Raw genomic sequence first — 57671 nt, 5'->3', positions numbered from 1 at the left:
CCGCCCCCGAAGTCTTCGACCCCGACCGCTGGGTGGGCGCGGAGTCCCCGCTCTCCGCACCCTTCCGCGGCACCCGTCTCCTGCCGTTCGGGGAGGGCGCGCGCAAGTGCATCGCCTACGAGTTCGCCCTGACGAACATCACCCTGGCGCTCACCGGCATCCTGCGCCGCTGGCGGCTCGCCCCCGCAGGGCGGGGCCCCGCCGGCATCGCCGCCCGCAGCATCATCGAGCCGAAGGGCCTGCGGCTGCGGCTGGTGCGCCGGGACGCGGGGGCCGGGGAGGGGCGGCAGGTCCGTGAGCAGTGAGTAGAGCCTGCTCAAGCTCTGCCCCGCCGACGCTGCCTAACCTGCACGAACAAGTCGCATACGGACTTGGAAGCACATTTCACAGAGTTGCAGAGTGAGGTTCAGCGGTGGCGACGACAACGACGAAGGCGGTCGAGGCGGCAGCGGCACCGGCGCGGTTCCTCCGGGAGCCGCTGGCGTTCCTGGACGATCTCGCCGCACGTGGCGACGTGGTGCCGTTCAGGATGCTCCGCACGAAGGCCCTGTTCGTCAATCGCCCGGACGCCATCCGGCGGGTGCTGATGAACACGGAGGGCTACGTCAAGGAAGGACCCTTCTGGCGCGCCATGCGGGCGCTGCTCGGGGAGAGCGTGACCACCACCGACGGCGAGGTGTGGGCCGCCCAACGGCGTCCCGTGCAGCGCATCTTCGACGCGCACAGCTACGACTGGTCGGTTCCCCTCATCGGCGACCTCACCCACCGGATGCTCGACCGCTGGGAGGAGGAGGTCCGGCCCTCGGACGCGGTCGACATCGGACAGCAGCTCCGCGCCCTCAATCTCCGGATTGGGGCGCGCATCATCTCAGGAACGGACGACGCGACCTCGGGTGACTTCGGCCGCGCCTTCGAGGTGTGGCACGACGCGGCGGCCGCCTTCGCGAAGCTGCCCTTCCCCCCACTGAACTGGCCCACCCCCCGGCGACGCAAGGTACGGGCGGCGGAGCGGGCGATGGACGCCTCGCTCTTCAGCATGCTGGTCGAACGACTGCGGCAGCCGGCGGGAGGTGAGCCCGGGGTCGACGTGCTCTCCCAGCTCATCGCCTCGGGCGACGAGGCGGTCACCGCCAACCCGGCCGTGCTCCGAGACAATCTGATGAACCTGCGCCTCGGCACGTACGAGAACCAGTCCACAGCGCTTGCCTGGCTCTGGTACTGGGTCACCCGCGAGCCTCGGGTCTTCGAGCGCATGGCCGAGGAAGCCCGCTCGGTGCTCGACGGCAGGCAGATCGTCGCGGAGGACTTCCACCGGCTCACCTACACCACGGCGGCGGTACGCGAGACCCTGCGCATCTGCCCGACGATCTGGGTGCTGATGCGTGAGGCCGCCGAGCACGACGAGATCGCGGGACACCGGGTCACCCCTGGGACGCTGATGCTGATGAGCCCGTACACCATCCACCGGGACGCCCGCCACTGGCCGGACCCCCTGCGCTTCGACCCCGAGCGGTGGCTCGGGAAGCGACCGGAACACGGCGGCGGCATCAACTACATCCCGTTCGGCGCCGGCCCGCATGTCTGCCTGGCGGGCAACTTCGCCATCCAGCAGATGGTCGTCATCGCCGCGACCATCGCCTCCCGGTTCGACGTGACGGCGGCAACTCTCCGCCCGGCAGGGCTCGACCCCCGCATCTCGATGCGCCCGGACCGCCCGGTCACGCTGCACGTGAGCCCCCACCGCAACGACTGAGGCGGATTCCTGCGGCCGACGCGCCGCCCTTCCTCAACCGCCCCCGGCGGCACCTCGATCTCCCCACGACCGGAGCCATCATGACAACCACGACCGAATCGGTTCTGCCTTCGGCGGTCCGCGAGTACTACCAGGAGAAGACCGCCCGGCTCCTCGACAAGTACGGGCCGGGCCCCCGCGTCCACTACCACATCGGATACTTCCCCGACGCCGGCATGGTGCGCGCGGAGAGCCCGGAGGCCGTCCGCTCGGTGATCAGGGACGCCCAGGTCGAACTCGTACGCAGGGCGGCGGCCGTGTGGGACGCGGCTGCGACCCTCTCGGGCCGCATCCTGGACATCGGCTGCGGTCTCGGGGGCGGGGCCCTGCACTGGGCGGAGCACCACGGGGCCACGGTCACCGCGGTGACCATCGCCGGTGAGCACGCCCCGGTCATCGAACGGCACGCGGCGGAGGCCGGGGTGTCCGACCGGATACGCGTCCTCGTGGGCGATGCCGCCGAACTCTCCTTCGGTCCCGGCCACGACGGGGCGGTGGCCATGGAGAGCATGTGCTACATGGACCGTGCCGCGGTCTTCCGCCGTGTGGCCGCGGCGCTCCGCCCCGGCGCCTCGTTCTGCGTCCAGGACGTATTCCTGCGGGACCCCGCGTGGAAGAAGACGTTCGACCGGTACTGGGCCACCGACATCGGCACGGCCGAGGAATACCGGCGCAACGCCGGTGCTGCGGGCCTGACCATGGACCGGAACGAGCGGGTCACCGAGCGGACGTCCGACTTCTGGGTGCACAGCATCGCCTGGATCGAGGCGAAGTTGGCCGCGACGGCCCCGAACACCACCGAGCAGGCACGACTCCTCGAATCCCTGCGCCGCCACGCCCTGTTCTACAGGGCCTGGCGGGAGGGCGCGTTCGACATCCGCTTCCTGCGCTTCACCAAGTACTGAGACCGCGGGCGACCCGAAGGCCCCGCCCTGGCACCCGGGTGCCGTCTACCCCTTCCCTCCCGTCCGACAGGAGAGCATTCCCGGACATGACCGACACCACCACGCCGTCACGGGCTCCCCGGCTGCTCCTGGGCCCAGACGACATCCGATGGCCCTTCACCACAGGGTTCAGCCCCCTCGCCGAAGAGGTGGCGGCCCACGGCACCCGGTGGGTGGAACGGTTCGGGCTAGCGGCGAGCCCCGCCGCGCAGAACCGTTTCCGCCAGGCCCGTACAGGCTGGCTGACCGCGGCCACCTACCCGGAGGCCGGACAAACCCTGCTGTGCTGCGCGCACGACTGGATGGTCTGGCTCATCGCCTTCGATGACGAGTTCGACGAAAGCGGTGTCGGGCGAGACGCCGACCGCGGCCGTGCCGTGACCGACCGGATGCACGGGGTCCTCGCGGGAACAGCGGTACCGGACGGGTCTCCGGCGGCGGTGGCGCTCCGGGATCTGTCCGGGCGGCTGCGTGACGTCGGCGGACCGAGGTGGACCGCCCGGTTCCTGCGGCATGTGGACGAGTACTTCCGCTCCTACGACTGGGAGGCCCGCAACCGGGCGGCGGGCACGGTGCCGACCGAGGAGGAGTACCTGGAGCAGCGCCTGCACACCGGAGCCGTCCAGACCTGTTTCGACCTCGTGCAGCCGGCGCTCGGACTGGACACCGAACTGGACCTGTGGGACACCGCCGCGCTGCGCGGCATGGAAGTGTCCGCGTCCCAGGTCATCTCCCTCACCAACGACCTCGTGTCGTACCCGAAGGAGCGCGCCCGCGGCGATTTCCACAACCTGGTGGCGATCCACCGCGAACGCGGATCGCTCGACGTGCCCGACGCCGTCGCTCTCGTCCTCGACCGCATCCACGGGTTCCTGGCGTCTTTCGAGTCGGCGGCCGCGGCGCTCCGTACCACGGGTACGGCCGTCGACCGGGCCGGTGCCGCCCGCTACGCGGACGGGCTGCGGGCCTGGATGCGGGGCAACCACGACTGGTCGCTCCGTTCCGCCCGGTTCACCGACGTGGACTCCTCGCCGGCGGGACTCGCACCGGCCCACCTCGGCGACATCCTCGACCACCGTGCCGGTCCGGCGGCGGGGCGACACCACGCGTGAGCTCCGTCCGGCACTCGCTTCGGCCGCGCGCCCTCGCCGGCCGTTCCACGGTGCGCCCGGATTCCGGGCCATCTTCCATGCAAGAAAGGCACCTCATGCGCAAACGAACCAAGGCCGGCGCCCTGCTGGGCGCCGCCGCCATGCTGTCCGGTCTGGGTATGGCCGCCCCCGCGCAGGCGGCGGACCCGCAGGCGTACCTGGTGCTGGTCGAGTGGCAGGACTACCGGCCGGGCTACATCAGCGACTGCGACTGGGGCAGCGCCTGCGACCGCGCCGAGGCGTACGGCACGCTGGCCGCCCACACCACCGCGACCGGGGCGCGCGCGAGCGGCACCCGGTTCAACTTCGGCAAGTGGGAGCCGAGCGGGGACTGCCACGGCGTCCTCAGCGACAACATGGGCGGAACCAAGTGGACGTGGCCGTCCACCTCCGACGACATGAAGCAGTACAAGGCGGTCAAGGACTGTCTGAAGCGGGTCGAGAACGGCGCCACATATCTCTTCAAGGACGTGATGATGTGTCAGTCGTCCTCATACCGGGTCTGTGACCGGACCTCCCGGCAGAAGAACAGCAACGCGGCGCTGCTCAAGGTCTATCCCGGCGACCGCATCCGGATGGGGGCTCACATCCGCGACTACGACGCCCTCAGCTCGAACGACGACCTGTGCAACGTCCAGCAGTTCACCGAGACGCTGACGGACGGCACGCTGCGGAACCTCGACCGCCAGGGCCGCATCCTGGAGCGGCACCCCGAGGCGATGTGCGACCTGCGGTACACCCTCAAGACGGTCATGCCGGTCAAGGGCTGACGGAGCGGCTCGCCCGCGAGGAACAGGGGCCGGCGGGCCCGCGAGGGTCCGCCGGCCCGTCGGCACGCCGCCGGACGCCCGTCCGCGGCCGAGACGGAGGTAGTTCATGGTCCACGTACAGGTCGAGAAGTACCCCAACGGGTTGCTCACCTTCGACGGCACGTACATCGACGGGCTCGGGCAGCGCCTGCACATCGGTTCTGTCACCGAGGTCTCGTACCGCCCCGCCCGCCGGTGGGTGCCCGGGGCGAGCGGCCTGCTGGTGCTGAGGGTCTCCGCGCGGGTCGGAATGGACCGCGCCAACAGCAAGCTGCTCGTACGGGCGGCACGGGAGGCGGAGCTGCGCGCCTTCGTGGCGGCGCTCGAAGCGGCACGGGAGGCGGCGCGGGACTGAGGGGAGCTGCGGCGGAGGGGAGTTGAGTAGTGGTTTACCAAGACCGGTGCCGCGCCCCCGTGGTCTGCTCGGGCGATCCGAACGGCCGCTGACCGCACGCGGTCGCCGTTCGCCCCCATGGGGCGGTCGCACACGAAATGAGCTGATCCATGTCCCGGATTCGTCCCCTCTCCTCCACTGTCGCGGTGGTCTCGTCGCTGGTCCTCGCCGCCTCCGCCTTCACGGCGGGCACCGCCGCCGCCGCTCCGCCGGCCGACGAGCCCCGGCCGGCCGACTCGGCGGCGACGGCGTACGCGCGGATGGCCGGTATCCCGGCGGCCGAGGCGGGTCGGCGGCTCGCGGTGCAGGACGGGCTCCTGAAGACCGCGGACCGGCTGGCGGACCGGCTCGGAGACCGCGCCGGCGGCGCGTGGCTCGATCAGGAGTCCGGCCGACTGCACGTCAGGGTCCACGACGCGGCGGCCGCCGACGCGGTGCGCGGCGCCGGTGCCGTAGCCCACCTGGCGAGCGCCGACGACCGGCGGCTCCAGGATCTCAAACGGCGACTCGACACCGCGTCCCGCGCCACGAGCCCCGCCGGGGTGAGCCGCTGGTACGTGGACACCGCCGCGTCCCGGCTGGTCGTCGTCGCCGCCAAGGGCGCCGACGGCCTGGTCCGGGGCGCCTTCGCGGACGCCGTGCGCGGCGCCGGGGACCTCGTCCGGGTGGAGCGGGACGCCAGCGCTTTGACGGACGCCGCGGAGAACCTCTACGCGGGCACCGAGATGTACAACGTCAACGCCACCTTCTGCTCCACCGGCTTCAACGTCCGGGGCCCGCGGAACGCCGCCGGCGTCTACCCGCAGTACACCCTGACGGCCGGGCACTGCATGCAGGGGGCGTCCAATTCGCAGTGGTTCCGCAACGGGGTCTACCTCGGCCAGGTCACCGCCTATACCGTGGTCGGCTCGGACCACGCGATCCTCGCCAACGCCTCGCCCGCGTACTGGATTCCGAGGCCCGCGGTGTGGCGGTACGACGGCTACATCAACAACGTCACCGGCTGGTCGAACGCGGTGGTCGGCAGCGTCGTCTGCAAGTCGGGCCGGACCACGGGGTACAGCTGCGGTTCCGTGACCGCCGTCGGCGTCAGCGCCAACACGCCCAGCGGCGCCAAGTGGGGTCAGGTGCAGACGAACCTGTGCGCCGAGCCGGGTGACAGCGGCGGCCCGGTGACGGCCGGCAACCGCGCTGTGGGCCTCACTGGCTCGTCCGTGACGCACGGAGCGTCCCGGAAGTGCGGCCAGAAGGTCAACCAGCCGAATGTCGCCCTGTTCCAGCCGGTCGGGGCGGCCCTCTCGGCGTACGGCGTGTCCCTGGTGACCGGCTGACGGCCGGCCGCCCACACCAACAGAGAGAAGGGGCCCGCATCCACCGGGATGCGGGCCCTACAGCCGTTTCCGGGAACGGTCAGTCGATGACGACGACGCCCTGGAGGTAGATCTGCTCCTTGTTGTAGCCGTCGTAGCCCTTGATGAGGGTCCCGCGGTTGACGACGAACTGCCCGAGGTCGTAGGTCAGGCTCATCTCGGGCGACTGCTTGCCGGTGCCGACGAAGCCCAGCGTGGCCGGGTCGTTGAAGGTGATCCGCGAGGTGCCGCCGAGGGTGCCCTGGGCGCCCACGATGGTGACGGCGTGCCGGCCGAGCACCTTCCCCGCCTTCATCCTGAGGACGGCGCCGATCATGACATGGCTCTTCACGCCCGGTCGCCCCAGCAGGGTGGCGACGCGGTGCCCCGCGAACGGGTGCAGGGCGAGGCTCTCGTAGCGGGCGGTCATGCCGAGATGTCCGGTGCCGCGGATCATGCGGTTCAGGCCGTCGGTGATGCCCTGGACGCCGATCCCCTCCTCCGCGTCGAGGCCGATCTCGTTCGAGATCCTCTTGATCTGGTTGGTGACCTTGGCGTAGTTCCCCGGATCGTTCTTCATCGGGTCCACCGCGCCCGGCAGCATGAACGGGTGGCCGCGCAGGTCCATGTAGTAGAGGGCGTTGGCGACGACCGTGGGCCCGCAGTAGAACTCGCCGCCCTGCACGAGCCCGGAGCGGTACTGGTCGATGTCGGGCATCCCGCACACCCGTACGTTCCAGGCACTGCTGTTGACCAGTCCGGTGGGGGTGCAGCCCGACGCGGCGGCGCCGGGAGCGACGGCTCCGATCGTTCCCGCGGCCATGGCCAGAGCGGTCAGCACACGGAGGGGACCGCGGTGGGGATTTCTCATGGTTCGATGCTTCCTGTCGTGCCAATGCGGAGAGCCACGACAACGCCGCGGCTCTTCCGGCACGCTACGGTCCCCGGATCAGCGATCACTCGTGCACGGGATACTCAAATGCGGGTGGGCAAGGCATTCCGACCAGGACCTGAGCGACGAAAGAATCACGCCACTCCCCTGGCTTGATATATACCTGTTTGCTGTTCTATAGGGGAGCATGCGGAACATTTCGCACGGAGACAACCGGGGGCGAGACCAGATGAACGCCATGGACCAGCAGCGGCGATGGCCTCTTACCGGCCGCGACGACGAACTGCGTGCCTTCCGCGACGCGCTGGGGGACCGGCAGCGGCGCAGCTTCCTCCTCTCCGGGCCCGCCGGGGTGGGCAAGTCCCGGCTCGCCGAGGAGTGCTGGTCGCTGGCGCGCGCGGAAGGGTGGCCCGCCAAGCGGGCCCTGGCCACCGACGCGGCCGCACTGGTCCCGCTGGGAGCCATCGCGCATCTGCTGCCCGTAGGCATCGACTCGGCGACGCCGTCGGCCGGACTGGACGCCGTGGCGCGGGCCCTGGCCCCCGGGGGACGCCCCTCCGTCGTCCTGATCGACGACCTCCATCTCCTCGACGCCACCTCGGCGCGGATGCTCCACGGTCTGCGCTCCGATGGGGCCATCCGGCTCGTCGCGACCATCCGGGACGGCGCACCGGTGGCACCCGCCGTCCAGGACCTGGTGGACGACCGGGACGCGCTGCGGCTGGAGTTGGAGGACCTCACCGAGGACCAGGTGCAGGCGCTCCTGCCCCGTGTCCTGCGCGGACTGGTCGGCACCAGGACCGTCCGGGAGCTGCACTCGGCGAGCCGGGGCAACGCGCTGTACCTGCGCGAACTGGTCCTGGGGGCGATCTTCACGGACGCGCTGCGCTACGACGGCGAGGTCTGGGAGCTGCACACGGACGAACTCGCCGGCACCCCCCGGCTGCACGAGATGATCGAGTGCCGTCTGTCCGCCGTCCCGCCGGACGCCCAGGAGATGCTGGACACTCTCGCGCTCTGCGAACCCCTGCCCGAGGGCGTCCTGGAACGCACCGGCGCGCCCGGCGCCCTGGACGCGCTACGCCGGGCGGACCTGGTCCACGTCGACCGGCAGGACGAGGACGGCCTGGTGTCGCTGGCGCACCCGCTCTACGGCGAGGTGCTGAGGGCCCGTCTGACGCCGCTGCGCCGCCGCGTCGTCCTGCGGCGGCAGATCGAGCACGCCCGCACCCACGACACCCGCCGCAACGCCCCGCTGCGCATCGCCTCCTGGCAACTCACTGCCGACGGGACAGCCGATCCGGACCTGCTCGTCCGCGCGGCCGGCCTGGCCCGCCACTCGCACGACCACCGCCAGGTGGTCGCCCTGCTGGAGTCCCTGCCGGAGGACCGCCACACCTCGGCCACGCGGCTTCTGCTGGGCGACGCCCTCTGGGAACTGGGCCGGGCGCGGGCCGCCGAGGAAGCGCTGGACGCGGCGTACACGCTGGCACGCACGGAGGAGGAGCTGACCCGGGCGACACTGGCACGCGCCTGGAACCGCTTCTCGGCGGACCGGGGGCAGGAGGCACTGGACCTGCTCGACCGGTTCCGGGCGGAGGACCGCTCCGCGCGCACCACGCATGTACTCCGCATCAGCGAGGGCGTGATCCGGGCCTTCACCGGGGAGCCCGAACGCGCGCTGGAGCTGCTCGGCTCGCTGGAGGAGGACCCGGACACGGCCGCCGACGTCATGGTGTGGGCGCAGGGCGCCCTGCTGAAGGGCGAGGCCCTGGCGATGACCGGGCGGACGCGGCAGGCCATCACCTGGGCCGAGCACGCGCACAGCGCGCAGTTGCGCACCCGGTCCGAGGCACCGCTGCCGCATCCGGGCTCGCAGCTCATCGTCCTGGTGATGGCGCTGACCGAGGCCGGCGAACTGCGCGGGGCGGTCGAGGAAGGCGAACGCGCGTTCCGGATGGTCGACGACGCCCGCATGCCACTGCCCCGGATCTGGGCGGCGCACCATCTGGCCCGGGCCCTGTGGCTTGCCGGGCGCCCTGCATCGGCCCGCCACTGGTACGCGCAGGCGGTCGCCCTGTGCCGGATGCACCACCAGCCGCAGGCGGCCCGGCTCGCGAACGGCGGACTCGCTGCGTGCGCGGCCGTGCTGGGGGACGCGGAGGGGGCGCAGGCGGCCCTCGCGGCCGTGGAACCCGGGACGGCGCTCCTCGCGGGCGAGGAGCGCCTTGGACAGGCATGGGCGGAGGCGTCCCGCGGACATCTGCGGGAGGCTCGCCGCATCCTGTTCGAGGCGGCCGATCAGGCGCGTGCCACGGGCCATGCCACCTCCGAGTCGTTCCTGCTGATGGACGCGGCCCGCCTCGGCGGCGCAGGGGAGGCCGTGAAGCGGTTGGAGGAGCTGGCGGAGAGCTGCGACGGTTCGCTGATCCCGGCGCGAGCCGCCTTCACACAGGCGCTGGTGCGCAAGTGTCCCGAGGCGCTGCTCGCCGCGTCGGACGGGCTGGCGGAGATCGGGGCGGAGCTGCTGGCGGCGGAGGCGGCGGCAGCAGCGGCTGAGGCCTGGCGGAGGCGGGGGGGCGCTCGGCGGGCCGCGTCGGCACAGGCCCGCAGCGAGGAACTGGCCGGCCACTGCGAGGGGGCGCGGACCCCCATGCTCGCCACCCCCGAAACGCATCAGCCGCTCACTCCGCGTGAGCGGGAGATCGCCCTGCTGGCGGCAGGCGGGGCAACGAGCAAAGAAGTCGCGAAGCTCCTGGGGCTCTCGATCCGGACGGTCAACAACCACCTCCAGCACCTCTACGGGAAACTCGGCGTCACCGGGCGCGAGGAGATGGTGCGCGCCTTCACTTCGGGCACGGACGGCCCCGCAGTACCGGAGGGCTGAGTACGCGGCCTGTGATCGGGTGCGGCGGCGATCCTGGGGCAGGCGGCTTCGCGCCACCGCCCGGGTGTCGTGGCGCGAAGCCGTCCCGCCCGTCATGAAGACCGCGTCCCGGTGGGCGGCCGACCTGCCTGGTCAGCCGCGCACCGGCGGGGACGACGCCGCCCAAACCTCGCGGACAGTGAATGAGTACCCATTGCTCAGGAGTCCGCGACTGAGCGTCCCTATCCTCGGTCGAGGGGCGGTCCTCGGCATACGCAGGGGCAGAAGTGCCCGGCTGCGCTGGTGCGTCCGGCGCGCCGCAGCCCCCTCCCGACTGCCGACGCAACGGAGTGCTCCATGTCCCAAGCCCAACAGCCGAACCGATGGGAACTGCCCGAATTCCGTACCGTGCAGGTTCTCGGTTCGGGAGCCAGCGGTGAGGTCGTCGAGGCCGTTGACGTGCGGACCGGCACTGAGGTCGCAGTCAAGTACCTGAGCGAGACACTCCGCGCGGACACCACACAACTGGAGGGCTTCCGCAAGGAAGCCCGGCTGCTGCAGCAGATCGACTCCGCGCATGTGACCCGTCTCTACGAATACCAGGAACACGGCTCCGGCGCGGCGATCGTCATGGAACTCGTCAAGGGAACCTCCCTCGGGCGGCTGCTGCGCGAGCAGGGCCCGCTGCCCCCGGAGGCAGCCCTTGGCATCCTCAAGGGCTCCCTGCTCGGGCTGTCGGCGGCCCACTCGGCAGGCATCGTGCACCGCGACTACAAGCCCGGCAACGTCCTGGTGGCCCCGGACGGCACGTCCAAGCTCGTGGACTTCGGCATAGCCGTGCGACGGGGCGCCGAGGCGCCCTGCGCCGGCACCCCCGCCTACATGGCGCCCGAGCAGTGGCAGGGCCGCCCCCCGTCCCCGGCGACCGACATCTACGCCGTGTCCGCCACCTTCTACGAGTGCCTGACCGGCTACCGGCCGTACCAGGGCGACACCCTGCACGAATTGGCCGTGCAGCACATGACCGCCCCCGTCCCCGTCGGCCGGGTGCCCGACCCACTGCGGCCCCTGCTCGTCCAGGGGCTCGCCAAGGACCCTGCGGAGCGCCCCGCCGACGCGGACACCTTCCTCACCGGCCTGGACGAGGCGGCCGCCGCGGCATACGGGCCCGACTGGGAGGAGCGCGGCAAGCGCGCGCTCGCGGCCCTGATCGCGCTGACCCCGCTGCTGTGGCCGCTCTCCGGCGGGAGCGGCGGCGAGGCCGACGCGCACCTGACGGCCATGCGCCCCGAACCCGCCCCGGACCCGGCCGGCACCACACTCACCACGCTCCCGGCGCAGGGAACGCCGGGTGCCCGGCCCCGGCCGCACGGACAGGGGGGTGCGGCCGGGGCCGGGCGGACTCCCGTGCCCCGCAGAATCTGGGTGACGGCCGCCGCAGGGGTGGCGACCGTCGCCCTGATAGGGGGCGGTGTGGCGGCGGTGACGGCCTCCGACGGGAATCGCCGCGACGCGGCGCACGGGACCGCGGACCATCACTCCTCCGCACCGTCCGCGCCGGGCACGGAGTCCGGCGCGGCGTCGGCCGGCCCGTCCGCCTCGGCCTCTGCCTCGGCGTCCGGCTCCCCGTCGGCGCACGACCCGGCTTCGCCCTCCGGCGGCCCGTCCTCCTCGGCGGGCGCCGCGGGCGACGTCCCGCACTCGGGCGGCGCCGAGAGCGGCGGGGTGTCGGCGGGCTCGGACAGCGGCGCGACCGCGGGCGTCTCCGGCGGGGCGTCCTCGGGCGCCACCGCGGGCGCGGGCATGCCGGACACCCCGTCGGCGGGCGGGGTGACGAGCAGCGGTGGCACCGGAGGCACGAGCGGCTCTCCCACGTCCAGCGGTGGGGCGACCACCTCGGCCGGGCCCACCGGCGGAGCCACCACCTCCGCGGGACCGACCGGCGGAGCCACCACCTCGGCCGGGCCCACCGGCGGAGCCACCACCTCCGCGGGACCCACCGGCGGCAGCACGGGTGGGGCCGAGCCGCCCGCCCCCGCCCCGCCGGCCGTCGAGCACGTCGGCGTGACCGCGCTCTCCTCCGACGGCGCCCGCCGGGCCACCGCGCGGGTGATCGTCTGGACGGAGGGCACCGGCCCGGTGACACTGACCGTCCGCTGGTACGACGCCCCCGCGGGCGCCAGCGCGCAGAACCCCGGCCGGCAGGAGGCGTCCGAGACGCTCACCCTCAGCGGGAAGACCCGCTACGAGGTGACCGTCTCGCACCTGTTCGACCGGGAAGACTGCACCCCGAACTGGGGCGTTCTCGCCAGTACGTCCCCGGGCGCCGCCAAGGCCCGGCCGTACCGCACGACACCGGCCTCGTCGTGCCGGAGCCCGTTCTCGTGAGCCCGCGGGGACAGGGGCGGTACGAGCCGCCGGAGTCCTGGGACGAGCAGACCTCGCCGACCTATCTCGACGAGAGCTGGACGACCGGGGACGGGCGGCAGGACACACCCGTCCTCGGCGAGTTCGGGCCGCCCCCGGTGCCCTTCGGGACGGGGTACGCCGGCGGGCCGGACGAGGACCCGACCATGCGAGTGGACCCGCGGGCCGCCGCCCTCACACCCCCCGGGGGCGAGCCCGATCTGCCGCCGACCCTGGTGGCGCCACCCGGCGAACCGCTCGTTCCGGCAGGCGGGGGCGGGCACCCGGCCGAACCGGTCCACCGCTTCGGCCCCGGGGTGCCGCCGTACGCCGGGCACCCCGCGTCCGGGGAATCCGCGGACCGCGGCTCCCGGCGCAGGCGGCGTGAACCACGTGAACGTCGGTCCCCCCTGCTGCGGTTCTGGGTCGCCCTGCTGGTGCTCGCCCTGACGGCGGGCTTCCTGGTCTGGCGGTACCACTTCGCCGCGCCACTGGACGTGCGGGGCACCTCCGTCTCGGGCCCGGTGGGACGGCTCGGCTGCGGTGCCACCGCCGAGATCGCCGTGACCGTGCGGACCAACGGAGCCGAGGGCATCCTGCGCTACCGCTGGGTCCGCAGCGACGGGACCGGCTCCGGAACGATGCGGGAAGCGCTCCCCCGGGGAACGGACACCGCCCGGCTGCGCACCAGTTGGAGCTTCAACGGCCCGGGTGAGCAGGACGCCTGGGTGACCCTGCAGTTCGTCGACCCGGTGGCCGAACCCGCCACCGCGTCCTTCCTGTATTCCTGCGCCGACGCCGCGGCGCAATCGTCCGCCGCGGCGGACGCGCACCGACCGTCGGGACAGTCGTCCGACTCCTGAGGAGAGCACGTGAGCGCACCCGTTCTGGCCACCCGGACCTGGCCGTTCACCGGCAGGGCGAAGGAGTTCGCCCGGGCACTCTCCCTGCTCAACGGCCGCTCCCCGCGGACCGTGGTGATCGTCGGCCGCTCCGGCACCGGGAAGAGCAGACTGGCGCGCGAGTGCGTGGCTCGCGCCTCGGCGCAGGGGCGTCCCGCGCTGTACACGGCCGCGACCGCTGTCTCCCGGCAGGTGCCCCTCGGGGCGCTGGCGCCGATCCTTGCGCCCGGTACCTCGCGCACCCCGCGCGAACTGCGGTCCGCCCTGCACGGATCCGGGCGCGGGACGCTGCTGCTCGTCGACGACCTGCATCTGCTGGACGCCGAGTCCTGGGAACTCCTCACCCCGCTGGTGCGGTCCGGACAGCTTCGGCTGATCGGCACGATGAACACCGACGGCGCGGTGGAGGGGGCCGCCCGCCGGCTCGAAGCGTTCGGCCCGGTGGGCACGCTGGCCCTGGACCCACTGCCCGAGCAGGTGGTGCTCACACTCCTGGAGAATGCGCTCGGGGCCCCGTTCGAACGGCGTACCGCGCTCACGCTGTCCCAGCTGAGCCGAGGCAGGCCGCTGCATCTGCGGGAACTGACCCTGGGCGCCGTCGACCAGGGCGAACTGGTCCAGGAGGACGGCGTCTGGCGGCTGTCCGGCCGGCTGCGGCCGTCCGCCCGCCTGATCGCGCTGGTCCGGCACCAGCTCGGACGGGTCGGGGAAGCCGATCTGGAGCTGCTGACCGATCTCGCGCTCTGCGGCCCGGAGCGGGCCGAGCGACTGCCCGCCGACGCCTGCCGGCGGCTGGCCGACCAGGAGCTGGTCTCCGCGGGGCGGGCCGGCGCGGGCGACGCCTCACCGTGCTGGCGTCTGACCGACCCCGTGCAGGGACTGGTCCTGCGGGCGGTGACGGCGGAGCACGTGGCCCGGCGCATTCTGCTGGCCCGCGCCGAGCGCACCGACCACGCCACGTCCGGGAGACAGGACCGCGACGGGGCCGACTTCCTGCGCAGCACGCTGTGGCGGGTCCGGGCCTCGGAAGCGGTCCCCGCGGAGCGCCTGCTGCGGGCGATCGAGGTGGCCCGGGCCGCGCACGACGCGCCGGCGGCGCTGCGGCTGGCCCGCGCCCTGGTGATGGTGCGGGACGACTGCCGGGCGCATCTGCTACTGGGGGAGTTCAGCCATGAGTGCGGGCACCGCAAGGAGGCCCACAGCGCCCTGGAGCGTGCCCAGGAGCTGGCCGGCACGCGGGAGGACTGGCTGCTGGGCGTGGTCCTGCGCACCCGGACCCTCGCGCACGGGTTTATGCGCATAGACCGAGCGCTGGCCGTCAACCGCGAGGCCCGGCTCGCCGCCTCCCCCGAAGCGGAGGGGGTGCTGCGGGCCAACGAGGCGGCCCTGCTCTGCTTCGCCGGGGACGTCGCGGCGGCCTCGCGCCTGCTGGACGAGGTACCGGCCGACAATCCTGCGGCCGCCCTCCTCGCGGTGACGCCGCGCGCCTACTGCGCGTCGGAGACCGGGCGCCCGGCAGCGGCTCTGGAGCTGCCCCCGCCGGACACGGAGGACTGCCCCCGGGCGACCGCGGTGCTGCACCCCTCGATATTCGCCGGAACCCGGGCGCGCGTCCTCGCCGAGGCGGGGCGGCTGGACGAGGCGGAACGCGAGGCGCAGGCGGCGTACGACCTGGCCGTCGAGACCCGGTCCGGGACGGAGCAGATCTGGTGCGGGCTGCACCTGGGGTGGATCAGCCATCTGCGCGGGGCCCCCAACCGGGCGCGCTCCTGGTTCATTTGCGCCGTGACGCGGTCCCGGCAGCAGGGCTACCAGTACGGGTTGTGGGCGGGCCTCATCGGGCGCGCCCTGGCGGAGTCCACGGCGGGCGACAGCGAGGCGGCGGTCATGTCGCTGACCGCGGCGCGGGAGGTCCGGCCCGCCTCCTGGACGCGTCCGGAGCAGCATCTCGCGGAGGGCTGGTGCGAGGCGGCGCTGGGGCGGCTGTCCAGGGCCCGCACGGTCCTCACTGAGGGCGCCCGCATGGCGGAACGGGCAGGGCTGCTGGTCACCGAGTCGCATCTGCTGTTCGACGTGGCGAGGCTGGGTGACGCGCGGAGTGTCGCCGGGCGGCTGCGGAAGATCGCGGACCGCTGCGAGAACCCGTTCGTCACGGCCCGGGCCGAGGCGGCGCACGCGCTGGCACACCCGTCCGGCGAGGGCCTCGCCGCGGCGGCGGAACGGTTCCGGGGGTTCGGGGCGCTGCTGTCCGCGGCGGAACTGCTGACAGCTGCCGGGGGCGCGTACCGGAGCGAAGGCGCCCGCTCGGCCGCGGAGCGCACATGGGCCGAGGCCCAGGAGGCGGCGGGCGGCTGCGAGGGGGCGGTCAGCCCGGGCCTGATACCGCACACGCTGCGGTCGGAGCTGACGCCGCGGGAACTGGAGGTGTGCCTGCTGGCCGCGCGCGGCCTCGGGAACACGGAGATCGCCCGGCAGCTCGACCTCTCGGTCCGAACGGTGGGCAACCACCTCCAGCACGTCTACGCGAAGACCGGCATCAGAGACCGTGCGGTCCTCCGCGACGCGGTCCATGGGGCAGCGTGACCCCCCCGGGACCTCGCCCGGGGCCGCCCGGCGGCGCCCGGGGCGGGCGGGTGGCGCTCGGAGTCTCCGACTCGACGGCGGCGCCTTGCGCGGGGAGTGTGTGCGAAGTCGGCACCCCGGGGGCCGGCCTGATCGTGGACGGCGGGGGAGGTGCGGGCTGCGGGCCGAGTGCCGAGAGGCGCAGCGAGCGCAGAGCGCCCACCGTCGATGACGGTGGGCTCGGAGCCGACCGGCACGGGGCCGGCCCGGTCAGGAAGGACATGTGTGAGGCGAAGGGACCCTGCCAACGGAGCAGTCGTCGCCGGTCAGGCGCAGTCGACCACGGCCCACGTGACTGCACGGCTGCCCGACGTGTGCCGCCCGTGGTCCGCCGCGAGGGCCGCGACCACGGCGCGCCCCCGGCCCCTCTCGGAGGCGGTGCCGCCGACACAGCCGGCGTCCGTCTCCTCCGTCCCCTCGTCGTCCGCCGGGGTCAGCGGGCCACAGCAGCCGCCGTCGCGGACCCGGATGCGCAGTCGTCGGCCGCCCGCCCCGCCCGGCATCTCCAGCACGAGCTGGACGGTCACCGGGGGTGCGGCGTGCTCGACCGCGTTGGCGACCAGTTCGGAGAGGACCAGCAGCACGGCGTCGGCCGCCTCGTCGCCGATCCCCGCGTGTTCCAGCAGGGCACGCGCCCGGCGGCGGGCCGCGCCGCAGGACGAGAGTTCGTGGGGCAGCAGGAAATAGTCCTGCTCAAGAGTCCGGCACGGCCCCTCGGGGGGCGCCTGAGGCAGCGGCAGTGCGACGCCCTCGGCGGCGGTGCTTCCGGAGGTGGACACGGGTGGCGCGAAGGGGCTCATGATCGGTCCGTTTCTCGTGGGTCACGGTCTGCCGGATACCACCCACTGCACCAGAGGGCGCCACCCGGCAGCATGAGCAGCCGATACCTAAATGTCCGATTCTCAGGTACGTGGCCCTGCCGCCCCTTCCTCCCCCGAGGCACTGGCACCGCCACCGCGCCCGCAGGAGATGCACGATGACGACCACGCCCCCCACCGGCCGCGTCCGAGGCCGTACCGGACACGGCGGCCGCTGGCCCTTCGCCGCACGGCAGCAGGAACTGGACGCCTTCGAGGTGTTCCTGGACGACCCGGCCACGACCGCCGTACTCATCCACGGCGGGGCGGGCTGCGGCAAGAGCCGCCTGGCGGAGGAGTGCCTGCGCCGCGCCGCGGGCCACGCCCGCCGTACCGAACACGCCACCGCGACCGCGGCAGCCGCCCGCATGCCGCTCGGGGCCCTCGCCCATCTCCTGCCCGCCGCGGTGGGCAGGCAGGACCCCGTCGCCACTTTCCAGGCCGCTTCGGCTGCCCTCGGCCCCGCCGCTGCCGGTGCGTCGCGCACCGTGCTCCTCGTCGACGACCTGCACCTACTGGACAGCACCTCGGTCATGCTCCTCGGCCATCTGCTTCACAACCGCCTGGTCTTCCTGGTGGCCACCCTCCGGGACGGCGTTCCGCACTCCGACATGCTGGAGTCGATCGACCGTCAGGAAGGCACCCGGCGGTTGGCCCTGACCCCGTTCTCGCGCGAGGAGGTGTCGGAAGTCCTGCGGCAGGCACTCGACGGTCCGGTCGAGCACGCGACCCTCGAAGTCCTCACCCGCGCCAGCGGCGGCAACGCGCTCTGCCTGCACGAGCTGGTCAACGGAGCCCTCGCGGCGCGCCGGTTCGAGTGCCTGCACGGCGTGTGGCGGCTGAGCGGCCCGCCGGTGGGCACCGACCGGCTGTCGGAGATCGTGGGGAGCCGCCTGGCGGGTCTCAGCCCGGATCAGCGGACACTGCTGGAGACCGTCGCGCTGTGCGAGCCGGTGCCACTGCACTCGGTCCGGCGGCAGGCGCGGACCGAGGACCTGGAGGCGCTGGAGCGCGAGGGGCTGGTACGCCTTGTCACCGCGGGTCTGCGCACGGAGTGCGTGCTGGGCCATCCCATGTACGGCGAGGTCGTGGAGGCGTCCATCACCGAGTGCCGACGGCGGGAGGTCCACGCCGAGCAGGTCCGACTGATGGAGCGGCACGGCGGCCGCCGCCGGGAGGACACCCTGCGGCTGGCCACCTGGCGGCTGGCGGCGGGGCTGGACGTGGAACCGGAACTGTTGCTGCCCGCCGCGGCCCTCGCCCGCCACGCCCACGACTGGAACGGCGTCCTCGCCCTGCTGGGCGCGCTGCCGGAGGGTTCCGAAACCTTCCAGGTGTGGATGATGAGCGGTGAGGCGCACCACCATCAGGGCCGGTGGGGGGCCGCCGACCGCTCGCTGGCTGCGGCCCAGGCGCTCGCCGCCGACGAGCACCAGCTCATCGTGGCCGTCATGGAACGGACCCAGAACGCGTTCTGGGGCTTCGGCGACACCAGCCGCACCTTCCGGATCACCGCGGAGGCGGCACGAGGGATGAGCGACGCGGGCCGGGCCGTCCTGCGGGTCAACGACGGCGCCTTCCTGCTGTACTGCGGCAGGGTGGCGAATGCCCTGGACATGCTGGCGGACGTGGACGAGGTGCCCGTCGACCGCGTCCGGATGTGGGGGCAGTTGCAGCGCGCCCTAGCCCTCTCGTACTCGGGGCGGACGGCCGAGGCGGCGGACCTGAGCGCCGCCGTGCACCGCGAGCTGGCGTCGGCGGCGCTCAGCGGCGGCCCCGTGGACGCCTCGTCCCACCGCAGCAGCCCGGCCATCTACCGGGTGGCGGCGCTGGTGGACGCGGGCCGGCTCGAAGAGGCCCGGGAGGTCGGCGAGCGGGCCTTCGCGGAGGCGGTCTCCGACCAGGTGGCGGCCCCGCAGTGCTGGATCGCCTGCCATCTGGGCCGCTGCGAGCTGATCGCCGGGCGGCTGCACGCGGCCCACCGCTGGTTCGCCGAGGCCGCGGCGCTGTCGCAGTCCCACCGCTATCCGAGGACCCGGACCCTGGCCCATTCCGGGCTGGCAGCGGTGCGCGCGCAGCAGGGGGACGCCACCGGGGCGCGGCGGGCGCTCGCCGAGGCGGACGCCACGCCCGCGGACCAGCAGCAGGCGGTGCTTCTGGTACTTGAGCTGGCGCGCGCCTGGTGCCGCGCGGCCTCGGGCGACCTGCCGGGGGCGCGGGACGTGCTCACGAAGGCGGCGGCACGGGCGCGGGCGACGGGCGTGCACTCGTACGAGGCGTGGCTGCTGGCGGAGGCGGCTCGGCTGGGCGGGGAACGGCAGACGGCCGACCGGCTGGCGGAGCTGCACGCGGACGGCGACGCGCTCACGGTACGGGTGTGGGCGGAGCGGGCGCGGGCGCTGCTGCACGGGGACCAAGAGTCCCTCGGCGTCGCGGCGGAGCAGTGCGCGGCGGCCGGCCTCGACCTGCTGGCCGCGGAGACGGCGGCGGCCGCTGCCGAGGCCGCCCGGCGCGAGGGCGACGACCGCGCCTCCGCGGCCTGGCAGATGCGGTCCCGGCGGGCGCTGCGGCCGTGCGGGACGGCGCGGACCCCGGCGCTCCGGAACAGCACGGCGCGGCCCCTGACCCGGCGGGAGCGGGAAATCGCCGGGCTGGCCCGGGACCGGCTGTCCAGCCAGGAGATCGCGGCCCGGCTGGTGCTCTCGGTGCGGACGGTGGAGAACCATCTGCTGCGCATCTACGCGAAGCTCGGCATCTCCTCCCGTCGTGAGCTGGCCCGTGCGCTGGCGGCACTTGAGTAGTGACGCCTGTTGCACGAGGGGAACTCGCCACGGACGTGAAAAAGTTGGCTGGTAACAGCGTTTGAGGGACACCGCCCGGTGGGCGGCACGTTCACCGGGAGGTCGGATGACCGGGCAGGACCCATCGCGCCGGGAGGCACCGGACCAGCGCCCCGGCAGCGGGTTCGTGGGTCGGAGGGCGGAACTGGACCTGTTCGCACGGACCTTGGCCATGCCGGGCATGGAGTCGTTTCTGCTGTTCGGCCCCTCGGGCATCGGCAAGACCCGGCTGGCCGAGGAGTGTCTGGCGGCCGCGGCCGCGTCGGGGCGGCGGTGCCTGCGGGCCTCGGCCGGGGGCAGGGCGGCCGGTATCCCCCTGGGTGCGCTGGCGCCGCTGCTGCCCCGGGAGGCTGTGCGCACGGACGATCCGGTCCAGGTCTTCGCCGCGGCGTCGGCGGTGCTATCGGCGCCCTCCGGAGAGCGGGTGGTCGTGTTCGTGGACGACCTGCATCTGCTGGACCCGGCGTCGGTCGCTCTGCTGGTGCAACTCACCCGCAGCGGGCACGTGTTCGTCCTGGGGACGGCGCGGTCCGCCGCGGGCGTGGCCCCGCCCGCGGCGGCCCTGGACCAGAGCGACCGCAGCGTCCGGGTGGACCTGTGCCCGTTCGACGCCGACGGAGTGGAAGCCTTCCTGGAGGCCGAACTCGACGGTCCGGTGGAGCGGCAGTCCGCCCTCGACCTGGCGGACGTCTCCCACGGCAACGCCCTGTACCTGCGGGAGCTGGTCCGCGGGGCGCGCGCCGCGGGGGCGCTGTCCCGGCAGGGCGGGCTGTGGAGGGTGGAGAGCGCCCGGCAGCACGGCACACCGCGCCTGATGGAGATGATCGCGGCGCGCATCGCCCGGGCCCCGGCGGCGGCCCGGCCCGCCCTGGAGGCCCTGGCCGCCTGCGGTCCGCTGGAGCTGGCCGCGCTGGAGGCTCTGGTTCCGTACGACGTGTTGGTGGCCCTGGAAGGGGCAGCCCTCATCCAGGTCCGCACGGACGGGGGCAGTACGACGGCCGAACTGGCCCATCCTCTCTACGCGGAGGCACTGGAGGAGCGGCTGCCGAACGATCGCCGCCGGGCGATCCTGCGGGCCGAGGCCCGCAGGATTCTCGACCGGGGGATTTCCAGTGCCGCCGACGCGCTGCGCGTCGCGGGCTGGCTGCTGGAGGCGGACGGCACGGCGGACGCGGACCTGCTGCTCAGGGCCGCCTCGCTGGCCCGCCACGCGCACGATTACCGGCGCGTCATCGCACTCAGCCGTGCCGCCCTGGACAGCGGAACGTCGGACGCCACCCGGGCCCGGGCGCTGCACGGCGAAGCGCTCTTCCAGCTCGGGCAGCACACGGAGGCGGAAAAGGTCCTCGCGGGGGCCGAGGAGCTGGCCCGCGGGGCGGTGGACCGGGCGGCCGGGCCGCAGGAGCGGGAACGCGCGGAGAACCTGCTCCTCACGGTCGTGATGGACCGCACCCAGAACCTGTTCTTCGGTCTGAGCGACCAGCGGACCGCCAGGGAGATCACCCGCGCCGCACGCCCATGGTTCTCCTCCGCCGCCCATCTGACGAGCCTGACGCTGAACGAGTCCGCCCTGCGCGCGGGCCGTACGGACGTGGTGCTGCGGCAGTTGGAGAACCTGGAGGAGGAGCCGTGCTCGCCGCGGGTGAGGCTGTTCGCCGCCTCGATGCAGGTGATGTCCCTGGCGGCGGGGGGCCGGGCCACAGAGGCGAGGCAGCTCGGCCGCCGGGCGTTCGCGGAGCACCAGGAGTTGGACGAGCGGACGGTGATCCTGCATCCGACGGGCCAGTCCGCGCCCCTGGTCGTCGCGCACCTGGAGGCGGGCATGATCGACGAGGCGCGGCGGACCGGTGAGGAGGGCTTCTCCTGGGCCACCGAGGACCGGGCCCTCCAGCCGCAGATCTGGATCGCGTGGCACCTCGGACGGTGCGAACTCGTCGCCGGCCGGGTGCGGGCCGCCCGGCGCTGGTACCTGGAGGCGCTGGCCCTCGCGGGGAAGGCCGGCGTCCGGTTCGCCGAGCGGACCGCGTGGTGCGGCCTCGCCGTGTGCGAGGCCCAGCTCGGGAACGCCGCCGAGGCGCGCGCTGCGGCGGACGCGGCCGACGCATGCTCGGAATACATCTGGCCGCCCGGGGAGGACGTCCTCGCCTCGGCGTGGGCGACGGCTGCGGAGGGCGACATGGAGCGCGCCGTCCAGCAGTTTCTGGCGGGCGCCCGGCGGGCCCGCGAGACCGGCAACCACGGTCCCGAGGGCCTGCTGCTCATGGAGGCGGTCCGGCTGGGCGCGGCGAAGTCGTGTGCTCCCCGCCTCCGGGAGATCGCCGAGTTGTCGCAGGGCCTGCTCGCCCCGGTGCGAGCGCGGATGGCCGAGGCCATCGCGGACGCCCGTCCTGAGGAATTGGAGGCGGCGGCGGAAGCGGCGCACGAGCTCGGCGCGGATCTTCTCGCCGCCGAGGGGTTCGCCGTGGCGGCCGCGCTGTGGCGCAGATCGGGCAAGAGCCGGATGGCCCAGGCCGCGTCGAACCGCGCGGCGGCCCTGACCGCGCTGGTCGGCCCGGTCTCCACACCGGCGCTGCGCGGTGTGGAGCACGAGCCGCTGACCTCCCGTGAGCAGGAGGTCACCTGTCTGGCGGCCGGCGGGCGGACCAGCCAGGAGATCGCCGCGGAGCTGTTCCTGTCGGTGCGCACGGTGGACAACCACCTCCAGCGGGCCTACGGGAAGCTGGGGGTCACCAGCCGGACGGAGCTGGCACGGGTGCTGGGTCAGGAATCCGGTCGACCCAGGTCTTGAATCCCCTGCCCCCGGCAGCGGCAGCCGCACCTCGTGGGCCGTGTTGAGCAACGATTACTCACGAGCCTTCCGGCCTCCGATAGCTACTTTCAGGACAGTCGCCACGCACCAGACAGCCTGAGGCCCACCAGCCCCAGGAGACCCCGGGGAGGTCGCCTTGATCGTCAGCCGTGTCCGTGACATCGAGGTCCGGCCCACGACCGGGCGGAGGTCGGGGGGATGACGCACCGCCATGACACCGCCGTCCTGCTCGACACCGTCCTCCAGCGTCTGACGTCGCACGGCGCGGAGCCCGTGCGGACGAGGTTCGTGTACCGGTCGTCCGATCCCTTCGCGGTGACGGTCCAGTTCACGCTCTCGGACGAGGTGATCGTCTCCTGGGTGTTCGCCCGTCAGCTCCTCGACGACGGACTCACCTCCTGTGCGGGGGAGGGCGACGTGTCCGTCTGGTCCGACATCAGCGGCCCAGCCCGTGACGCGATGTATCTCCTGCTGCGGTCCGACGAGACCTCGGTGGCGCTGGAGGCGCCGCGCGACGTGGTGGCCGAGTGGCTGCTGCGCACCTACCAACTGCTCCCCCGGTCCGCCGAGTCGGCGGCCGTCGACTGGGAGCAGTTCAGCCGCCAGTTCTTTCTCTAGAGCCGGGGGGAAGGGGGGAAGGGGGGCGGTTCTGGCGTCCGTCTGCGGACGGACGCCGGAACCGCGCGGGACGCAGGACGCAGACCGGCCCCCGGTTGAGTAGCCCCCGCTCTCCACACCTTTGAGTAGACACGGCTCTCACCGTGTTCGCGTGGCACCCCACATGATCGTCCCCAGCCGCCCCGCCATTCCCGGTGCGGGCATCGTGAAGGAACGGGACGATCATGAGAAAGACACTCGCCGCCTGCGTGGCAAGCGCCGCCGTCCTCGCCTCGCTCGGCGCGCCGGTGGCCGCCACCGCGGCGCCCGTGGGGGACGACGCCGGGGTGCAGGCGGTGGTCGAGCGCGCCATGGCCGGGACGGCCTCGGCGGCCGATCTGGCCGTCATCGCGAAGGACGACCGACTGGCGCGCACCGTGCCGGTCCGCTTCGAGAAGGGCGAGCCGGTCACCCGCCTGGTCGCGCCGCCGAGCGCCGCGGCCGGCAAGCAGGCCGCCGTCGCCTCCGCTGTCCCGGCCGCCGCCTCGGCCTCGTTCCAGAAGCGCTGCCTGAGCACCGACTACCCGGTCACCGCGCTGAGCTGGTTGGGCGACACCCTCTACACATGGCACCACACGGTCTCCTGGTGCACGGCGAACCAGGTGAACGGTGTCGAGTCGACCCGGGTCATCAGCGGTCCGCTGTACAACCGCTCGGACTACCTCACCAACAAGTCGTCCGTCGCCTACCAGCGCGACCTGGCCACCGACGCCCAGTTCGCCCCCGACGGCAGCCCGATCGCCGCCTACGCCGACGGCACCAACTCACCCTACTTCTCGCACCGGGCCCGCACGGTGGAGCTGTGCGTCCTCCAGTACGGCTGCTATGCGAACAACCTGCCGCAGAGCAAACTCACCCTGGGCACGAACGGCGCGCGCGTCGCCTTCTCCGCCGCCCTGTGACCGGCTCCCGGCCGGTGCCGTCGCCCCACAAGGCGGTGCCGGCCGGGTTCCCTCGCGACTCGGTGACAGAGCGCCTTCGACGCTTCCTCAATGGCTGCGGTAGCCGAAGGTACGCGCCGACCGGCGTTCCAGCGCCTTCCCCAGCGGCTGCGAGGCGAACCACACGCACCCACCCGCGACCATCATCATAAAACCACCGAAGAGCACCGGCTCAGCCCCCGGTACCACCCAGCCGCCGAGCAGGGGCGTCTGACGGGCCCGCACTCGTTCAGGCACCGTGCCACCGTCGTAGGGTGTGTAGTCCAGCTCCGTCTTCACCCTCCCGGCCACACTGCCCGGGTCGTGGGGCGCGGCGTTCGCCAGGCCGTTGTCGACCACCTGCTGCGGGGACTCGCCCCAGCAGCGCCAGGTCTCGTAGCCCTTGCTGTTCTTCACCCGTTTACAGGAGATGTGCGAGAACTCGGCGCTGTGGGTGACCGGGAGGTCAGCGCCGGGAACCAGCGCTTCAATGCCCATGCCGCCCAGGAGGAGGGCCGCGACCGTGAACGCGAGAAACTTGGGGACCGCTCCGGCGCTCCGGAGGCACCCGGGCGGTTCGGTGTCGCCCGGGGCCCAGCCGGTCCCCGGATCGCGCCGCTGCCGGGGGCCCCGGTACGGCCGCTCGTCGTAGGCCGCCGCGCGCTGGCCGGCGGCCCGCCTACCGCTGCCGCGCCGCACCGAGGGCCCAGTCCAGTTCGGCGCGGAGGGTACGGCCGCCCTCGTCGTCCCCGGCCGCCACATAGAGCGAACTCATCGCGTACGGGCCCACCCACCAGCCGGTGAGCGTCAGTCCCCTATCCGGCGCGTCCTTGCGGTGCGAGCCCTGAATCCGTACGTCGGTAAGCCGAGCCGCCCTGATGTGCACGCCGCGCTTCTCCCCCGCCACACACACCACCACATAGGTCGGGGTGATCAGCACGACGGTACGGTGCTCCGTGTCGGGGTCGCCGGTGCCGGTGAGCCGGGCCATCAGACCGGGACCGCGCAGACGGACGCTGACGGTCTCGAAGCAGTGGACGGCGGCGGCGATCAGATCACCGGTGCCGTACTCGGCGGCGTATCCCGCGATGGCCTCGGTCATCGCCGGGGGCAGGCTGGCGGGGGCGCACGGCGCGGTGGCCCTCGTGTACAGGCGGTGCATCGTCTCTCCAGCGTCGCGAGCAGTGGGAGTGCCACGCTAGAGACGTCGGGCCGCGGTGTCGTGAGCAATCCCTACTCACGCGAACCCGCAGGTCGGAGCGCTTTTCGCGGGCTGAGCAGCCTGGGCAGCAGAGGTCCCGCCATCGCCGTGGTCACGAGGGCCATCACGACCATGGACGAGAAGATCTGACGGTCCAGCAGGCCCAGGCTCAGACCCACCTCCAGGATGACGAGTTCGGTCAGTCCCCGGGTGTTCATCAAGACGCCCAGCGCCAGCGACTCCCGGCCGGGCATCCCCGAGGCCCGGGCCGCCAGGGCGACTCCGCCGAGCTTGGCGGCGACGGCGGTGAGCACGATCAGGACCAGCTCGACGACCCCGGTGGCGGAGAGGGACGCCAGGTCGACCTTGAGGCCCACCACCACGAAGTACACGGGCAGCAGCAGCGTGCCCGCCGCGTCGAGGGACCGCAGGGCGTAGGCGGTACCTTCCCCGGTGTTCCTCGGGAAGGCGACCCCGGCGAAGAAGGCCCCGAAGACGGCGTGCAGGCCGATGAGTTCGGTGGCGTACGCGGAACCGAAGACGCAGGCGGCCGCCACACAGGCCGCCCGGCTCGGGTCGAGACGGGGCACGATCCGACGCAGCAGGGGGCGCACCAGCAACAGGAGCACCGCGACGTACAGCGCCGTCCACAGGACCATCGCGCCCATCAGGGCCCACGCACCGGCCACCGTGGCGCCCGAGACGAGGGCCAGGAGGGTCCACGCCATCGCGTCGTCGGCGGCCGCGAGGCCGAGCGCGAGGGAGCCGACGCGAGTGTCGCCGAGCCGGTGCTCGGTGATGATGCGGGCGAGGACGGGGAAGGCCGTGATCGACATGGCGACAGCCAGGAAGAGGCAGAACGACGTGAAGTCGACCGGCTGCCCGTCCACGGTGTCGTGCCGTCCGTGGAGCACGGCGGCCAGCGCGCCGCCCATCACGAGGGGCACCGCCACGGAGCTGACCCACACCGCGCCGGTCGCCGTGAGGCGTCCGCGCATATGGCGCAGATCCAGTTCCCGTCCGATGCCGAACATGAAGAGCAGCAGTCCGGCCTGAGCGACGGCGCCCAGCAGCGGCCGGACCTCGGGCGGGAAGAGGACGTCCGTCAGCCCGCCCGGCAGGAGCCCGAGGAGGCTCGGGCCGAGCGCGATGCCGGCGCAGATCTCGCCGATCACCGCGGGCTGGCCGAACCGCCGGGCCAGCGCCCCGAATCCGGCCGCGAGGACCAGGATGAGCCCGAGGTCTCCCAAGGCGACGGCGAGGGGCGGGACCTGCTCCGCGGGGCTCACCCGCGCTCCTCGGCCGCGGCCGTCGCTCCGGCGCGGTCGGCGGGGTGGCGCCGACCGCCGCCGCGGGCGGGGCCGGTGAGGGGGCGCAGCCTTCGGCGGACCTTGCGCCGCGCGGTGTCGGCGGCGTCGAGGGCGTAGGCGACGAGGAAGGTCGCGAGCAGGGCCTCGGCCCGGGTGAGGATGACGATCCGGAAGCGGGTGCGGGTGCTCAGCGGGAGGCGGGAGACCCAGGAGCGGGCCTCGGGGCGGCGCAGGCGCCGGGGAGCCACGTAGTCGGTGCCCGACAGGTCGACCCGGTCGCCGGGGCGGGCGCCCAGGAGCCGCCAGGCTGCCGGCAGGCACCGGGTCAGCGACTGCTGGCAGAAGATGTCCGGGACCTGTTCGCCGTTCGCCACCCGCCAGCGCGCCCGCCGGGCGATCCCCGACTGAAGGTGGTCCAGGGCGCGGCGGACCACCGGTGCGGGCAGGCCCGCCCATGTGCGGGCCCGCGAGTAGAAGAGGCCCTGCTCGCAGTACTCGCGGTCCTGCCGGTCGGCCGGGGTCTCCAGGGAGGGGTCGCCGCCGGTGCGGGAGAGCCAGCGTGTCCACCGCACCCGGGCGGGGCCGGTCGACCAGATGACGGCCCAGTCGAGCATGTGGGTCAGGGCGAAGAACCGGGGGTCGGCGATGGCGTCGGTATATTTCTCGCGGACGAAGTTCCGGATGATCAGCCAGTCCTCGAAGGTGGCGTGGTTGACCCGGTCGAGGTAGGCGGTGTCCAGTTCCCCGTCCCGCACGTCCTTCTGGACGATGTTCGCGATGTGCCATGAGGTCTGGAAGGACTGGCCCATGCCCTGGCTGTAGTAGGCATCGATGATGGACGAGGCGTCCCCGATCATCGCGTAGCGATCGCGGTGGACGAAGGTGTCCGTCACGTACTGCACGTCCCGGTAGGTGCGGAACTCCAGCAGGTTGTCGCGGGAGAGGATGCCGTCGAAGACCGGGTTGGCCGCCAGGACCGAGAACAGCTGGTCCTTCGGGGTGCGGCCCTCGGGCGGGCGGTTCCGGTCGAAGGTGACGCCGACGCTGACGCGGCCCTTGGAGAGCCGGATGATCCAGATCCAGTAGCCCTTCCCCCACAGGTGCAGGGTGCACAGGTCCCTGCGGGTGCTGGCGCCGGCCGGGTCGCGGTAGCGCCAGACCGGTTCGAAGAGCTCGTCGGTGATGCCGTCGAACTGGCCCCAGACGGCGGTGGTCCGGAAGTCGTCGGTGAACACCTTCTCCTCGGCCCGGTGGCCGAGCTTCTTCGCCAGCAGCCGGGTGCGCCCCGAGCAGTCGACGAGCCAGGAGCAGTTGACGGTGCCGCTCCGGCCCGCCGCGTGGTCGTTCCAGACGACGGTGTGCCGCTCGTCCCCGGGGCCGACGTCGAGGTCGGCGACACGGGCCGAGTCGAGAAAGCGTATCCGGGGCTCGGCATGCGCGGCGGTCCGCAGCAGTGCCTCGCCGTCGGGCCGGCAGATCTGCTGGTCGACCGCGAGGGAGCGGTAGGCCAGCTTGTCCTCGGCCTGCTGGTAGAGGTAGTGCTCGCGGTAGTCGTCGCAGCTTCCGAGGGTGGTGAACTCGGACATGGGGGTATTGGCCCACTCCGCGGGCAGGTCCTCGAAGTCCTTGCGGCCCTCCGCCCCGTAGCTGAACCACACGCCGGTCTTGATGAAGCACTCGTCGTTGAGGAAGTCGTCGAGTCCGCCGACGGTGCGCACCAGGCCGGTCGAGACGAGGAACGACTCCCCCACCTTGTAGCTGGGCTTCTGGTTGACCACGTCGTCGACGAGGACCACGTCCACCCCGCGCCGGGCCAGGCTCAGGGCCGTCATCAGGCCGATCATCCCCGCGCCGATCACCGTGACGTCGGTGCGGACAGACGCGTCGGCGTCGGGAGCCTCCGCGGGAGGCTCGTAAGACGGGTGCGGGGACATCCTTGGCTCCTCTGCGCCGGGGGCCGCTCACCGGCGGCGGGGACGGCAGCGAGTCTGCGTCGCGCGGCCACGCGCGGGGATCGGGAAGCCGCGCCGACTTTTCCCCCCGGTACACGGACTTAACGCCGGTGCCACGGCGGCCCGCCGGGCGGCGCTCCGCGCTAACCCCGTAGGTGCCGCCCCTAAATCGGCGTCCGGCGCGGAGGCGCGGGGGCCGGGCACGGCCGAGGATCGGCGTCCGGCGGCCGGCGCGGAGCCGACGGGCGACGGGCCGCGGTCCCCCGTCCCCGGCCCGGGCCCGCGCGCCGGCCGCCGCCCATGACCGCGACGGCGGGCCGGGCTCGTCCACCGCCCGTCCGCTCATGATCTGTCCCGGCCCGCACAGCACGCGCCCGCCCGGACCACCCGGCAGTAAGGAGCCGCCATGGCCACCGAGCCGCCCGCGCCCCTGCCCGTCTCGGTGTGCGGTGTCGTCCGGGACTTCGGCGCCCACTCCGTCCTCGGCGGCGTCGACCTGGAGGTCGCCGCCGGCGAGGTGCTGGCCGTCCTCGGGCCCTCCGGGGGCGGGAAGTCGACGCTGCTGCGGCTGGTGGCCGGGCTGGACCGGCCCACGGCCGGCCGGGTGCTGGTCGGAGGGGAGCCGGTGAGTGGCCCGCACCGCCGGGCCGCCGTGGTGTTCCAGGACGCCCGCCTCCTGCCGTGGCGCACCCTCGCCGCCAATGTGGCCCTGGGCCTGCCACGCGGGACTCCGCGGGCGCGCCGCGGGCGCGAGGTGGAGCACTGGCTGGGCGTCGTCGGGCTGGCCGGCGCCGCGCGGCACCGGCCCAGCCAGGTCTCGGGCGGCATGGCCCAGCGCGCGGCGCTCGCCAGGGCACTGGCCCGGCGCCCCGGGGTCCTGCTGCTGGACGAGCCCTTCGCCGCGCTGGACGCGCTGACCCGCCTGCGGATGCAGGAACTCCTCGACCGGGTGCGCCGCGCGGCGGGCACCACCGTGCTGCTGGTCACCCACGACGTGGACGAGGCACTGCGCCTCGCGGACCGGGTGGCCGTCCTGGGCCACGGCCCCGCCGCCCGGGTCGCCGCTGTCCTCGACCTCCCCGTCCACGGTCCGCGCGCCACCGGCGACCCTCGCCTCACGCCCCTGCGGGCCGACCTCCTGCGCCGTCTGGGCGTACCCCAGCGCCACGCACCCGAGAAGGAGCCCCGCCCATGAACCACCGTCCACGCCGTCGCCCCGTCCTCGGCCTCCTCGCCGGCCTGCTGCTCACCTCCTGCGTCGCGGGCGAGGAGTCGGCGGATTCCTCGGCCAAGGACGGCGGGGACACCGTCCGGGTGCGCCTGGACTGGGCGTACTACAACCCGGAGAGCCTGGTCCTGAAGGAGAAGGGCTGGCTGGAGGAAGCACTCGCGGCGAAGGGCGCCGAGGTCACCTGGACCCAGTCGCTGGGCAGCAACAAGGCCAACGAGCATCTGCGGGCGGACGTCGTGGACTTCGGCTCCACCGCGGGGACGCCGGCCCTGCTCGCACGCGCCAACGGCACACCGCTGCGGACGGTCTACGTGTACAGCCAGCCCGAGTGGTCCTCGCTGGTGGTGACGAAGGACTCGCCGATCGCCTCGGTCGCCGACCTCAAGGGGCGCCGGATCGCCGCGACCAAGGGGACCGACCCGTACTTCTTCCTGCTCCAGGCGCTGCGCACGGCGAAGCTGGACGCCCGGGACGTGACCGTGGTCAACCTCCAGCACGCGGAGGGCAGGACGGCCCTGGAGCGGGGCCAGGTCGACGCGTGGGCCGGGCTGGACCCGTACCTCTCGCAGAGCCAGATCGACAGCGGCACGCGACTGGTCTACCGGAACCCCGGCTTCAACTCGTACGGCGTCCTCAACGTCCGTGAGGAGTTCCTGAAGGAGCACGAGGGCCTGGCCCAGGTCGTGGTCGACCAGTACGAGCGGGCCCGCCGATGGATTCTCGCCAACGAGGAGGAGATGCGGGCGATCCTCTCCAGGACGGCGGGCATCACCCCGGCCGTGGCGGAGCGACAGCTGTCCGAACGCACCCGCTTCGACATCGATCCGGTGCCGGGCCGCGACCAGGCCCGGGTGCTCGGCCGAGTCGTGCCCTTCCTCGTTACGGACGGGCTGGTGACGAGCGAGAAGAGCGCGCGCGACGCACTGCGCACCCTGTTCGCCCCGCACCTCGCCGAACGGGCGTCTCGGTGAGAGGCAGGCTGCTGAGAGTCGCGGCTGGGCTGCTGCTGCCGGTGTCGCTGCTCGCGCTGTGGCATCTGGCCGCGTCGTCGGGCGTGTACACGGCGAGCCAGCTGCCGCCGCCCGGCGACGTGTGGCGGGCCGGCCACACCCTGCTCTCCCGCGGAGAGCTGGGGCACCACGTGGCCATAAGCGCCCAGCGGGTGCTGATCGGCTTCGGCGCCGGGGCGTTCCTGGGGCTGCTGCTCGGCGCCCTCGTGGGGCTGTTCCGCCCGGTGCGGGCGTTCCTCGGGCCGACACTGCGGGCCCTGCGGGCGGTGCCGTCCCTCGCGTGGGTGCCCCTGATGCTGCTGTGGCTGGGGATCGGGGAGACGCCCAAGGTCACCCTGGTGGCGCTCGGCACGTTCTTCCCGGTCTTCACGACCGTCGCGGCGGGCCTGGACCATCTCGACCCCCGGCTCCGCGAACTGGGCCGCGCCTACGGCAGGCGCGGGGTGGGACTGCTGGTCGAGGTACTGCTGCCGGCCGCCGCGCCGGCGATCGTGTCGGGGCTCCGGCTCGGCCTCGCCCAGGGGTGGCTCTTCCTGGTCGCGGCCGAGCTGATCGCCTCGTCGATGGGGCTCGGCTATCTGCTGGTGGACAGCCAGAACACCGGGCGGACCGATGTGCTTCTCCTCGCCATCGTGCTGCTCGCCCTGCTCGGCAAGGCGAGCGACGCCTGCCTGGGCGCCGTCGAACGACGTGTGGTCCTCCGCTGGAGCTGATGCCGGTCCGTCCCGCACCGGTACGGACCGGCATCAACGGTCAGACGAAGCGCCTGTCGGGGACCCAGTAGCGCTTCATGTACACGTTGTCGAGCGAGAACCAGTCCACGCGCAGGCAGCCGACCCTGATCCAGGTCCCGCTCAACGCGCTCCCCGCGGCCGGGGCGTAGTCGCTCGGCACACCGATGGCCAGGCCCTCCACCTCCAGGTTCGGGGCGTTGATGTCCACCGTTCCCAGGGGTTCGACCTGGCCCGGTCCGGTGCCGGCGGGCACCCGGTAGCCGTGGAGCTTCTTGTGTCCGGGCCGGTCGTCCCGGTCACTGGAGAGGTAGAGGTTGCCGTTGGCGCCGAACGCGCCGCCCTGGATGCGGTGGATGTAGAAGCCGCTGGGGATGGTCAGCGTGCGCACATGCCGGAAGTTGTCGTCCGGGTCGTAGGCGAAGATCCGGTCCACACGGTTGGGGGTCTCCACCGGTGAGCCGAAGACGGAGCTGTAGAGCAGCCCGTCCAGCGGGTTGACGGCGCACCAGGGCGCGGAGTAGCCCTGCGGCCGGGAGCCGGCGCCGTCGAGGTCGCGGACGCGGGTGGTCCTGCCCGTCCAGTTGCCGGTGCCTTCGAGCTGCACCTCCCAGACCTGCCCCTTGCCACCCGGTTCCAGGGCGACGTACAGGCGGTTGCGCGCGGCGTCGTAGGTGGGCGCGCCGATGTGCTTGGCCGACGGGAGCTGGAGTTCCTTCATCCACTTGGCCTTGGTGAAGTCGTGGTCCAGCCGCCATATGCCCCGGCCGGTGCCGGACTGGTTGCTCGTCACGTACCAGTAGCGGGTACCGGCCGTCACGCCCTGGAAGAGGTTGCACCAGGCATGCGAGAACTGCGTCTCGCCGGCACCCTCCCACTGGTTCATCCGGGGGCTGAAGTCGAAGACGAGGTCGCCCGGCCCGTTCCCGGCTGCCGCCGAGGCGGTGCCGGACGCTGAGACGAGTCCGGCTCCGGCGGCCGCCGCCAGCGCCCCCCTGAACAGTTGTCTGCGCTCGATGATCACTGTGCTGGTGTCCTTCCGCGCTCGGCGCGTGGTGGTGTCGTGCGCGCCCGGCCGGGGCTTTCGGCCAGTGTGCGGCGCGACGGGGCCGACCGGGCAGAGCAGCGCCTACTCACCGCGACCGGCGGGGTGCTGGTCTGCGACGATCCCCTCCCGGGCGGGCGCGGAAAGCGACGATGCGTCAGCAGATGATGAGTACTCGGCACTCATGGCACACCGCCGGGTCTCATCTAGATTCGTGTCCGGCCCCGCCGCCGGGCGACCCACCCCCTGGTCGCCCGGCGAGGGCGGGCGGCCCGCTGCGCCACCACTGGGGCGCGGCGGGCCGGTACGTCGTGGCTGCCGCCTGCCTCCCCGCTGTTCCTTGACCCTCCGTGGGCCTGCTGATTGACTCTGCGGGCACGGGGGTTCGGCAGAGGGAGTACACGGTGCCCGAGAGGATTGCCCGGAGCACCCTCGTCGACACACTGACCGAGCGGCTCCGGGACGACGTGCTCGACGGCACCTTCCCGGCGGGCTCCCTCCTTCCCCCCGAGCGTGAACTCGCCGCCGGTTACGGGGTGACCCGGACGACCCTGAAGCACGCCCTGTCCCGGCTGGAGCAGGCCGGCCTGCTGAGCACCCGGCACGGCGTCGGCACCCGGGTGCGCGACTTCCTCCACCTCGGGGGCACGGACCTGCTGCCGATGCTCGCCGCCCGGGACGGGGCGTGGCTGACCGAGGTCTTCGAGGTCCGGCGGCACGTCGGCGCGCTGATCGCGCGGCGCGCGGCGGTGCGGCGGACCGCCGCGCAGGCCCGGCGCCTGTCGGCGCTGCTCGGCGAACTGGCCGCCGCCCCGGACGGCGATGCGGCCCAGCTCACCGAGGTCGAGATCCACCGGGAGCTGGCGCGGTCCACCGCGAACCGTGTGTACCTCCTCCTCACCAACAGCCTCTTCAGTGCCTATCTGCCGGTGCGGACCGCCTTCGCCGCCCCCTTCGGGGACCCGGCCGCGGCGGCGGACCGCATCGCCCCCGTGATCGAGGCCGTCGCCGCCAAGGACGGCGAGGCCGCGGAGCGGACCGCAACCGCGTATCTGCGGGCCACCGAGCGGCTGATGCTCGCGGCGCTGCGGCAAACCTGAGCCGCCACCGCCCGGCCGCGGCCGATACCGGGGACCCGTTCCCTGTGGCTGAGCCACTGGGCTGACATTCGGACCTCAACGTCCTCTGCCACAAAAGGACTTGCTTCGGGCTGCCGCCTCACCGGGTCCGAGTGGATGAGTCACTGCACCACTCTTGCGCGGCGCTCGCGGGCGGCCTCATCCTCGGACGTGCCAGCCCGCCGGCGGAGCCGTGTCTCCGCCGCCCCCATCTTCGGGAGGTACCGTGCTCAGACGCCTGCGCACCACCGCCGCAACAGCCCTCCTGCTCCCCTTCCTTCTCGTCGCACCGGCCTCCGCGGCCGACCGCCCGACCGACCCGTTCCCCTACCGCGAGCCGGGCTTCGCCGCGCAGTGCGAGTGGCTCCGCCTCGGCGAGGGGCAGCCGCCGCTGTCGGCCTGGTGGCGCGACCCGCTCTGCGTGGAGTACGACAAGCGGGACATCACCCTGGACAACGGGGGCGCGCTGCGGTTCCTCGCCGCCGAGCCCGCCCGGATCGCCGCCGCCGTCCCGGTCTGCCGGTACCTCCAGCGCGACCACTGGAGCGTCCAGACCACGTCCGGCGCGGTGCCCCTCGTCACCTGGCAGGGGTCGTACTGGTTCGACCGGCCCCGGGGCGAGGGCGGCATGCACCTCACCGGGTTCCGCGTCCACGGCCGCACGGCCGGGGTCGGCGACGCCGTCGCCGCGCTGCGACCCGCCTTCCCCGTCCTGGCCGACGCCCTCGCCGTGTACGGGGAGCGCGCGGGCGAGACGGGGCTGGCGGTGCGGATGCCCGCGACCCGCCTCTGCCTCGCCGGGGACCGCAGATGAACGCCCCGGGGCGGGACGCCGCCGGGCAGGGTGGCGTCCACCCGGCCGTGAGGGGTCCGGCGGGCAGCACGCCGGACGCGGCGGAGAGACTCCACACGCACAGCCGCCGCCGGGTCCTGACCCTGGCCGCGGCCGGGTCCGTGGTCGCCTGGGCCGCCACGGCCACCGCCGGACCGCCCGCTTCGGCGATCAGCCCGGCCTGGACTACCCAGACCCTGGAGGCATTCGCGGACACCGTCGTCCCAGGCGCACGCCGGCACGCGGGCGACCGGGCGGTGGCGGGCGCGGTCCAGGGGCCGGGAGCGGTGCAGGCGGGCGCGATCGATCTGCTGCGCTCCCCCGCCCTGCCCCTCGCCCCGCTGCTGCCGGGGATCGGTGCGCTCCTCAACACCTGCGCCACCGCGTACGCCGTGCGCCACCTCCTCCTGCTGGACCCCCTGTCACCGTCCTTCGTGGAACTGCCGTTCCGGCATCGCACGGAGCTGACGAGGGAACTGCTGCGCACCCCCGGCCCCGACCGGCCGCTCTGGCAGGCGCTCTGCCTACTGGTCGGCGTGGCCTTCGACACCGCCGGACACCTGTCCACCGCCTCGCCCGCGGCCCGGTCCCATCCGGGGCTGGCCTGGATCGGCTTTCCGCCACCCGGTCCGGACGGGCTGTGGCGCCACCCCCAGCACGCCTATCCCGGTGTGCTCGCGTCCCGGCACCCGTCGACCACCCCCTCGGGGAGCCCCGCATGAGCGCCCGGACGGCGGACGTAGTGGTCGTCGGCAGCGGCTTCGGCGGTGCGATCCCCGCCTACCACCTGGCTGCGGGCGGCGCCTCGGTGGTGGTCCTGGAGCGCGGGCCCCGGCTCCGCGCGGCGGACTTCGTCCAGGACTTCCGCGTCGGCACCTACAACCGCCATGTGGACATCATCCGCGGTGACGGGGTGTCGGTGGTGGCGGGCAACTGCGTGGGCGGGTCCAGCGTGGCCTACTTCGCCGCCTCGCTGCGCGCGCCGTCATTCGTCTTCGAGCGCCGGGGCGGTACCGGCCGCCGTCTGTGGCCCGCCTCCCTCAGCCGCGCCTCGCTGGACCCCTGGTACGACCGGGTCGAGGAGTCCCTGCCGGTCAGCCGCCTGGACTGGCCGGACATTTCCTATGCGGGCGGGGTGTGGGCGGCCGCCTGCCGGCACGCGGGGCGCACCTGCAACCCGGTGCCGGTCGCCGTCGACACGGCCCGGTGCACGGACTGCAACTGGATGCTCTCCGGCTGCCGGTTCGACGCCAAGCGGTCCCTCCTGCTCAACTACCTCCCGGCGGCGGAGTCCCACGGGGCCCGCGTCGAGCCGCTGCACGAGGTGCAGACGATCGTTCCCTCACCGCTCGGTGGCTACCGGTACGCGGTCACGTACCATGTCCTCGATCCCGGGGACCAGTGCGCCGTGGTCGGCGCCGGGGTGATCCACGCACGAGTGGTGGTGCTGGCGGCGGGCGCAATGGGCACCCCGGTGGTGCTGCGGCGCTCCGCCGCGGCCCTCGGCGGGGTGCCGGACGCGGTCGGCCGGTACTTTTCCGGCAACGGGGACCGGGTGAGCGTCGCGGTGATGAACGAGGAACGGGTGCGCGCCGTCCTGGGGCTCAGCCGCCCCGGCGGCGCGGCGTACGACGCGGCCCACATCGGCAAGCCGATCACCACAGCGAGCTTCGACCGGCTGGACCCCGCGCTGCCGGAGTTCGAGCGCTTCACCCTCCAGCAGATCTACTTCCCCCCCGTCACCAACACCCTGGCCGACGCCGGTGACGCGTCATTCGGCGTGGCGAAGCGGGCGCTGCGGGCCCGCTGGCGCTCCTGGCTGACCATGCTGGCCATGACCGAGGACGGCAACGAGGGGGTGTTCGGCGCGCCGCCGCCGGTCGGGGACTTCTTCCGCGTCGCCCAGGGCATGGGGCAGTCCTCGCTGCGCTACCGGCCCTCGGCCGGCACGCTACGCGGCTGGTCGCTCGCCGACCGGGAACTACGGAGCGTGCTGGAGCGCGACGGGCTGGCGACGGTGCGGCCGTGGGCGGAAGAGGTGGGCCAGGCGGTCACGGCGCATCCGCTGTCGTCCTGCCGCATGGGCGACGACCCGGCCACCTCAGCGCTGACCGACACCAACGAACTGCGTGGCAGGCAGGGCCTGTTCGTCACGGACGCGGCGGCGGTGCCCACCTCCCTGACGGTCAACCCGTCCCTGACCGTCGCGGCGCTCGCGGAACGGGCGGTGCCCGCCGTCGTCGCCCGGGCACGGGAGGTGGGCGTGCCGGTACGCACCGGGGCGCCGTTGCCCGTCACCTAGCCTGCGCCGGCATCCGCGACTGAGTCCCGCCTACTCCGCTTTCCGGAGGCCGACCTGGTGCCGGTGATACGGATGTGGCGAAAGGAACTTGAGTAGATCCGGCTCTCTCTCCTCTCGGCGGATCTTCGCTTTCATCAGTGGCCAGCCGGCGCCGTGGACGGCTCCGGCGATCGGCTCATCGAAGAGGAGAACCCATGCGTCTTCGCCGCACATCCGGGCCCGGCAGGGCCGCACTCGCCGTCGCGGCGGCAGCCGCACTCGCCGCGCCGCTGCTGACGGCACAGCCCGCGAGCGCCGCACCCCGGCCGGCGCTCAGCGTGCTGACCACGAACACCATGCTGCTGCCCTCGTTCGTCAGCGACAGCTGGGCCCAGAACAAGCGGGGAGAACTGATCGGCGACGCCCCCTACCTCAAGGGACACGACGTGGTCGTGTTCCAGGAACTGTTCGACAACTCCGGGTCGGCCAACGTCACGTTCCGGGCCATGCTCAACGGATATCCCCACCAGACCCCGGTCATCGGGCGCTCCAAGAGCGGCTGGGACCGGACTTCGGGCGACTACAAGGCGTTCGCGCCCGAGGACGGCGGTGTGGCCATCGCGAGCAAGTGGCCGATCACCCACCGCGCCCAGCACATCTACGACCGCGCCTGCGGTTCCGACGCCCTCTCCGAGAAGGGCTTCGCCTACGCACGGCTGTCCGTCGGCGGCTCCCCGGTGCACGTCTTCGGCACCCACCTCCAGGCCGACGACGGCGGCTGCGACCTGGGCGAGGCCCGGTCCATCCGGGCCTCGCAGCTCCTGGAACTGCGCAACTACGTCAACAGCCTCAACCTGCCCCTGAACCAGCCGGTGATCTACGCGGGCGACTTCAACATCGACCGCGCCGGCTCCGAGTACCAGACCCTGCTGACCCGGACCTACTCGGGCGGTCCCTTCTTCGAGGGCGCGCCCTACACGATGGACCCGGTGACCAACAGCGTGGCCCGCAAGCGGTACCCGAAGGAGCCCCGCCAGTGGCTCGACTACGTGATCTACGACGGACGACACAACCGCCCGCTCATCCAGAAGAACCAGGCCATCACCCCGACGTCCCCGCCGTGGAGCGCGGACGGTGAGCTGTACAACCACTACTCGGACCACTACCCGGTGGTGAGCAGGGACAGCGGCAGCAGCAGCTGATCCGGCTCCCGCCCTCCGGGCGGGGTCCCCACCGGGGACCGCCGCTCCCCCGCCCGGAGTCCCCGGCCGGGGCGTCTGCTGCCGAGCCGCGGGCAGGCGCCCCGGCGTCGGCCATCCACCGGGGTGCGATCAGGGCCAGCGCCAACGGCCCATAGTCAGGATGCCGCTCTTCATCATCTTGCTGCTGGGCTGGACGGTCCGTCCCTGAAGTTCGAACACCGCCCACCGGTTGACGTCGAGGGCGCCGCGCACCAGGGCGGTGTGCGGCTGCTCCCGGCCCACGCGGAGCGCAATCGCCTCGTCTACCTGCGCCGCGAGGCGGGGGCGGGCCCAGGGGTTCTCCCCCGGTGCCCAGCAGAAGAGCACATAACTCACCTCCCAGCCCCCGTAGCGGCTCAACGAGCGGTGTCGCTCGATCCGGATCACCACAGGGTCGGGGGACGGCGGCAAGCACTTGACCGCCGCCAGCTCGGCCATGCTCCTGCGCGCCCCGAGCGCCGTCCGCAGGACGACGGCGACCGCCACCACGACGACCGACGCGATCACGGTGGGACGACCGGGCGGGAGCACCACCGCCGCGACCAGGGCGAGAACCCCCACCGCGGCGAATCCCCGCACCCAGGGCAGCGACCCGAACGGCCGTGCCCCACTGGGCGGGCGGCCCGGTTCTCCGCCGTGTGCCACGCACGATCCTCTCCGGGCGCCCCGCCCCCGCGGGACGCCCTGTGACCGCCGGCGCAGACGGAAAGCGCCGGTCCGTTCCGACAAGTCTCGGCACGGACCGGCGCGGAGGGCTGAGCAGTTGTTGCTCAACCCCGCCGTTCGACGACAAAGGTGGCGAACGCCGTGAAACCTTCCCGGATGTCGCGGGGCAGGGCGATCCGGTCCAGGGCCTCCATGGCCCGGCGGATACGGCGCGCACTCTCCCGTCGGGTCCAGTCGCGCCCGCCCGCTTCCTCGATCAGATAGGCGCACCGCTCCAGGAAGAGGTCCTCGGCCTCCTGCTCCTCCCCCGCCGGGGCGGGCAGGTACCGGGAAGCCAGTTCCCGGGAGGCCCGGCCGCCCTCGGCGAGGGCCGCGCACACCGGCAGGGACTTCTTCCGCCGCCGCAGGTCGCTCCGGGCGGGCTTGCCGGTCGCGGCAGGGTCGCCCCATATGCCGAGCAGGTCGTCCGCCGCCTGGAAGGCGAGGCCGAGTTGGAGTCCGAAGTCGGCGAGCGCGTCGGCGACGCCGTCGTCGGCGCCTGCCAGCACCGCGCCCACCGAGGAGGCGCAGGCGAGCAGTGCGCCGGTCTTGCCGGCCACCATGTCCAGGCACTCCTGCGGGGTGACATGGTCACGGCTCTCGAACGACAGGTCACCGGTCTGGCCGTTGACCAGCGCCGTCGTGGCCTCGGCCAGGCGCTGCGCGGCGCGCGCCCGGTCGGTGCGCGAGGCGTGGCCCGAGGTTTCGTCCAACAGGAGGCCAGGGGCGCGGGCGAAAAGCGCGTCGCCCGTGAGCACGGCGAGCGCGGGCCCGAACACGACCCAGGCGGTCTCCCGGTGGCGGCGTTCACGGTCGCCGTCCATGAAGTCATCGTGCAGAAGGGAGAAGTTGTGCACCAGCTCGACGGCTGCGCCTCCCGGCGCACCCGCCCCGGGCAGCGCGCCCACCGCGCCCGCGGACAGGTAGGCGAGAGCCGGGCGGAGCATCTTTCCCCCGCCTCCGGTGGTCAGCCGGCCCTCGCGGTCCGTCCAGCCGAAGTGGTACGAGGCCACGCGGTCCGCGGGCGAGGTCAACCCCGCCACAACGGCCCGCAGCAGCGGCTCAGTCGTCCTGCGGGACAGTTCCAGCAGCTCGGGGACGCGGGAGGGCCGGAGCGCGGAGTGGTCGGTGGGGCTGACGGTCATGAGTGCCTTCCCAGGGGTGTACGGCAATGCGCGCGGGACGGCGCCCCGGTCCGCCGTGAGCCGGGCGCCGCCCCGCTCGGCGGCGCGCCGTACCCCGGCGGGGGTTCCGGGGCACGACGCGGGGCTCCCGTCCAACCGGCGGGGCCACGGCCAGCGTAGGAGGCACAGCAGGTGGCGAACGTGAGTACCCGCTGCTCAAACACCTGTCGGCGACGCTCCGGCCGCGAACGGTGCGCGGGGCCGTGCCGGCCGGGGCACGGCGGCGGGGGCTCATCGGGCGGGTACCGTCGTGGCCAGCTCCCGCAGCAGGGCGCCCAGGGCCCGGCGATCGGAGCTGCGGGTCTTGGCGAACAGGCTGGCGACATGCGTCTCCACGGTGCGCGGCGAGATCAGCAGCCGCTCGGCGATGTCACGGTTGCCGAGGCCGGAGCCCACCAGGCGTAGGACGTCCATCTCCCGGCTGGTGACGCCCAGTCGCGCGAGCGCGGGCGGTACCTCGGAATCGCCGCGGCCCCGGCGCGGCACCGGCGCGCCCGCCGCGCGGAGTGCGGTCCGCGCGGCGCTGGCCAGCCCCTCCTGACCGGCCGAGGTGAAACGTCTCAGCCCTTCCTGGAGCCAGGCCACCGGGGTGCCCCAGCCCTGGGCGAGCGCGTCCCCGGCGATGCAGAGCCGCCCCAGGTCGCGCAGCCACGCCGCGTGCCGGGTCAGCCGGTCCGCCTGCCGCAGGGACCGCTCTGCGGCCGCCGGGTCACCGCGCCGCCCGGCGTCGACGGCCCGAGCGCAGTGCGTCAGGGCTCGGTCGGCGAAGCCCGCAGGCAGCGGCGCGGCGTGCGGCGGGCCGCCGGCGAGGGTCGCCACAAGCACCTGGACGCCCTGCCACGGAAAGGCGGCCGGGGACGGAGCGGGAGGCCCGTAACCGCCCGCTGCTACCTCGGCGTCCAGGCACTCCGCAAGGTCGGTGAGCCGGTGGGAGAGCAGCAGCCGGAGGCGCACGGAGCCCGGGGCGTCGTGCGCGGGAGGCACGGCCCCGTCCTGGCCGGGCGCGAGGTGATCGACGACCCGGAGCAGGTCCGCGGCCTGCTCGCTCAGCAGCTCGGCGCCCAGGCGGTCGGCCAGGACCCGGGCCGCGCCGAGGGTGCGCCGCGCTCCCCGGAGGTCGCCGTCGAGGAGGCCGGCCAGCCCCTGCTGGAGGGAGCACCGGACACCGAGGCCGATGGCTCCGGCGGCCCGGGCGGCGTGGCCGGCCGCCGCCACCGGTTCGGGCAGCCCGGCGCGCAGGAAGTCGACGGTGGCGAGCCCCACCTGCGCCCGCAGGGTCCAGGGGCGGAGCCGGTGCACGGCCGCCACCCGCTCCATCCGGGCGAAGGCGCGGCCCGCGCCGGACGGATCGCAGGTCAGGCGTGCGTTGCCGAGGACATCGAGGGCGTCGCAGAGGAGGGCCGGGCTGGCCAGATCCGCGCAGTCGGTGACGGCGCGACGGGCGAGCGCCGTCGCGCGTCGCGTGCTGCCGTGGGCCAGGGCCGCGTCGGCGGCGGACAGAACGCCGCAGACCACGTCGGCGTCCGGTATCCACGTCCGGCGGGGCACGGTCGAACCCTCGCGCGGGTCGCGGTGCGCCGGGACCGGGGGCCGGGACGCGAGGCGGCTCAGCCGGGAGGCGCTGCGGGACTCCTGCGGGCGTTCCTCGCGGGCGGCCCCGGACTCCCCTGCCAGGAGGTCCAGATGGCGGGCGGCCGTCAGGTCGCCCGCATGGGAGAGGGCCTCCAGCAGCAGCGGGCGGACTGCCGCCCGCTGCTCCGGATGCTCGGCGAGCACCGTCCACGCCTGTGTCAACAGGCTCCGGCAGAGACCGAGTTCACCGCTCGCGAAGCTCTCGCGGGCCTGCTCGTGCAGCAGGTCGGCCACGGCCGACGCCGTTCGGGGCGGGTGGCGGGCGAGCGCCTCGGCCCGGGTCGTCGCGGCGGTCAGCCGTCCGGTGAAGCGGTAGCGGGTCGGCCCGCTGCTCCGGTCGGGGCGGACGAGGCCGACCGCCATCGCCCGTTGCAGAGCCGTGTGCACGTCGGTCGAGGGGTCCCGGGAGACGACGGGGACGGCGCGGGCGTCGAAGGACTCCCCGAGCAGGGCGGCGACCTCCACGATCCGGCGCGCGGCTCCCCCGAGCGCGTCGAGTGACTCCCCGATCCGCGCGGCGGTGGCCGGCGGGAGCGGGGGCAAGGTCAGGTAGCGGGCCACGTCGACGCCCTGGCGGTACTCCCGCAGCAGGAAGGCCACGACCTCCTCAACGGCGAGCGGCAGACCGTCGCACCAGGAGAGGACGGCGCCGGTGACGGGCCGACGGGCGGGACCCGCCGGTACGAGGCGCTGGACGAGCAGTTCCGTCTCGCCTTCGCGGAGCGCGTCGAGATACAGCGGCGGCACGGTCACCAGGCGGTGGACCTGGTCCGTCGCGGCCGACCGGATGCCGTCGTCGCCCGTGACGACCGCGCATCCGCCGTGCAGCCGAACGCCTTCGAGGAGGGCGCTCAACGAGGGCAGCCGCGCCTCGTCGAAGAGGTGCGCGTCGTCCAGGACGTGGACCTCCCCGCCCCGGCCCGGCCGTCCGGGGCGGGGCGCCCCGCCGTCCCACCGGACCGGGACGCCGCGCCGCTCGACGGGCCGCAGCGCCTCCCGCACCGTGCTGGTCCTGCCGCTGCCCCGCGCCCCGAGAACGAGCAGCACCGCGCCGTTGCCCGTGCTCAGGGCGTCCTCGACGGCGTCGCGTATCTGGGTCACCTGAGCCGCACGGCCGATCAGCTGCGCGGGGGATTCGGTGAGCGTGTCCGTCATCCGTCGTACCGCCTTCGTTCAGCGGGCTGCCGCTGGGGCCGTGCCCGGCGAAGGATCCCCCCTCTGCCTGTATGGCATGCCACACCAGTAAGGGCGGACTCGCATGAGCACCCTCTACTCAGCGGTGACGACCCGCGGCGGGAACGGTCGGGGGCGCCGCGGAACCATCGGCCCGGGACGCCCCGCTCTCAGGAAGTGACGTTTCCCCCTGCGCCTTCGCGGAGGGCCTGGACGAGGTCCCGCCGGGTGGTCACGCCGAGCTTGCCGTAGACGTTCTGCAGGTGGTTGTTGACCGTGCGCACGGACAGGTGGAGCGAGGCGGCGATCTCCTTGCTGGTGCTGCCGTTCGACGCCATGAGGGCGATCTCGCGCTCGCGGTGGGTGAGGACGCTGGCGTTCGCCGCGAGGAGGAGCAGCGGAGTGCTCGCGCCCTCGCATAGGGCGGCGTGGGCGTGCGCCTGCTGGGCCGCGGCGGCGGCCTTGCGGCTCTCGCCGGCGCGGCGGAGGGCGGCGGCCGCCGCCGCGGCCGCCTCGGCGGCCAGCAGGTGGGCGCCGATCCGCTCCATGGCGCCGGCTGCGGCGAGCAGGGCGGCCGGTTCGTCGCGGGCGAGGGCCGCGGCGAAGTCGGCCCGCGCTCCTCCGAAGGGTCCGTCGCAGCTCTCCGCGGCTTCCGCTAGCCGGCCGGCGACGTTCTCGGCGCCGCCGAGCCGGGCGACCTCGGTCAGCAGAACCGCCTCGGAGGTGAGGTGCCCGGTGGAGCGGGCGACGGCAGCGGCCTCGGTGAGCGTCGCCCGTGCTTCCGCCAGCCGGCCGCGGGCGACGAGAAGCCATGCCTCACCGAGGCGTTCCTCGCCCGCGAGGATGCCCCTCGGTGAGAAGGTGCGCGCCTCCTTCGCAGCGGCGGCCGCCGCCTCCACGTCGCCCAGCACCGCCGCGCAGGCGGCGATGCCGCCCAGCGCGAGGCGCAGCCCCTGCGGCTGGGCGTGGGACCGGGCCAGGGCGGCGGCCTGGGCGAAGAGGACCCGGGCGGTGGCCGGCCGGCCGGCGAGCCAGTGGGTCCGGCCCAAGTGGTGCGCCGCCCAGACCTCGGGGAGCGGGGCCCTGACCTCGGTGAGTTCCTCCAGGGCCCGTTCGCCCGCCTCACGGGCCTCCGCCAGCCGGCCCGACTCCGCGTGCGCGAGCCCCATGACGACGGTGTGCGAGGCGGGGTGGGGCACCAGGGCCCGGGCCGCGAGGCGCAGATGCGCTGCGTACGCGTCCTCGCCCCAGGCGATGGCCTTGTCGGACTGCCCCGTCATGGTGAGGGCGTCGGCCTTGAGCAGGGCGCCCTGCACCCAGATGTTGATGTCGGGAGCGGCGGCGGCGTCCTCTTCCAGGTCCGCGAGGAGGGGGAGGGCCTGGGCAGGCTGCCCGGTGAACGCCCGGACCGTGCCCTCGCTGACGCGCAGGAGGTGCAATGCCGTCTTGTCGGTGAGCGAGGACTGGGCGCTCTGCACGATTTCCAGGGCGCGGTCGGGCTGGTCGGCGAGGAAGAGGTTCCACACCCGCGCGAGGGTGGCCGCCAGCCGCTCCTGGTCGTGGTCCGCCCTGCCGGCGGCATCCGCGAGGACGGCCTCGGCCCGCTGCCAGCGGCCCAGCTCGAACAGCGCCTCGCCGAGGAGGAGGGACACCGGTACCGTGTCGGCCCCGTCGGGGAGTGCTTCCAGGAGCCGGACGACCTGTTCGTACTGGTGGGCGTGGCGCGCCAGCGCGGCGGCCCGGACGATGAGGCCGGGGTCCGCGGTGCCGGTGGCGGCGAGCTGCCAGGTGGCCATGTGCAGGGCGTCGTCCCGGCGGCGGGCACCGCTGGTCCGGACCCGTTCGGTCTGCTGGAGGAGGATGTTCCGGCGGCGCAGGACGGGCACGTCGGTGCCGAGGAGTTCGCCGTAGAGCGGGTGGGCGAGCTGGACGGAGACGCGCTGCCCGTCGCTCAGGACCCGGATGAGCCCCGAGCGTTCCAGCCGCTCCAGCGCGGCGGGCGGGGCGACGGCCTCGGCGTCCGTGAGGGAGACCGGGCCGCACACCGCGAGGAGTTCGAGGGCGGGCCGCGCGTCGTCGCCGGAGACCTCCAGCCGGGAGCGGATCAGTTCCGCGAGACGGGGGGTGCCCGTCGGCCGGTCCTCCACCAGTTCCCAGATCTCGCCGTCGTTGGCGAAGGTCCCCGCGTCCAGGGCGCCGCGGATCAGCTCGCGGAGGTAGAGCATGTTGCCGCCGGACGCCCGCTGGAGTTCGTGCAGGGTCCGCTGCCCGACCGGTCCGCCGAGGATGGACCGCAGCACGGGCCCCAACTCCTCGATACCGAAGGGGCCGAGGTCGACGCGGAGGGTCGCGTCGTCGCTCAGCGCCTGCACCGCGCTGCCGACCGCCTCGCCGGTCCGCACCGTGCCGATGAGCCGGATGACCCGGGCGTCCATGAGCTGCCGGAGCAGTACCGCCGAGGTGGCGTCGAGCAGGTGGACGTCGTCGACCCAGATCGCCCAGCGGGACTTCTCGGGACCGGCAAGGGCCGTCGCGACCTCCGAGAACGCCCTTACGGGGTTGTCGAGATCGACGCCGTCGGGGATGAGGTGGGCGACGGCGCCCAGCGGCACGGCGGAGGCCGGGGCGGTGGCGCTCGCGCGGGCCGTGCGCCACTTCCGTCCGGCGGCGCGGGCGAGGAACTCCTCGGCGAGCCGCGACTTGCCGACGCCGGCGGCGCCGTGAACGACCACCCCGCGGCAGCGGGGGGTCTCCCAGGCCCGGTCGAAGGCCCGGAGCTCGCGTTCACGGCCCGCGAGGGGCCAGTGGGACGCCTCGTTCTTGGCCGTCACGCCCGGCCCCGCCCTTCCGGGCCACCGGGACGACCACATGACGGTTCGGGGAGCGGAGAAGCAAAGTCGTCAAGTCGGCTCATTGGCCGATTTTAGCCCACCCGGGTCGGCCCGCGCCCCTCCGTCACCGCACCGGCATATGACCGAACGGGGCGACGGGGGTGGCGGGATTCGTATGCCGCGGACTGACCCGCGCGTCAGTTGACGGGCGCGAAGGTGCGGAGCCGGTAGTCGAGGATGCAGCCGCCGTCCGGCTGCTGGTCCACCATTCTGCCGCCGCGGTCGAGGTTCCGCAGGGTGGCGTGGGTGAGGGGCTCGGTGAACTCCGTGACGTTGCAGGTGTCGTCGCTGGCGCTGGTGTAGTCCCAGTCACGGAAGTGCGCCGAGAGCCGGACGCGGTCACCGGGGTAGACCTTCAGCAGGACCACGTTGTTGTTCTTGGCCTTGGGGTTGTCGCACCGCAGGTAGCTGGCGGACTTGCACATCATGACCTTGTCGAACCCGTACCAGACGTCGTCGTCCAGCCGCTTGAGGCAGTCCTTGGCGTCGTTGTAGCCGGCGGTCTCGTTGCTGTACCGGGGGTACTCCCAGTGCTCCCCGTCCCAGGAGTAGCAGTTCGCCTGAGGCTCCCACTTGCCCCAGTTCAGACGGGTGCCGGAGGCCCGGGCGCCGGTCGCCGTGGTGTGGGTGGCCATCGTCCCGAACGCCTCGGACTGGTTGCAGAAGTCGACCAGCGTCGCGCAGTCCCCGGCGTCCGCCGGCTTGTACCGGACCCACTCCACGGCCACCAGGTACGCCTCGGGGTCCGCGGCCTGGGCGGGCGCGGCCGCGCCCAGGGCCGTCAGCAGGCCGACCGCGGCCAGGGAGGTCAGACGTCTCACAGTCCTGCGCATGGAGTTCTCCTCGGTACGGGATGGACGTCTCCGCCGGGCCGCGGCGACTGCGGCGGCCGGGCGGGACAGCACCGGACCTTAGGAGAACAGGGCGGCACCGGTCCTGAGCACGGTCTGCTCAACACCCTGGCCCGGAATTCCGGGACCCCGCCCCACCAGGGTGAGTACCACGTGTGCACGGCTGAGTACTCATTGCTCTGACAGCCTTCCGAGCTGGACTCCACAGTGGTCCTGACACCCCATCAACATGGAGTTTTCAGTGACGAGTTCCCTCAGACGGCGCATCGCGGCCACCGGCATGATCTGCGCGGCTGTCCTCGGCGCCTCCTCGACCGCGGCGAACGCCGCGGTCGAACCGTCGGCCAACCTCATGGACGGCACCGCCATGTCCACGAAGTGCACTGCCTGGACCGCGGGCGACCGCGCCGGAATCACCTTCCGGGCGTGCATCATCGACGGCTACCCGCACAACAGCCTCACCAGGTCGGACCGCGTCGCGCTCGAAGTCCGCAACACCACGGGCGGACCGGCGATCGTCTACCTCAACGGCGAGATGCGCAAGCAGTCCGCCAACCCGGCCTACGGCGTCAACGGAACGAAGGTCATTCCGTACGGCCCTCCGACCGGATACGTGGTCGTCAGCGGCAGCAGCTACACCTGGTACGGCGCGTGGCTGGCCGACGAGTGGGCCTTCTGGGAGCAGACAGACACGCGCGAGTCGGCTCGGGCCCAGCTCGGCACGGCGCCCTACGCCAAGTACACCGCTTGGACCGAGTCCAACGCCTGATCCCCTCCCCGGCGCCCCGCTGCGGCGGGCCTTCCCCCGGCACCGCTGCCGGCGGGCGCGCCATTTCGGGGAGGCAGTGCTTGCGCGGCACCGGCGGCGTCCGCCGTGCGAGCACTGGTCGGCGGCCGGCCCGTGATCCGGCCGCCGACCACCCGGGGGTGCCGGACCTGCCGTCCGGCGCCCCCGGGCACACGGAGCCCCGGCGCTCCGCGGTGGTCCGGGCCGTCGCCCCTACCTCGGCACCGCGTGCCGTACGCAAGGAGTCGAACGTGTCATCGCACCTGTGGGAGCTGTTCTCGGCAGCCGCGTCGCCGGGCAGCCGACTGCACCTTCCTTCCGCTGCGGGCGGGCCCCCGGGGGTGCCGCTGCCGCGGCTGTACGAGGACGCCGAGCACACGGCCCGCGCCGTCGGGCGCCGGATCGCCCGGGACGACCGCCCGGCGCGTCTCGGCATCCTGATGGCCAACGGCGAGCCCTGGCTCCGCGGCTTCCTGGCCGCGATGCGCCTCGGGGCCACCGCGGTGCCTCTTCCGCTCCCCGTCGCGTTCTCCGGACCGGACGCCTACGCCCGGCACATCGCCCGGCTCGCCCGGCAGGCGGGCCTGGACGCCGTCCTCGTGGACGCCTCCCTCGGCCGGCATCTGTGTGCCCGGGTGACCGACACCGTGGCTCCGTGCCCGGTCGTCGACGTGACGGACCCCGTCCCGGGGGCGGGCGCGCTGCCGTCCCGCCTCGATCCGGACGCCCTGGCGGTCGTGCAGTACACCTCGGGCAGCACCTCGGCCCCCAAAGGGGTGGCGCTCACGCACCGGAACGTCGCGCACGGCCTGGAGACCCTGGGCGACAGCCTCGGCTGGCGGGCGGACGACGCCTGGGGGGTGTGGGTGCCGCTCTTCCACGACATGGGGCTGATCACCGCGCTCGCCGGTCTGGCACGCGGCTCCTCCGTGTGCCTGTGGAGGCCCGCCGACGCGGTGCGCCGCCCGATGGACTGGCTCGCCTCGTTCGCCGCCTCGCCGGCGACCGCCGTCAGCGTCCCCAACTTCTACTACGACCTGCTCTGCTCCTCCGCCGCGGAGAGCGGCGTTCCCGAGGGGCTCGACCTCTCCCGGTGGCGGATCGCGGCCAACGCCGCGGAACCGGTGCAGCACCGGACGATGACCGGCTTTCTGCGCACCTTCGGACCGCACGGGCTGCGGCCCAGCGCTCTGCGCCCCTCCTACGGCATGGCCGAGGCGACGCTGCTCGTCAGCACCCCGCAGCCGTCGGGCCCGTGGCGGACCGTCGGCGTGGACCGCGACGGGCTGGCGGTCGGCGAGCCCGTCGTGCTGCGCACCGACGGCACCGGCCGCCAGGTGGTCGGCTGTGGGCAGGCCGCGCGGTCCATGGGAGTGCGGATCGTCTCGCCCAGGGGCGAGGTCTGCCCGGAACTCGTCCTCGGCGAGGTGGAAATCAGCGGACCGCCCGTCACCGGCGGCTACCTGGACACGCCGGCCGACCAGCAGCCGTTCCGCCCGGACGGCTGGCTGCGCACCGGGGACCTGGGCTTTCTGCACGACGGCGAACTGTTCGTCACCGGGCGCCTGAAGGGCGTGGTGACCGTGCGGGGCCGGAACTTCCACGCCGAGGACGTCGAGGAGATCGTGCGGGGCACGGCGGGCGCCGACCGGCGGCGGGCCGCCGCGCTCGCGTGGGACAGCGGCGACCGCGAGGAGATGGTGGTCCTGCTGGAGAGTTCGCTGCCCCCGCTCGCGGCCGAGGAGCTGGCACGCGCTGCCCGTAACCGGGTGACCACGCATCTCGGGCTCCACGCGGTCCGGGTGGTCCCGGTCCCGCAGTCGACCATCCCCCACACCTCCTCGGGCAAGGTGCGGCGCCTCGCCGCGCGGGACTTCTACGCGGACCTGGTGCGCCAGGTGCCGCGTGTCGCGGAAGGAGTCGGCTGACCATGGCATCGACGCAGAGCACGGGCCCCCGCACCGAGGGCACCCACGAACAGGGTCCCTCCGCCCCGGGGCACGGTGGCGCGGCGGCGGCCGGCAGTACGGCGCCTGCCGGCGGAGCCCCCGTGCTCCCCGCCGCGCCCCGGGCCTCGGCGGCGCTGCGCCAGGCGCAGCATGCGGTGGCCGAGGTGCTGGGCTGGCCGGACGCGTCCCGGGTGGCCCCCGAGCGGACGCTGACCGAACTCGGCGTCGACTCCCTCGGAATGTTCCGCCTGCTGCAGACGGTGGCCGCCCGGACCGGGGCGCACATCCCGGAGACGGAGCTGTTCGACGTGGTGAGCGTCGCCGACCTCGCGGATCTCATCGCCCCGGAGCTGGAGCCCCGCGATCCCGGCGGGGGGCGGGCGCAGTGGGGCCGGTGACCGCCGGGCACGAGCTCGCCGGGGACGCGTTCCCGCTGACCCCCATGCAGCAGGCGTACTGGGTCGGCCGCCGCGGGGACCACGCCCTCGGCGGGGTGGGCTGCCAGGGCTACTTCGAGTTCGACGGGACGGGCGTGGACCCGGACCGGCTGGGCCGCGCCGCGAAGCTGCTGGTGCGGCGGCACCCGATGCTGCGCGCCCGGTTCCTGCCAGACTGCCGCCAGCGCATCGGCGCGGACTCCCTGTGGCCGGGCGTGACGGTGGACGACCTGTCGGCCGTCCCCGACCCCGCTCCCGCCCTGGCGGCGACACGGGAGCTGATGACGGGCCGGTGCATGGACGCCGAGTCCGGCGTCCTGTTCGACGTCCGGCTCTCGCTGCTGGCCGAGGAGAGGTCCCGGCTGCACGTCCAGGCCGATCTGCTGGTGGCCGACGCGCACAGCATCCGCATCCTGCTGGCGGACCTGCTGCGGCTGTACCTCGACCCGGACGAGGCGGCCGACGACGGCGACACCGGTGACAGCGGGACGCGGGACGGCTACTCGTTCGCCGACTACCTGCGCGACCGCGCGACCGCGCCGGGTGACCGCCGCGAACGGGAGCGCGCCTACTGGGCGGAGGCTGTCCCGGAACTCCCCGGGCCCCCGGCCCTGCCCACCGCTGCGGCTCCCGAGACCCTGCACGGGCCGGTGTTCACCCAGCGCCGCCACGCACTCGACGCCGCCGCGTGGCAGCGCTTCCAGGAGCACGCGCGGCGCCGCGGTGTCACGCCGGCGATGGCCCTTGCCACCGCCTACGGCGAGGCGGTGGGCCGCTGGAGCGCCGAGAACCGGTTCCTGCTCAATGTCCCCGTACTGGGACGGTGGGACGCGGACCCTCGGGTGCAGGGCATGGTGGGCGACTTCTCCAACACGGTCCTCGTGCCCCTGGACACGGGCCCGCCCGCCGCCTTCGCCGACCGCGCGGCGGCCTTCCAGCGGGCCTTCCGCCGCAATCTCGCGCACTCCCGCGACCACTTCGGGGTCGAGGTGCTGCGCGAGATCACCCGCCGGGACCCGGCGCGGCCCGGCAGTGCTCCGGTGGTCTTCACCTACCACGTCACGGACGGCGACTTCGTGTCCGAGGAGTTCCGGCGCACGCTGGGCGAGCTGACCCACACCGTGACCCAGACCCCGCAGGTGTGGCTCGACCACCAGGTGTTCCAGCTCGGCGGCCGCCTGGTCCTCAAGTGGGACGCGGTCGAGGGGCTGTTCCCGCCGGACGTCCTGGACGGCATGTTCGCCGCGTACACCGCGCTCGTGGACCGGCTGGCCGCCTCGCCCGACAGCTGGCGGGCGGTGCCCGCCCTCCCCGTCCCCGGCGAGCAGGTCCGGGCGCGGGAACGCCGGAACGACACGGCCGCTCCTGTGCGCCGCGCCGGACTGCACGAGCGCTTCTTCGCCCTCGCGCGCTCCCGTCCCGACAGGCCTGCGGTCGTCTTCGCCGACCGGACCATCGACTACGGCTGCCTCGCGGACGCGGCCCTGCGCGTGGCCGCCCATCTGACCGGTTCCGGTCTGGTGCCCGGCGAGCCGGTGGGCGTGTGCATGCCGCGCGGCACCGCCCGTGTCGCCGCGCTTCTCGGCGTGCTCGCGGCGGGCGGCGCGTACGTCCCACTCTCGCCCGGCCATCCGGCCGCCGTGCGGGAGCGGGTCGTGCTCGGCGCGGGCGCCCGGCGGGTGCTGGCCCCCGCCCGGGGCGGCTGGCCCGAGGGCGTCACCGCGGTTCCCTACGAACGGGCCCTGAACTCCGTCCCGTTGTCCGCGCCCCGGCCGGTCGACCCGGACCGCGCCTGCTACATCATCGCCACCTCGGGGTCGACCGGCGCGCCGAAGCTGGTCCAGGTGCCGCACCGGGCGGCGGTGAACACGGTGGAGGCGGTGAACGACCGGTACGGCGTGGGCCCGCACGACCGGACCGCCGCGCTGGCCGAGCACACCTTCGACCTGTCCGTCTACGACCTCTTCGGCCTGCTGTCGGCGGGCGGCTCCCTGCTGATGCTCTCCGAGGAGGAGCGCGAGGACCCCGACACCTGGCCGGAGCTGGTGGAACGCCACCGGGTCACCCTGTGGCAGGGGGTCCCGGCCACCCTGGAGATGCTGCTCGACTCCCTGGGGCGCCGCCCCCTGCCGTCCTCGCTGCGCCTCGCGCTGCTCTCCGGCGACTGGATCGGCGTCCGGCTGCCGGACCGGCTGGCCCGCGCGGGCGGTGGGCGCTGCCGCCTGGTGGCCCTCGGCGGCCCCACCGAGACGGCGATCTGGTCCAACGTGTACGAGGTCGGCGAGAAGGGCGTCCCGGCGGGCTGGCCCTCCGTGCCCTATGGGCACCCGCTGCGCAACCAGCTCCACCGGGTGGTGAATCGGGCCGGGCGCGACTGCTGCGACTGGGTGCCCGGTGAGCTGTGGGTCGGCGGGCCCTGCCTCGCCGACGGCTACGCGGGCGACCCGGAGCTGACAGCCGAACGGTTCACCGAGCACGACGGGCGACGCTGGTACCGCACCGGGGACATCGTCCGCTACCGGCCCGGCGGCACCCTGGAGTTCCTGGGGCGGGACGATCTCCAGGTCCAGCTGAACGGGTACCGGGTGGAGCCGGGCGAGGTCGAGGCCGCGCTCCGGGAGCACGGGCAGGTCGCCGAGGCGGTCGCAGTGGTCGATCCGGCCTCCGCCGCTCCCCGGCTGACCGCCTTCGTCACCCCGAGGGACGAACTGGTGGACACCGCCTCCGTCGCCGCGCACCTGCGCGACCGCCTGCCCTCGCACCTGCGGCCCTCGGTCTGCTTCGTCGTCGGTGAGCTGCCCCGGACAGCGAACGGCAAGACCGACCGGGCCACGCTGCGGGACTGGGCGGCAGCCCAGCCGGCGGAAACCACGTCCGGCGAGCCGCCCCGCCCCGGCTGGGAGACCTGTGTCGCCCGCGAGTGGTCCCGGCTCCTGAAGCGCCCGGTCCGCGACCGAGAGGACGACTTCTACGCTCTCGGCGGCGACAGCGTCCTCGCCACCCGGCTGGCCCGGGCCTTGCGCGCCCGCGCCGGTTCGGCGCTGCCCGTGCGCCACCTGTTCGCGGTCTCCACGGTTCGCGCGATGGCGGAGCTCTTCGCCCCTCTGCCATCGCCGCCCGACCCGGGCCCCGAGACCGAGACCGAGACCGAGGCTGCGAATGCGACTGCGACTGCGACCGAGGGCGTTGACGAAGCACGAGAGGACGGAACCCCGTGACCGAGCACAGCAGGAGCACCGAGCTGCTGCGCGCACTCGCCGAGGAGGAGGGCCGGCGCGACCCGTACCCCCTCTACGACGAGCTGCGCCAGCTGCCGGTCGCCTACGACGACCACCACAAGGCGTACGTCGTCACCGGATACGCCGACTGCCGGACCGCCCTGTCGGGGAGGGACTTCGACAGGCCGGCGTCGGACTTCTTCGACCGGCGCATCCCGGGCTGGCGCGAGCATCCCGCGATCGTCTGCGGCAGCCGCATGATGCAGTTCGGCGACGCGGAGAGCCACGCACGCCGGCGGGGCGCGGTCGCCGACTACTTCACCCTCCGCCGGGTCAGGGCACTGGTCCGGCAGGAAGAGGCCGACGTGGAACGGCTGCTGGACGACCTGGCCGGTGCGTTCGAGCGGGACGGGGTGGTGGACCTCCAGGCCGGGCTGTCCGTCCGGCTGCCCTCGGTGACCATCGCCGCCCTCTTCGGCATCCCGGAGGAGGACGCGACCCGGTTCCGCCCGCTGGTCATGGCCATCGTCGCCGGTCTGGAACCGGGTCTGACGCCCCAGCAGCTCACCGCCTGCGACCACGCGTACGCCCGGCTCCACGACTACTTCGCGCGGGTGGTGGCGGAACGTCGGCGCGTCCGCCGCGACGACCTGTCCGGGCACATCGTGGCGAGCCACGACGCGGGCGCGCCCACCGGGCTGCTCGCCGAGGAGATCGTCCCCATGTTCCTGTCGCTCTTCGCCGCCGGGACCATGAACACCGGGAGCTTCATCGGGAACGGGGCGGTGGCACTGCTGAGCACTCCGGGGCAGGCCGAACTCCTCCGGCGGGACCCGGAACGCGCCGAGGACGCGGTCACCGAGATCCTCCGCTACGACGCCCCCATGCAGTTCACCCGCCGGACGACCGTCGCCGACACGGAGATCGGCGGCACGGCGGTCCCCCGGGGCAGCCATCTCGCGGTGGCGCTCGGCGCCGCCAACCGGGACCCCTCGGTGTACGCCGACCCGCACGCGTTCCGGATCGGCCGGCCCGGCCCCACCCCGCTCAGCCTGGGCGGCGGCCGGTTCTACTGCATCGGCGCGGCCCTCGGCCGGCAGGAGGGCTCCCTGGTCTTCCGTCGGCTCTTCCGACGCTTTCCCACCCTGCGGCTCGCGGGTACGCCCGTGCCCAACCTCCGCGCGGTGCTGCGCGGCTACCTGGAGGTTCCGGTGGCCCTTGAGGCCGGGGCGACGGGAGCCGCAGCGTGACAACCCCTCCCTGGCAGGTCTGGCTGCGCCGGCTCACCCGTCCGGAGACACCTCGGTCACGGCTGTTCTGCTTCCCGCCCGCCGCCGCGGGCGCCTCCTACTTCCGCGGCTGGACCGGTCTGCCCGAGGACGTGGAACTCTGGGCGGTCCAGCCGCCGGGCCGGGAGGACCGCCTCGGCGACACGGGCCCCGGCACGGTCGTGGGCACGGCCACCGCCGTCGCCCAGGCCCTCCAGTGGGTGAACGGCGTGCCGTTCCACTTCCTCGGGCACAGTCTCGGCGCGCTGGTCGCCCACGAGACGGTGCTGCGGTTGCACCGGCAGTCGATGCCGATGCCCCGCCGCCTCTTCGCCTCGGGCTGCGCCGCCCCGTCCGCGCACCGCGTCCGCGCCTTCGAGGCGGCCGACGAGGGCGCGGTCGGCGAACTACTGGTGTCGCTCGGGGCCGCGCCCGAGACGCTGGCCGACAGCGACGCGCGAGCCCTGGTGCTCGGCGCGGCCCGCACCGACCTGGCCATGTTCTTCCGCCACCGGCCGGACACCGCACCGCTGCCCTGCCCGGTCACCGTGCTGAGCGGCGCCGACGACCCGTCCGTACCGCACGCCGCCCTGGCGGCGTGGCAGGAGGCGTCCCCGTCCCCTGTGGAGCAACTGGTCTTCCCGGGGACGCACCACTTCCTCCGGGAGAGCGGACCGGCGGTGGCCGAGGCCCTGGCGTCCCTGCTCGAAGCCCCCTGAGGGCGCACGGGACGCCGGGGAACGGCTGCCGGCACCGCGCCCGGACGCGGCCCGGGACCCCGGAGTCCGGACTTCGGAGCCCCGGGCCGGTGCTTGTCAGATCCAGCCGCGTTCCCTGGCCCGCAGCGCCGCCTGCGCGCGGCAGCCGGCGTCGAGGAGCCGGAGCACGTCGGCGACGTATCTGCGGTACGTGCGCACCGAGACCCCCAGTTCACGGGCGGCCGCCTCGTCCTTGGTGCCGTTGCACATGCGGGCGAGGACCAGCAGCTCCCGCTCGCCCGGCTCCGGACCCGAGTCCGACCCCCCACCGGGTGACACGGCGGCCTCGAAGGTCTCCCCGGTCTCCCAGATCCGTTCGAAGAGGGCGACGAGGTGGGTGACGAGTCCGATCCGGCGGGCGAACACGGCACCGCGTGAGGGGTCCCGCGGATCGACGGGCACCACGGCGGTGCTGCGGTCGTAGACCGCCATCCGCTCGGCCGTGTCCCCGGCGACGACCCGTATCTCCCCGCCGTGGGCGGCGAGTTCGCGCAAGTAGTCCCTAGTGGGCGGGTGCTCCAGTGCCCGGTGCGCCACCACGCTCCGCACGCGGACGCCCCGCCGCAGGCAGCGCAGGTCCCGCCTGCGCGAGCGGACGATCCCGTCCAGGGACGGATGGAGGGAATCCGCCACGGCGAGGACCTCGTCGCGGGCGAAGAAGGCCAGGTCGTCGATCCGGTCGTGGATGTCGTCCGCGTGCTCCAGCTGCTCGACGCCGGGGGGCGTCTCCGCGCAGGTGACGGCGTCCGCCCGGAGGCCGTCGAGGAGGTGCCGGGACCGCGTCACCCGGCCCACCTCCTCATGCAGTTGGCCGAGTCTGCGGTCCACCAGGCGGGCGAGCGCGCTCTCCGGTTCGGCCGGGGAAACGGGCCCGCCGGGTCCGGCCAGGTGGAGCAGACCGAGTTCGCTCAGTTTCGCCACCCCGTCGTGGATCTCGGTGGGGCGCGCGTCCAGGACCCCTTCGAGGTCTCCCGCACGCGCTCCGGGTCTGCGGAGGAAGTAGCGGTAGCACTCCTCCTCCAGCGCCGAGACCCCCAGTACAGCCAAGTCGTTCGCGGCCATGCCCAGCACCGTCCTGTGTCCTGCGGGCGATACGCCCGCTGTTCCGGTCCGCACCCCACCCTGGTGGCGCGGTCCGCCGCCGGGCCAGAGCCGGGTCTACTCAACCCCCGCGCCCTCTCCGCCGCCCGTTGAGCGGCGGGTACTCAACTTCCGTCGGCTGCTTGCCCGCTGCCGGGATGCGGGACCACGATCTGCGGCGCACAGGGGTCGACGTCCGACCCGCCGACCGTCGGCCGACGAGCGAGCAGCGACGGCCGACGGCCGACGACCCGTGAGGAGTCCCATGTCCCGAACCCGGGCGCGCCGTCGCGCCCTGCCCGCCGCGGTGCTGACCCTCCCCCTGCTCCTGACGGGTGTGCCCACCCAGCCGGCCCACGCCTTCGGCACCATCAACGGGGCCGGGCAGCACGCCGAGCACGAGCGCATCACCCGGGCGGCCCTCGCCTGCGCTCCGGGCCGGGCCTCAGACGGCCGCTGCTTCGAACCCCGGTCCCTGGACCAACTCGCCGGGCGCACCGGCACCTTCGGCGCGGTCGGTGCCCCCGACTCGGACGAGAACCTCACCCTCGCGGCCCACTGCGACAACGCGGACTTCCTGGACGCCCCGGGATACGCCCGGACCCGCGCCCAGGCCAGCGCACAACTGGTCGCCTGCGTCCAGCACCTCCAGCGGCGTTTCGCGGAGGGCATCGCCGCGGCCCCCGCCGTACTGACGGCGAACGGCACGGGTGTGCGCGGCGCGGAGACCGACCTGTCGAGCGACTGCACCTTCGTCGGCGGCGTCGCCGGCCGCGCGAAGTGCAACGCCGTCGAGGGCTTCGGCCGCGCCCTGCACGGGGTGCAGGACTTCTACGCGCACAGCAACTGGAGCGACTCCCCCATCGCGATCCTGCCCGTCGGTCCGCGCAACCCGCCGGGTCTGCGCCGCACCGGCGCCTCCCCGCTGCTGGCCCTGTCCACGGGCGTGCCGCCCGCCGCCTCGTCGGTGCCGCGCGAGCTGAGCACCGGCTGCTTCTCGCTGCTGTGGGGGTGCGAGGGGCGCATCCGCCACGACGATCTGAACAAGGACCACGGGCTGATCGACCCGCGGACCGGGGAGGCCGGTTCGCCGGCCACGCCGCGCGGCCGGGTGGAGGGGAACTTCGCGCGCGCCGTGCAGAACGCGGTCGCCGACACCCGCCGCCAGTGGAACGACTTCCGGAACCGGCTGATCGCGCTGCACGGGGCGGAGCGGGGGGCCAGGATCGCCTGTGCGCTCACGAGCGACACGCCGGTGCAGAGCTGCCGCTAGGTGCATTGATCACGAGCGTTGTTGACACGGCCCTGGTCTTGAACATGGCGAAGACCTCCGGTGTGGTGGGAGCTGTCTGGGAACTCACCTCACCGGAGGTCTTCGTGGCCCACCGTAATGCCCGGCTGACCGTCTTCGGTAGGAGACTGCTGGTCGAACGTGTCTGCTCAGGCCGTCCGGTCGCTCATGTGGCCGCCGAGATGAGCACCTCCCGGGCCACGGCCCGTAAATGGATCCGCCCATGGCGGGCCGAGGGCGATGCCGGACTGCACGACCGGCCGAGCCGGCCTCGCACGAGGCCCC

The 57671-nt window shown here is 73.8% G+C and carries 44 protein-coding genes (1 of these 44 running past the window's edge); 31 read left to right on the top strand and 13 right to left on the bottom strand.

Going from position 1 to position 57671, the window contains the following annotated elements; translation table 11 throughout:
* The 7 genes from ABZ457_RS17260 to ABZ457_RS17230 form a co-directional block, all read left to right on the top strand.
* On the top strand, nt 1-305 hold the end of the coding sequence (locus ABZ457_RS17260) for a cytochrome P450 (RefSeq protein ID WP_359158404.1). The gene continues 1078 nt to the left of window position 1, outside the view; the window shows 305 of its 1383 coding nt (coding positions 1079-1383); its start codon lies off the left edge, out of view; it ends in the stop codon at nt 303-305.
* Nucleotides 306-412: 107 nt separating this feature from the next.
* Nucleotides 413-1753 (top strand): cytochrome P450, encoded by a 1341-nt coding sequence (locus tag ABZ457_RS17255; protein WP_359158403.1) that lies wholly within the window; start codon nt 413-415, stop codon nt 1751-1753.
* Between the two features lie 80 nt (nt 1754-1833).
* Complete coding sequence (locus ABZ457_RS17250) at nt 1834-2697, top strand: class I SAM-dependent methyltransferase (RefSeq protein WP_359158402.1); 864 nt, start codon at nt 1834-1836, stop codon at nt 2695-2697.
* A gap of 86 nt (nt 2698-2783) precedes the next feature.
* The gene (locus ABZ457_RS17245; RefSeq protein ID WP_359158401.1) at nt 2784-3848 is read left to right on the top strand and encodes a hypothetical protein; all 1065 of its coding nucleotides are present in this window, start codon (nt 2784-2786) and stop codon (nt 3846-3848) included.
* Between the two features lie 95 nt (nt 3849-3943).
* Nucleotides 3944-4657 carry a hypothetical protein gene (locus ABZ457_RS17240; protein WP_359158400.1) on the top strand — a complete coding sequence of 238 codons (714 nt, stop codon included), beginning with the start codon at nt 3944-3946 and terminating at the stop codon, nt 4655-4657.
* Between the two features lie 106 nt (nt 4658-4763).
* Nucleotides 4764-5051 (top strand): hypothetical protein, encoded by a 288-nt coding sequence (locus ABZ457_RS17235; RefSeq protein WP_359158399.1) that lies wholly within the window; start codon nt 4764-4766, stop codon nt 5049-5051.
* 149 nt (nt 5052-5200) lie between these two features.
* On the top strand, nt 5201-6421 hold the full coding sequence (locus ABZ457_RS17230; protein ID WP_359158398.1) for a S1 family peptidase: 1221 nt from the start codon (nt 5201-5203) through the stop codon (nt 6419-6421).
* Nucleotides 6422-6500: 79 nt separating this feature from the next.
* Here ABZ457_RS17230 and ABZ457_RS17225 read toward each other — a convergent pair whose 3' ends face one another.
* Complete coding sequence (locus ABZ457_RS17225; protein WP_359158397.1) at nt 6501-7310, bottom strand: hypothetical protein; 810 nt, start codon at nt 7308-7310, stop codon at nt 6501-6503.
* Nucleotides 7311-7560: 250 nt separating this feature from the next.
* Here ABZ457_RS17225 and ABZ457_RS17220 point away from each other — a divergent pair, with 250 nt between their 5' ends.
* From ABZ457_RS17220 to ABZ457_RS17205, 4 genes are all read left to right on the top strand, one after another.
* Nucleotides 7561-10218, top strand: coding sequence for a LuxR C-terminal-related transcriptional regulator (locus ABZ457_RS17220; RefSeq protein WP_359158396.1), 2658 nt, complete (start codon nt 7561-7563; stop codon nt 10216-10218).
* Nucleotides 10219-10554: 336 nt separating this feature from the next.
* Entirely contained in the window at nt 10555-12585 is a 2031-nt protein-coding gene (locus ABZ457_RS17215; protein WP_359158395.1) for a serine/threonine-protein kinase, read from the top strand.
* Nucleotides 12582-13466, top strand: a complete 885-nt coding sequence (locus tag ABZ457_RS17210; protein WP_359158394.1) for a hypothetical protein — start codon at nt 12582-12584, stop codon at nt 13464-13466. The genes ABZ457_RS17215 and ABZ457_RS17210 overlap by 4 nt, the downstream gene beginning before the upstream one ends.
* A 9-nt stretch (nt 13467-13475) precedes the next feature.
* The gene (locus ABZ457_RS17205; protein WP_359158393.1) at nt 13476-16088 is read left to right on the top strand and encodes a LuxR C-terminal-related transcriptional regulator; all 2613 of its coding nucleotides are present in this window, start codon (nt 13476-13478) and stop codon (nt 16086-16088) included.
* 305 nt (nt 16089-16393) lie between these two features.
* Here the strand turns inward: ABZ457_RS17205 and ABZ457_RS17200 are convergent, their stop codons facing one another.
* On the bottom strand, nt 16394-16927 hold the full coding sequence (locus tag ABZ457_RS17200; protein ID WP_359158392.1) for an ATP-binding protein: 534 nt from the start codon (nt 16925-16927) through the stop codon (nt 16394-16396).
* A gap of 176 nt (nt 16928-17103) precedes the next feature.
* Here ABZ457_RS17200 and ABZ457_RS17195 point away from each other — a divergent pair, with 176 nt between their 5' ends.
* The 4 genes from ABZ457_RS17195 (at nt 17104) to ABZ457_RS17180 (ending at nt 24192) form a co-directional block, all read left to right on the top strand.
* Nucleotides 17104-19785 carry a LuxR C-terminal-related transcriptional regulator gene (locus ABZ457_RS17195; protein ID WP_359158391.1) on the top strand — a complete coding sequence of 894 codons (2682 nt, stop codon included), beginning with the start codon at nt 17104-17106 and terminating at the stop codon, nt 19783-19785.
* A 106-nt stretch (nt 19786-19891) separates the two neighbouring features.
* Complete coding sequence (locus tag ABZ457_RS17190; protein WP_359158390.1) at nt 19892-22612, top strand: LuxR C-terminal-related transcriptional regulator; 2721 nt, start codon at nt 19892-19894, stop codon at nt 22610-22612.
* Between the two features lie 219 nt (nt 22613-22831).
* Nucleotides 22832-23251 carry an SsgA family sporulation/cell division regulator gene (locus ABZ457_RS17185; RefSeq protein ID WP_359158389.1) on the top strand — a complete coding sequence of 140 codons (420 nt, stop codon included), beginning with the start codon at nt 22832-22834 and terminating at the stop codon, nt 23249-23251.
* 224 nt (nt 23252-23475) lie between these two features.
* Nucleotides 23476-24192 (top strand): hypothetical protein, encoded by a 717-nt coding sequence (locus ABZ457_RS17180; RefSeq protein ID WP_359158388.1) that lies wholly within the window; start codon nt 23476-23478, stop codon nt 24190-24192.
* An 87-nt stretch (nt 24193-24279) separates the two neighbouring features.
* Here the strand turns inward: ABZ457_RS17180 and ABZ457_RS17175 are convergent, their stop codons facing one another.
* The 4 genes from ABZ457_RS17175 to ABZ457_RS17160 all read right to left on the bottom strand — a co-directional run bounded on the left by ABZ457_RS17175 (nt 24280) and on the right by ABZ457_RS17160 (nt 28655).
* Nucleotides 24280-24708, bottom strand: a complete 429-nt coding sequence (locus tag ABZ457_RS17175) for a hypothetical protein (RefSeq protein ID WP_359158387.1) — start codon at nt 24706-24708, stop codon at nt 24280-24282.
* A gap of 181 nt (nt 24709-24889) precedes the next feature.
* Nucleotides 24890-25372 carry a hypothetical protein gene (locus ABZ457_RS17170; protein WP_359158386.1) on the bottom strand — a complete coding sequence of 161 codons (483 nt, stop codon included), beginning with the start codon at nt 25370-25372 and terminating at the stop codon, nt 24890-24892.
* A gap of 71 nt (nt 25373-25443) precedes the next feature.
* Entirely contained in the window at nt 25444-26700 is a 1257-nt protein-coding gene (locus tag ABZ457_RS17165) for a cation:proton antiporter (RefSeq protein ID WP_359158385.1), read from the bottom strand.
* Nucleotides 26697-28655 carry an FAD-dependent oxidoreductase gene (locus ABZ457_RS17160; RefSeq protein WP_359158384.1) on the bottom strand — a complete coding sequence of 653 codons (1959 nt, stop codon included), beginning with the start codon at nt 28653-28655 and terminating at the stop codon, nt 26697-26699. The genes ABZ457_RS17165 and ABZ457_RS17160 overlap by 4 nt, the downstream gene beginning before the upstream one ends.
* Before the next feature lie 424 nt (nt 28656-29079).
* On the opposite strand from ABZ457_RS17160, the gene ABZ457_RS17155 reads away from it, so the two are divergent.
* The 3 genes from ABZ457_RS17155 to ABZ457_RS17145 are packed head-to-tail and all read left to right on the top strand — an operon-like array spanning nt 29080 to nt 31627.
* Entirely contained in the window at nt 29080-29868 is a 789-nt protein-coding gene (locus ABZ457_RS17155; RefSeq protein WP_359158383.1) for an ABC transporter ATP-binding protein, read from the top strand.
* Nucleotides 29865-30875: an aliphatic sulfonate ABC transporter substrate-binding protein gene (locus tag ABZ457_RS17150; protein WP_359158382.1), complete on the top strand. Its 1011-nt coding sequence runs from the start codon at nt 29865-29867 to the stop codon at nt 30873-30875. The genes ABZ457_RS17155 and ABZ457_RS17150 overlap by 4 nt, the downstream gene beginning before the upstream one ends.
* Nucleotides 30872-31627 (top strand): ABC transporter permease, encoded by a 756-nt coding sequence (locus ABZ457_RS17145; protein WP_359158381.1) that lies wholly within the window; start codon nt 30872-30874, stop codon nt 31625-31627. The genes ABZ457_RS17150 and ABZ457_RS17145 overlap by 4 nt, the downstream gene beginning before the upstream one ends.
* A 40-nt stretch (nt 31628-31667) precedes the next feature.
* On the opposite strand, the gene ABZ457_RS17140 is transcribed toward ABZ457_RS17145, so the two are convergent.
* The gene (locus ABZ457_RS17140; protein WP_359158380.1) at nt 31668-32669 is read right to left on the bottom strand and encodes a hypothetical protein; all 1002 of its coding nucleotides are present in this window, start codon (nt 32667-32669) and stop codon (nt 31668-31670) included.
* Between the two features lie 425 nt (nt 32670-33094).
* Here ABZ457_RS17140 and ABZ457_RS17135 point away from each other — a divergent pair, with 425 nt between their 5' ends.
* The 5 genes from ABZ457_RS17135 to sph all read left to right on the top strand — a co-directional run bounded on the left by ABZ457_RS17135 (nt 33095) and on the right by sph (nt 38123).
* Nucleotides 33095-33790, top strand: a complete 696-nt coding sequence (locus ABZ457_RS17135; protein ID WP_359158379.1) for a GntR family transcriptional regulator — start codon at nt 33095-33097, stop codon at nt 33788-33790.
* Between the two features lie 244 nt (nt 33791-34034).
* Nucleotides 34035-34622 carry a hypothetical protein gene (locus ABZ457_RS17130; protein WP_359158378.1) on the top strand — a complete coding sequence of 196 codons (588 nt, stop codon included), beginning with the start codon at nt 34035-34037 and terminating at the stop codon, nt 34620-34622.
* Nucleotides 34619-35362 carry a DUF5987 family protein gene (locus tag ABZ457_RS17125; RefSeq protein WP_359158377.1) on the top strand — a complete coding sequence of 248 codons (744 nt, stop codon included), beginning with the start codon at nt 34619-34621 and terminating at the stop codon, nt 35360-35362. Before ABZ457_RS17130 ends, ABZ457_RS17125 begins: the two co-directional genes overlap by 4 nt.
* Nucleotides 35359-36942, top strand: a complete 1584-nt coding sequence (locus tag ABZ457_RS17120; protein WP_359158376.1) for a GMC family oxidoreductase — start codon at nt 35359-35361, stop codon at nt 36940-36942. The genes ABZ457_RS17125 and ABZ457_RS17120 overlap by 4 nt, the downstream gene beginning before the upstream one ends.
* A gap of 194 nt (nt 36943-37136) precedes the next feature.
* Nucleotides 37137-38123: a sphingomyelin phosphodiesterase gene (sph, locus tag ABZ457_RS17115; protein WP_359158375.1), complete on the top strand. Its 987-nt coding sequence runs from the start codon at nt 37137-37139 to the stop codon at nt 38121-38123.
* Between the two features lie 129 nt (nt 38124-38252).
* On the opposite strand, the gene ABZ457_RS17110 is transcribed toward sph, so the two are convergent.
* The 5 genes from ABZ457_RS17110 to ABZ457_RS17090 all read right to left on the bottom strand — a co-directional run bounded on the left by ABZ457_RS17110 (nt 38253) and on the right by ABZ457_RS17090 (nt 46580).
* Complete coding sequence (locus ABZ457_RS17110; protein WP_359158374.1) at nt 38253-38723, bottom strand: hypothetical protein; 471 nt, start codon at nt 38721-38723, stop codon at nt 38253-38255.
* Between the two features lie 209 nt (nt 38724-38932).
* A complete protein-coding gene (locus ABZ457_RS17105) occupies nt 38933-40012 on the bottom strand; it encodes a polyprenyl synthetase family protein (protein ID WP_359158373.1) in 1080 nt (359 codons plus the stop codon).
* 270 nt (nt 40013-40282) lie between these two features.
* On the bottom strand, nt 40283-42838 hold the full coding sequence (locus ABZ457_RS17100; RefSeq protein ID WP_359158372.1) for a LuxR C-terminal-related transcriptional regulator: 2556 nt from the start codon (nt 42836-42838) through the stop codon (nt 40283-40285).
* Between the two features lie 188 nt (nt 42839-43026).
* Nucleotides 43027-45687: a LuxR C-terminal-related transcriptional regulator gene (locus tag ABZ457_RS17095; RefSeq protein WP_359158371.1), complete on the bottom strand. Its 2661-nt coding sequence runs from the start codon at nt 45685-45687 to the stop codon at nt 43027-43029.
* Between the two features lie 197 nt (nt 45688-45884).
* On the bottom strand, nt 45885-46580 hold the full coding sequence (locus ABZ457_RS17090; RefSeq protein WP_359158370.1) for a hypothetical protein: 696 nt from the start codon (nt 46578-46580) through the stop codon (nt 45885-45887).
* Between the two features lie 259 nt (nt 46581-46839).
* Here ABZ457_RS17090 and ABZ457_RS17085 point away from each other — a divergent pair, with 259 nt between their 5' ends.
* The 6 genes from ABZ457_RS17085 to ABZ457_RS17060 all read left to right on the top strand — a co-directional run bounded on the left by ABZ457_RS17085 (nt 46840) and on the right by ABZ457_RS17060 (nt 54976).
* Nucleotides 46840-47367, top strand: a complete 528-nt coding sequence (locus ABZ457_RS17085) for a hypothetical protein (protein ID WP_359158369.1) — start codon at nt 46840-46842, stop codon at nt 47365-47367.
* Between the two features lie 269 nt (nt 47368-47636).
* Nucleotides 47637-49313 (top strand): AMP-binding protein, encoded by a 1677-nt coding sequence (locus ABZ457_RS17080; RefSeq protein ID WP_359158368.1) that lies wholly within the window; start codon nt 47637-47639, stop codon nt 49311-49313.
* Nucleotides 49314-49315: 2 nt separating this feature from the next.
* Complete coding sequence (locus tag ABZ457_RS17075; RefSeq protein ID WP_359158367.1) at nt 49316-49732, top strand: acyl carrier protein; 417 nt, start codon at nt 49316-49318, stop codon at nt 49730-49732.
* The gene (locus ABZ457_RS17070) at nt 49729-52989 is read left to right on the top strand and encodes an amino acid adenylation domain-containing protein (protein ID WP_359158366.1); all 3261 of its coding nucleotides are present in this window, start codon (nt 49729-49731) and stop codon (nt 52987-52989) included. Before ABZ457_RS17075 ends, ABZ457_RS17070 begins: the two co-directional genes overlap by 4 nt.
* Entirely contained in the window at nt 52986-54239 is a 1254-nt protein-coding gene (locus tag ABZ457_RS17065; protein WP_359158365.1) for a cytochrome P450, read from the top strand. The genes ABZ457_RS17070 and ABZ457_RS17065 overlap by 4 nt, the downstream gene beginning before the upstream one ends.
* The gene (locus ABZ457_RS17060; protein WP_359158364.1) at nt 54236-54976 is read left to right on the top strand and encodes an alpha/beta fold hydrolase; all 741 of its coding nucleotides are present in this window, start codon (nt 54236-54238) and stop codon (nt 54974-54976) included. The genes ABZ457_RS17065 and ABZ457_RS17060 overlap by 4 nt, the downstream gene beginning before the upstream one ends.
* A 96-nt stretch (nt 54977-55072) precedes the next feature.
* Here the strand turns inward: ABZ457_RS17060 and ABZ457_RS17055 are convergent, their stop codons facing one another.
* Nucleotides 55073-56077 (bottom strand): helix-turn-helix transcriptional regulator, encoded by a 1005-nt coding sequence (locus ABZ457_RS17055; RefSeq protein ID WP_359158363.1) that lies wholly within the window; start codon nt 56075-56077, stop codon nt 55073-55075.
* 283 nt (nt 56078-56360) lie between these two features.
* On the opposite strand from ABZ457_RS17055, the gene ABZ457_RS17050 reads away from it, so the two are divergent.
* Both ABZ457_RS17050 and ABZ457_RS17045 read left to right on the top strand, forming a co-directional pair.
* Nucleotides 56361-57368, top strand: a complete 1008-nt coding sequence (locus tag ABZ457_RS17050; protein WP_359158362.1) for a CinY protein — start codon at nt 56361-56363, stop codon at nt 57366-57368.
* Nucleotides 57369-57472: 104 nt separating this feature from the next.
* Nucleotides 57473-57671: leucine zipper domain-containing protein (locus tag ABZ457_RS17045; RefSeq protein WP_359158424.1), on the top strand; the 199-nt coding region annotated here is incomplete at its 3' end.

This window comes from Streptomyces sp. NPDC005805, from assembly GCF_040630445.1.
In the GTDB taxonomy this organism is placed as follows: Bacteria; Actinomycetota; Actinomycetes; order Streptomycetales; family Streptomycetaceae; genus Streptomyces.
This window is presented reverse-complemented; position numbering and strand designations above follow the sequence as displayed.

What these genes read in the sequence shown, in the direction of transcription:
- ABZ457_RS17240 (WP_359158400.1), top strand. Translation starts at nt 3,944, where the DNA reads ATGCGCAAACGAACCAAGGCCGGCGCCCTGCTGGGCGCCGCCGCCATG.
- ABZ457_RS17185 (WP_359158389.1), top strand. Translation starts at nt 22,832, where the DNA reads ATGACGCACCGCCATGACACCGCCGTCCTGCTCGACACCGTCCTCCAG.
- ABZ457_RS17170 (WP_359158386.1), bottom strand. Translation starts at nt 25,372, where the DNA reads ATGCACCGCCTGTACACGAGGGCCACCGCGCCGTGCGCCCCCGCCAGC.
- ABZ457_RS17220 (WP_359158396.1), top strand. Translation starts at nt 7,561, where the DNA reads ATGAACGCCATGGACCAGCAGCGGCGATGGCCTCTTACCGGCCGCGAC.
- ABZ457_RS17225 (WP_359158397.1), bottom strand. Translation starts at nt 7,310, where the DNA reads ATGAGAAATCCCCACCGCGGTCCCCTCCGTGTGCTGACCGCTCTGGCC.
- ABZ457_RS17195 (WP_359158391.1), top strand. Translation starts at nt 17,104, where the DNA reads ATGACGACCACGCCCCCCACCGGCCGCGTCCGAGGCCGTACCGGACAC.
- ABZ457_RS17160 (WP_359158384.1), bottom strand. Translation starts at nt 28,655, where the DNA reads ATGTCCCCGCACCCGTCTTACGAGCCTCCCGCGGAGGCTCCCGACGCC.
- ABZ457_RS17175 (WP_359158387.1), bottom strand. Translation starts at nt 24,708, where the DNA reads ATGGGCATTGAAGCGCTGGTTCCCGGCGCTGACCTCCCGGTCACCCAC.
- ABZ457_RS17150 (WP_359158382.1), top strand. Translation starts at nt 29,865, where the DNA reads ATGAACCACCGTCCACGCCGTCGCCCCGTCCTCGGCCTCCTCGCCGGC.
- ABZ457_RS17100 (WP_359158372.1), bottom strand. Translation starts at nt 42,838, where the DNA reads ATGACGGACACGCTCACCGAATCCCCCGCGCAGCTGATCGGCCGTGCG.
- ABZ457_RS17200 (WP_359158392.1), bottom strand. Translation starts at nt 16,927, where the DNA reads ATGAGCCCCTTCGCGCCACCCGTGTCCACCTCCGGAAGCACCGCCGCC.
- ABZ457_RS17250 (WP_359158402.1), top strand. Translation starts at nt 1,834, where the DNA reads ATGACAACCACGACCGAATCGGTTCTGCCTTCGGCGGTCCGCGAGTAC.
- ABZ457_RS17125 (WP_359158377.1), top strand. Translation starts at nt 34,619, where the DNA reads ATGAACGCCCCGGGGCGGGACGCCGCCGGGCAGGGTGGCGTCCACCCG.
- ABZ457_RS17120 (WP_359158376.1), top strand. Translation starts at nt 35,359, where the DNA reads ATGAGCGCCCGGACGGCGGACGTAGTGGTCGTCGGCAGCGGCTTCGGC.
- ABZ457_RS17180 (WP_359158388.1), top strand. Translation starts at nt 23,476, where the DNA reads ATGAGAAAGACACTCGCCGCCTGCGTGGCAAGCGCCGCCGTCCTCGCC.
- ABZ457_RS17235 (WP_359158399.1), top strand. Translation starts at nt 4,764, where the DNA reads ATGGTCCACGTACAGGTCGAGAAGTACCCCAACGGGTTGCTCACCTTC.
- ABZ457_RS17055 (WP_359158363.1), bottom strand. Translation starts at nt 56,077, where the DNA reads ATGGCCGCGAACGACTTGGCTGTACTGGGGGTCTCGGCGCTGGAGGAG.
- ABZ457_RS17090 (WP_359158370.1), bottom strand. Translation starts at nt 46,580, where the DNA reads ATGCGCAGGACTGTGAGACGTCTGACCTCCCTGGCCGCGGTCGGCCTG.
- ABZ457_RS17190 (WP_359158390.1), top strand. Translation starts at nt 19,892, where the DNA reads ATGACCGGGCAGGACCCATCGCGCCGGGAGGCACCGGACCAGCGCCCC.
- ABZ457_RS17215 (WP_359158395.1), top strand. Translation starts at nt 10,555, where the DNA reads ATGTCCCAAGCCCAACAGCCGAACCGATGGGAACTGCCCGAATTCCGT.
- ABZ457_RS17155 (WP_359158383.1), top strand. Translation starts at nt 29,080, where the DNA reads ATGGCCACCGAGCCGCCCGCGCCCCTGCCCGTCTCGGTGTGCGGTGTC.
- ABZ457_RS17245 (WP_359158401.1), top strand. Translation starts at nt 2,784, where the DNA reads ATGACCGACACCACCACGCCGTCACGGGCTCCCCGGCTGCTCCTGGGC.
- ABZ457_RS17105 (WP_359158373.1), bottom strand. Translation starts at nt 40,012, where the DNA reads ATGACCGTCAGCCCCACCGACCACTCCGCGCTCCGGCCCTCCCGCGTC.
- ABZ457_RS17230 (WP_359158398.1), top strand. Translation starts at nt 5,201, where the DNA reads ATGTCCCGGATTCGTCCCCTCTCCTCCACTGTCGCGGTGGTCTCGTCG.
- sph (WP_359158375.1), top strand. Translation starts at nt 37,137, where the DNA reads ATGCGTCTTCGCCGCACATCCGGGCCCGGCAGGGCCGCACTCGCCGTC.
- ABZ457_RS17075 (WP_359158367.1), top strand. Translation starts at nt 49,316, where the DNA reads ATGGCATCGACGCAGAGCACGGGCCCCCGCACCGAGGGCACCCACGAA.
- ABZ457_RS17050 (WP_359158362.1), top strand. Translation starts at nt 56,361, where the DNA reads ATGTCCCGAACCCGGGCGCGCCGTCGCGCCCTGCCCGCCGCGGTGCTG.